A 40,587-nucleotide genomic window follows, 5' to 3' on the forward strand; every position below is an offset into this window, starting at 1 on the left:
AATTTGATGAAAGTAAACTTGCCGCTATGCTCGAAAGGGTGAAAAATACGATTCATGATGCGCCCGAACGAACGAAATATGCGATGAATAATTTCATCTACACAGTAGGAGTATCCTATTTGCCGCTTCATGATAAGGCTGTTGAAACCGCAGAAGCCGTTGGTCCAGTTGAAGTCGAACGCAATAAGAGGCTGATCGCTTCCGATCGTATTCAAAAGGAAGTGGAAAAAGGGAGAATCGGTTTCAAACGCAAATATGTAAGGTGTTAAATTTCATTGTCGGAATTTGTAGATTTGTGTTAGGATGAACATCAGGTTCTTTATATGAGACTTGGATAAGGATAGAAGAATAGGAGATCATTTTTATTATGACCAGCAAGAACAATCAGCATGCGTTTAGATTAGCATTGCTGCTCGGTTTATTTTCGACACTCGGGCCTTTTACCATTGATATGTATTTACCCGCGTTCCCGGAAATTGTAAAGCAATTTGGTACAACGGCTTCCCTTGTACAACTCAGTTTGACCGCTTGTTTACTCGGTCTGGGCATCGGCCAACTCGTGATGGGTTCTCTGAGTGATGTCTATGGCAGACGAAACCCGTTGCTTATCTCAATGGCCTTTTACGTCGTCGCTTCATTAGCTTGTGCGTTTTCGCCTAATATCGGAGTGTTGATTGCATTCCGTTTCGTGCAGGGTTTCTCCGCATCCGCGGGTATTGTTATTTCCCGGGCAATTGCACGTGATTTGTACAGCGGCCACGAACTCACCAAGTTTTTCTCCCTGCTGCTGCTAGTCGGTAATTTGGGACCGCTCGTAGCACCGGTTACCGGTAGCGGAATACTATCTTTCACGACGTGGATCGGCGTATTTATCGCACTCGCGATACTGGGATTGTACCTATTGACGATGACAAAATGGAAGCTGCAAGAGACTTTGCCATCCGATCGCCGCAGGCCTAGCAATTTTATGGAACAGTTAAAGAACTATGGTTCGCTCCTGCGAGATCGCCAGTTTGTCGGCTACATGCTGGCACAGGGCATTATGATCGCGGGCGTGTTCGCTTACGTGTCGGGAACGCCTTTTATCTATCAAAATATTTACGGCGCTTCGCCGACGGTATTTGCTCTTTTGTTCGGATCCAACGGCATTAGCTTAATCATCGGCTCCCAAGTGGTGGGGCGGATGTCGCATCGCGTCTCTGAACAGGCCTTTCTGTTGTTCGGTCTGTGGGTGGCCTTTTTTGCCAGCCTTACAGTTTTAGTAGTAGCCATCGTTCATGGGCCGCTTTTCGCTTTAGTAATTCCGCTATTTTTCTTTGTGGCTGCAATCGGTATAACGTCAACGGCAGCTTTTCCGCTTGCGATGGAGAGCCAAAGTCAAAATGCGGGCAGCGCTGCTGCATTGCTTGGTGTCATTCCCTTTTTACTCGGGGCTGTTGTTTCCCCGCTGGTCGGTATCGCGGGTGAGAATACGGCTGTGCCGCTAGGCGTCATTATTTTGTTGACGAGCGCCGCTGCGATGTTCGCGTACTTCATTCTCGTAAGAAGAGGCTCACGCGGAGTCGCTCAACGATAACTAAATCAAAAAGCCTCTAGAAGCACTTAACTTGTGCATTCTAGAGGCTTTTTCGATTTGCCGACTTATTTCTCCCACAGCTCGATCAGCCGACCTTCCGGATCTTCGATCCAAGCAAACTTGCCATAGTCACCGACCTCTTTGTTCTTCGCTAAAGGTACACCGATTTGTTCAAGATGTTGAATCATCTCGTCCAGATCGTAGACTTGGAAATTTAACATGACTTGCTGTTCTTTTGGAAAATAGCCGCTATCCTCGGTAAAGAAAGAAAAGATCGTTTCATTGCCGGATTGAGGTTGTATGATCGTCCCGTTCCAATCTCCGATTTCAATCTTCAGCACATCACTGTACCATTTTTTTATAACCTCAACATTTTTAGTTCTCCAAAATATGCCTCCGAAACCTTTGATCATCGTAATTTACTCCTGTCTATCTTCTTATTTTTGGCCATCCGATTACAGTAGATATTCGAGATGTACAGGTAAGTTCCTTTTTCCCGTGGGGTTGTCCAATAGTATTGTTTTCTAAAGAGCAGGAGCTAATGCTTGAAATTATCACCGAGGACAGCCTTCGCGTCTTCAGCATATTTTCAGTTAACTTTCATATGCCTATCAGCCCAACTTAAGTCTCATTTCAGGTTCGCGTCCTATACTTCAACTATCAACATTAATTCAATTAACTAGCACTCGAAAGGTGGTAATCACATGAATGAAGATATGAAAGATATGAACGATATGAATGATATCAATGATATGATCGAAGTAAAGGGTATAAAGGTTGATAACAAAATAGGAAATCCTAAATTTAAATCCATGTTTGCAGCTTTTATGGCTGGCGCGGTCGTTATTGGCGGTTTGATGTTCACATCGGATAAGTTGAATTTGTTTGGATTTGATACTGCGTCCACGCCATCAGGCATCGCTGCAACGGCTAATTCAAATGCAGCCAATGTCCAAACGGCGTCATTATCCCCAACAGGGAATAATAGCGTATCTGCCATTGCAAAATCCGCGAGTCCGGCAATTGTCAAAATTGAGACGAAAGTAAAGCAGACGAATACGGGGCAAAACAGAAGAAACCCATTCCAACAAGGCACTCAAAGTGGGGATACCATTGAAAATGGGATTGGATCGGGCTTTATCTTTGACTCGAATGGATATATTTTAACTAATGAGCATGTCATTGACGGCGCGGACGAAATTAGCGTTTACGTACAAGGTTACGATACACCTTTTACAGCAAAACTTCTAGGAAGCAGTTATGATCTAGACTTGGCAGTGCTTCAGATTCAAGGAGATAAAGAATTTCCGGCATTAAAAATAGGCAGTTCCGACAATACGGAAGTAGGCGATTGGCTTGTTGCGATCGGCAACCCGTATGACTTTGATTACTCCGTAACGACAGGTGTCCTAAGCGCCAAAGAGCGTGAGATCAGCATTGATGATACCCAAGGGACTAGAAACTATAAGCATTTATTACAAACCGATACAGCGATCAATCCTGGGAACTCTGGCGGTCCGCTTTTAAATTTGAATGGGGAAGTTATCGGGATTAATACAGCTGTGAACTCTGAAGCGCAAGGCATCGGTTTTGCCATTCCCTCAAGCACGTTCAGTTCAGTTGTGGATAAGCTGAAAAATAATGAAACGATCCCCAAAGAGCCAGCACCCTACATTGGTGTAGCGCTGCAAAATATTACGGATGATATGCTGTCAGATTTAAAAATCAACAGCACAAAAGGTGCCGTAGTAGCTGAAGTAGAGCATGGTACGCCAGCATTTGAAGGGGGCATTCGTCAATATGACGTTATTTTAAGTATAAATGGTAAAGCATCTTCCAGCACGGAGGACATTACCAAAGCTGTGCAAGCCGCGTCTGTTGGCGATGAACTGAAAATAACCATTTCTCGCGACGGGCAAGAGAAGGATGTTACCGTTAAAGTTGGTGATAAAAACGCAGCAACCAGTTATCAAAGCTAATAAAATGGAGACCCCCAGCAACCGCTGAGGGTCTCTTTCTACGTTTACCAGGGAATTGAAAACCTGTGACGCGAACTTTTCCAATTCAACGTACCTGTGAATACGAGTGCCGCGAAATAGAGAAGCAAGGAACAAACGATAGAAGTAGTTACGCACCAAACCTGCGGCATGCCATGGCTCATTACATATTGATAGATCCAGTGTCCGGATATCGCCATCATCATCATACTGATCCCAACTTTGACATAGGGACGAATGTTCCAATAGAACCCGATGGAGTTGGAAATGGAAAAGAAGTTCAGCACCGTCTGCATCACAATGCCGATACCGATGCCATAAGCCACACCGATAATGCCCAGCTGGCTGCCTAAAATGTAGATCGTGACAGCCTTGAATGCGGTGGCTATTACATAATTCCACAGCGTAGCCTGCGCGCGGCCGAGTCCGAGCAGAATCGCATGAAGGGGAGCATCGAAATAATGCAGGAAAAACATTGGCGCCAGTATTTTCAGCAGCAATCCTGCCTCGGGAGCATGATAGACAAGCGTCGTTAGCGGAGTCGCCCACTCGTACAGGATCACGGTTGCCGGAGCGCCGATTAGAAGCCCCAAGTTCAAAGCCTGATTCATCCTCTCATGGATAAGCAGGCTGTTCTTATTCGCCGCTGCCTCGCCAATCGCAGGTATAAGTGCGGTTGACAAGGATTGCGTGATAAAGCTTGGCATGAACAGCAGTGGAAACGCATAGCCAGCCAGCATGCCGAACTGCTTGGTGGCCAGCGCCGTACCGACGCCGGCGAGCGCTAGGCTCGTTGTGATAAGAAGAGGCTGGAAGGTGCTGTACAACGAGTGAATAATGCCGTGACCGGTGGTCGGTAGTCCGATCTGCAGCAGCTCGCCGAGTGTGCTTTTTCCTTGCTTTAGGTGGTTTGCCCAAGTTTCGCCAGGCGTCCTGGATTCGCCGAACAGCTTGTAGCTTGTCACCAGGAAGAGGAGGCTGACGGCTTCGCTGATGACAGAAGCAGCCATTGCTCCTGCGGCGGCATAAGCGACGCCGTAAGGCAGGAGCAAGTGGACAAGCGCTAACACGCAGGCGATTTGAACGGTATGCTCCAGCACATCGGAGGCTGCGATCGTCTTCATCCGCTGCATGCCGCGGAAATATCCTTTTAATACCGCGGAGACGGCTACAATCGGCGCAATCGGCGTAATGGCGAGCATCGCGAAATAAGCACGTTGGTCGCTTAGGAGAATGGATGCGATCCACTCGGATCCAAGCAGCGTTATGGTCGTGAGCGCTACGCTCAAGAAGCCCGTGACGGCAAGTGAGACATGCAGAATGCGTCTTACTTTCATTCGTTCGCCGCGGGCGGAGGCCTCTGCGACCAACTTCGAAATGGCTACCGGCAAGCCCAACTCCGTAATCGTAATGACGAGCGGGACGAGCGGATGGGCCATCATCAAGATGCCGATACCCTCTGCGCCCAGTACACGCGCGATATACATACCGCTGATAAAACCGAGAATACGGTTGATGAAAGCAGCGACAGACAATACCAGCGTACCTCTCATGAACGAATGCCCATGTTGTGACATGACTTGTGTCCTCCTGTTTCTGTTTATCGAATATTTAAATGTATTCAAAAATTGGAAAAGCATGCGAACAAGCCGGTTTTGATGTCATTTTTGCGGATGGATGGGCCGTATGGAGTGAAAGTTGATTGGGAGGAAGGGCATTTGTCATGGGTATAGATGAAGTGGAATACGTTTAGTAAAGACGATAATACAATCGGGAGGCTGAGCGTATGGCTGTATCCTATATGGATTTCACTTCTCCAAACGTCCAATATTTCTACGATCTGAAGAATAATCGTACATTCACTAAGGATGCGAACAATTTCATTAACACGCTTGGTATTCAGCAATTGAATACGCTGGGTAATGTTTCATTGCTCGACATCTATTTATCCAAAGCGAATGTGGTCGAACCGCATGTTCATCAGAACGCAACGGAGCTGGTCTATTGCATTCGAGGCGCAGCGGTTGTGTCCCTCCTGAATCCGTTCACCAAAATGGTGCTTACCTACAACATTACTCCAGGTCAGGTAGCGAATATTCCGCAAGGGTGGTTCCACTGGGAAATGGCAACCGAAGACGATACGCATCTGCTCGCAATCTTCGATGCGCCGGTACCGGAATTCATCGCGGTATCCGACTTCCTCAGACTGGCTCCGAGAAACATGCTTGCTCATACGTATTGCTTGGATCAAGCGCAGATCACGCAGGCGTTAGCTCCGATCCAGGGCACTGTCACGATCGGGCCGCCGGCCGATTGCTCGCATCAACGCGAGGTGCGGCCTGATACTTACCCACCGCAAGCGGAGCCGCATCCGCAAGCTTCTTATACGGGATATGTGTCGCGGCCATCACCTTTCCCGGGCATTGGTAACGGCTATCGGTAGGGGTGGCTGGGTCTTCTATGCAAATGAAGAACCGCAATTCATTAATTGCGGTTCTTTGGGGCATTCACTTCAGGGAACTAGAGGGCGCTATTTCGAAGAAAAAGCAGAATTTCCGTGAGTAGAGGAACTACGTTCCTCTATTTTGCCAATTTTGCTGTGAAACCAGGCCATTGACGAGAAATAAGAGCCTGTAGTTCCGCCTAATTAGGAAATAGCTCGTTTTCTGCAAAATAGAGGCCTCCAGTTCCTTTACGTGGCTTGAGGTGTTGGCAATCGAAGTGATCACACTCACATATTTGATTGACAGAATTTATTTTTTTAAGGAGTATAAAGGTAAGACGGAAAAGATTGAAAGGTGACTCAATGGCCCATACAGAAAACGACTTAGCAGTAAAACTGGATAACACGACAGGAATGATGCCGCCTATAGAGGAAAAGGTTAAGCCTTATGGTTTTGGTGGCTGGCTTTACTTGGTAGCTTTAGGCCTCTTATTAACTTTCGGGAGCTCCTTCTACTATTTGCTGGATACGCTATTCCCTGTTTACCAAAGTGGACGGTTGTCGCAATTGTATGAGGAAAACTGGAAATATGCTTTAATTATCATTTATGAGACTGCCTTGAATTTATTTTATGTGGTTTTTCCAGTCATCATTGGTTATTGCATCTTGAAAAAAAAGAAGCTATTGAAATATATGGTGATATATTTTTATTTGATTAACTTTGCTGCTAATGTTGGCTATTATTTTATTTCAAACTCCATTGAGGAAATGGCGACTCACGAACTAATGGGGGAACAAGGCAGAAATATTGTTAAATCATTCGTTACTTGTTTAATCTGGATCCCTTACTTTATTAATTCAAAACGAGTGAAAAATACATATACGAACTAAAAAGAAAGGCAGCCCATCAATCAGATGGGCTGCCTTTTCTCCATTCCCTTACCATTTTATCCCTCGAATAAGTCGAATGATCTCTTCCTGCTCCTTACCGCTAATCAGCCATGTCCGGATTTCGTTGATGATTCTATCCCTATTCGTATAACCTTTAGCCAGCCCATTTAATCTTGCAGCCAAGGTTGCGTTGGTCAGTGCCTCCTCAGTTGGAAAAAGAGTGCTCAACTTGTCGATGGCATCGGGATAGCGTTTCAAATAATATTTCTGATGCCTGTCCTCAGCAGGGTAAAAGCCCTTAAAAGGAGCAACCTCAGTGTCCGGCGTACCCTTTCCTTGTTCCTCGCTGTTCGCCATGACCTTACGAATGATATCCAACTGTGAGGGGTCGCGATATAAGACCAAAGATCGGTACTGCCGGCCTTTGTAATCATTTATATTTACCGGATTATGGTTGCTCCAGAACACATGCAGGATGGCTTCCAAACTCACGATGCTGGAATCGAAGTCCATTTCGACGGTCTCGGAGTGGTCCCCAAGCTGCCGATAGGTGGGGTTCTCTGTCGTTCCTCCGGCAAAACCCACACGTGTTCTCGTGATGCCGGCCAGCTGCCCGAACAAAGCATCCGGGCTCCAGAAGCACCCCATCCCCAGGGTTACCGTTTGGTCGTTGCCATTATTCATCATGTTCATCTCCTTATTGCGACTGTACTTGCTCTGTACCGCTTCTCGCTCTAAGAAACATGCGGAGGGACAATAGAAGCATCAGCACGCTGATGATCACGCACCCGATAATCAAACTGTGAAAGTGCGCAGTCGTGATTTGCGTGCTGAAAACCGTTCCGAGCAAGCTCGAAGATAATATGGTTCCCATAAAACGAGAAGTCATGAACATACCCGAGGCAATGCCGGTCTCTGCCGTCGTAACGTAAGAATACAGGGCTGTTTGCAGTCCGAGATTCTGAAACCCGTTGCTGATGCCAAGCACAGATAAGCAGATAAAAATCCAAACCGCAGTGGAGCTATCATGAATCGTTAACAGCATGGAGGTTCCAGCCACAACGAATAGCGTACCGACGAGCAGCGGAGTTCGCGAACCGGAACGGTCAATCCACCTGCCCACAAGGGGGGTGACGAGAATGCCGAAGCCTGAAATGGACAGCATGATTAATCCTACTTCTTGCCCATTGTAATGCCGCACCTGCTGCAAATACGAAGGGATCCCAAACATAATTGAATAGAACACAATATTGACTAAAATGAATTGCAAATAAACGAAGCAAACATCGACATTCCGTTTTAGAAACAGGACATCAATAAACGGCTGCTTTCGCTTGGCTTCATACCAGTAAAAGCCTACGCTGAGCACCAGACTAAGCAGGAGCAGCAGCCAGTTGACCCCGGATTTGAACGATAGGAAAAAGAACAGCCAGCTAAAAATCAGCGCAGTAAAAAAGACGATGCCTGTTATGTCCAAAGAACCTGCACCTGATTGCTTCCGTGGTGCATCCTTAGGCATCATTCGAAGAGAGAGTACGAATGATACGACGATAAACGGAAAATTAATGAGAAAAATAGACGGCCAGTCGCTATATTGGATCAAAAATCCTCCGAGCGATGGACCTAGAGCCGCCGAGGTGGAGGAGAACACCGACATGACACTTAGCGCTCTCGCCTGATTCGTCGTGATGACCGAGCGGATGATGCCCATGCCATTGGGGAATAGGGCGGAGCTGCCGATCGCTTGAATGACACGAAACGTCATCAGCCAGCCAAAGCTCGTTGAAAGTGGCGCCAGCATGGAGGAGACGGTGATGAGGGCGAGTCCGAGCATGAAGATTTTTTTGCGGCCGAATAAATCGCCGACCTTCCCCATGACAGGCTGTGCGACCGCACTAGCCACATAGTAGGTTGCAATGAGCCAGGAAATCGAGGCATACGTGACATGAAACTCCTCCTGCAGCCTGGAAAAAGCGACAGAAATCATGGTTGTGTTCAAAGGGTTAAGCAGCGTCCCCAAAGCTACAGCTGTTATGAGCCATAGATGGCCGGTTTTGTTTGATTTGGCGGTATTTGACAAGAAGATGAACTCCTTTCTAATGAGGCTTCAATCAACTTAAGTATTTTTTCAATGTCCATATGTGTTTAAAAGGAGATATACGATTGTGAATAATTGTATAAGTAGGCCCGATCCAAGATATATTTTTGATCCTTGTTTGTTAGCGAGATAGGCTCTGTTTTTTCAATTAGATCTTGTAAAGCGGACTCAATCAACTCTTTTCTCACGGGGCCCCATGCCGCTTGTTTTAGCTGCGTATAGTCCATACTTTCGGTCAAAGTCAGCCCTTTTATCCGCTGGAAAAGAGCAACCCATGTAGTCAAATCGCACTTCAGGCTTCCAGAAGGGATTGCAAATTCCTTGATGCCAACAGCTCCCGTATCCGTGGAGATTGCAAGAAGTCCATAGATCGTATCGACTCCGTCCCCAAGCTGCAGCTTAGCGATAAGTTCGTGGTCATATCGAAAACATTCTATTCGGGTAATCTTGACTGTTGCTTGCAGGAAAGCGATTTGAAGAGGGGGGCGATCCTGGCAAGACTGGGCGGTTTCAATTGTCGTCATTCTCTCATTCATTGTGATTGACATCTTGTCACATCCTTAAACAAGTGTAATAGCTCGAAAAAGCAAAAATGACCTTCTCCGGAAACAGAGAAAGGTCATAGGAATTCAAAGTCATCGCCTCGCTCTTATCTCCCAGATTCGCTAGCCTAACACAGCGTCTCCGCAAGAATTAGCACCGTGCATTCCTTTGTTAACAAAGGTTTGTCGGTTGCCGGGTATCATCGGGCTAGTCCCTCCACCTACTCTTGATAAGAAAAATCAACCTATTCGATTACGTTCAATATTACTACAAAGCACTCTGTTGTCAAGAATAAAATTCAAGTCAAATATTTACAAAATTAATAAATGAAATAGTTAATCAATTTAATACAAGCTAACTATGATGATGATAGATGACATCAAATTTTAGTGAAAGAAGGAGCGATCTTTATGAAGCTAGTCGTAATGGGAGATTTGCATTATCACGAAATTGATGAAGCAATTCCAGGTTGGTTGGAAGCACGTAATGGATTCTATGAAACTTTACTGGGACGTTTTTTGGAATTGGAAGGTGACGCTCATATTTCACTGGGAGATTTGACGAATTACGGGCATTCCTCGGAGCTTCGCGAAGTCTATGCTTTGCTGCGACAAAGTGATAGAACGTTCTACCATGCTTTGGGCAACCATGATCTATATGCTCAAACAAGAAGGGAAGTTCTCGAAATAACGGGACAACCTCGCTATCACGCTGTTGAAAATGAGAAAGCCATCCTTGTATTCCTGGATACCGCTAAAGAAATGGATTTTGAGGACTGGGGAGGCTGGGTTGACGTAGAGCAATTGGCATGGTTTGAAGAGGTCATAACGGCATCGGGGACGAAACCTGTCTTAGTTTTTGCTCATCATCCGGTACATAACACGACAACCAATTCCGATAAAGATAAAGGTTCCATTCACCCAAGCATCGATATGTGGAAGATCCTAAGCAAGAAAGAAGGCGTAGGGATCTATTTTAACGGGCATACGCACATTGATTCTATTGTTAAGCAAAATAATTGGACGTTTGTTCAACTATCTGCTTGTCTTGATCAGCATGGTCTGCGAATTGTGGACGTTGAGCAAGATGAAATTCGTATTTCGGCGATTGATTTTACGGATGCAGCCCTGATAGGGAATGTTGAGATGTTATATAACAATATGAAACATTTTAGACATAATGCCAGCGCACGTGGGACAGATTTAGAACGGGCGTGCATCATCTCTTTGCGAATAGAGGCGGAACAACGATAGTTTCTGATCAGAGGAGGTCTTGATGGATGAAAAAGCTTAAGCAGGATGAAGGCGGAATGTTTTTTGAAAGATTAAGCACGCACCGCATGGTGGCTTCCGTCAAGGAACCAAAACAAATCGAAATCGCCTTATCGCTTAAACACCAATTAAGCGGCGTATTTCTCTTAACAGGTCATATCGGCGTCATCAAAGGTTATGTAGATTTGTTCAATAAACACCAGCTGCCTGTTTTTCTGCACTTGGAGAAAATAGGCGGTTTAAGTACCGACTCTTATGGTATGGACTACTTGGCCAAAGTAATTAAACCAACCGGCATTATTACGACGAAAACGAATGTTGTAAAAACAGCGAAAAAAATGGGCTTGCTGGCCATTCAACGCTTCTTCCTGGTTGATACGGAAGGCGTGGAGAACATTTTCAAAAGTCTTGCTCAAGTGGAGCCGGACATCATTGAAGTCATGCCGGCACGAATTCCGCAAATGATCGGAGAGATTAAGAAGTTCACGACCCTTCCTATTATTACAGGCGGTTTGGTGTACGAACGAAGCCAGGTTATGGATGGCTTTAAACACGGTGCAACGGCGGTATCTGCCTCGAAATCGGATTTATGGCGAGAGATCTATACCACAGAAGAAAACATCATTCGGAATATTGGTTAATGGAATAATTTTCATAATATTAATAACTACTTAACACTCATTTAATACTCGGCGATTATGATGAAGCCAGACAAGTAAATAGTTGTAGGTTGGAGTAGTGGAGAAGCCTGATTAGCGGCCGACTTGAAGTCGGCGGTTGATTTAGGCTTCTTTCTTTTTGGATTCATACTAAAAAATTGGGAGGAACTACAAATGTTTAAGAAAAAATTCGTATCGATTCTTGCGGTAAGTTCAGTCATTATGCTTTCAGCATGCGGAACAGGCGGTGCGGGAGACAAGGCTGCTTTAGGTTCAGCCAATACGGCTTCTTCTCCACAAGGAAAAATCGTCATTAAATATTGGACGGCTAACGGTGGGAAAATTGAAGAAGCCAAACAAAACCTGGTAAAAAAGTTTAATGAGTCACAGAACAAAATTGAAGTTCAGCAAGCAAACCAAGGCAACTACGATGATCTTCATGCGAAAGTGCAAGCGGCATTCGCAGCTGGGAACGCACCTGCCGTTTTTGACCTCGAGATTGCCTCTACTGGGATTTTCGCCCGCTCAGGCATGCTTGTAGATTTGACTCCTCTTGCAGCAAGGGATGAGGCACAAGTTAATATTAAGGATTTTAACCCTGGTCTTATGGGGAATGCGTATATCGATGGCAAGCTGTATGGGATTCCATTTATGAGAAGCACCCCGATCTTTTACAAAAATGTCACGATGCTAAAAGATGCCGGTTTGGACCCTGCCGGTCCGAAAAACTGGAAGGAACTAGAGGAATATTCCCGCGTTCTGAAAGCAAAAGGGAAGACACCGATGACGATGGCCGTTGGCGTTTGGGAATATGAGGCGCTCGTTGCTCAAAGCGGTGGTAAGGTATTAAGCGAGGACGGGAAAAAAGCTGCTTTCAACTCCCCAGAAGGCGTTGCACCTGTAGAGTTTTGGAAGAAGATGTCCGATGACGGTTTGATCAAGTTTACGGTAGGAAAGACAGCAGGTGCTGACGCTGAGAAAGATTGGACCAACCAAATTTCCGCTTTTAAAATCGGATCTACCGCAGGCGTTTCAGCAAGCTTAGAGGTTGCGAAAGGAAATAACTTCGTAATGGCAACCGACTTTATGCCTGCTAATAAATCGTATGGAGTTCCAACAGGCGGATGCCAATTGGCCATCACGTCCAAGCAGAATGATGCTGAAAAAGAAGCGACTTGGGAGTTTGTGAAGTTCATGACATCCAAAGAAAACACGATCTATCAGCATAAATATGTGGGATACCTGCCAAACCGTCTATCTGCTTTGCAAAGCGATGAGCTGCAAAATTACTATAAAGAGTTCCCGCAATACAAAGTAGCTTCCGATCAATTACAGTATGCCGTCATGCGTCCGAACGCGAATGCCTACGCTGAAGTTTCAAAAACGATCATTGATGCTATGACGAAAGCCATCCTTGAAAAAGATGTCAAACCGCAAGATGCCATGAACGAGGCTGCGGAAAAAGCAAATAAATTGTTAAGCAAGTAATCCTGGTAAGGAGATGAACGTATGGCCAAGATCCAACTAGTCAATATTGGAAAAAAATATAAAGACGATACGATTATCAGCGGTCTGAATCTGACGATCAAAGATGGGTCATTTACCGTGCTGGTCGGCCCATCCGGCTGCGGCAAATCAACCACGTTGCGCATGATTGCAGGACTTGAAAAACAGACCGAAGGACAAATCTGGATTGGCGACAAATGTGTAAATGATACGCAGCCTGGGCTAAGGGATGTCGCCATGGTTTTCCAAAACTATGCATTATATCCGACCATGACCGTACGTGAAAACATCGAGTTCGGGCTTAAGAACAGAAAAGTACCCAAAATGGAGCGGGAAACCTTGATCCGCGATATCTGTGAAATCGTGGCGTTAACGCCTCATCTGGACAAAAAGCCGCAAAACTTATCCGGGGGGCAGCGCCAGAGGGTGGCGTTAGCCCGGGCGATGGTCAAGAAACCGAAGGTATTTATTTTGGATGAGCCGCTCTCCAATCTGGACGCCAAGCTGCGCAACCAGATGAGAACGGAGTTGATTCAGCTTCATAAAAGGTTGGGCAGCACATTTGTTTACGTAACCCACGATCAAGTGGAGGCCATGTCGATGGGCGATGAGATCGTCGTTATGAATAAAGGAGTTATTCAGCAGTCGGATTCGCCTTTGAAGCTTTATAACGATCCGGTGAATGTTTTCACAGCGCAGTTTATCGGTACTCCGGCTATGAATATTTTTGATTATGGCCATGTCCAAGGGTTAAAGGTAGAGGCAGCTTCGGAGATCGGGTATATCGGCTTCCGGGCTGAACATGTGGTGATGTCTCCGAAGGATTGCACAGACGGGTTTGTTATGGAAGGTGAAATTATTACCAGAGAAAGCCTGGGAGCGGAAAATATTTATCAGATCGATTCACACATGGGGACGTTTTTCGTCAAAACCTTCCTTACCGCTTTGGAAACGAATGATCATATTAACGTATTGATTCCTTATGATCAGCTTTACTATTTTGACTTAGAGGGCCAAAGAATTCGCGACATATCCAGACATGTCCAACGTGAGAAAATCCTTGTTGCTGGCGGCGGTGTTTAATATGACCATATGGGGAAAACTGCGTCCGTACGCCATGGTGGCTCCAGCCATTACTGTGTTTTCGTTGTTTTTTATCTATCCGATCCTTTATATGATGTACCTGAGTGTGTTTGATTGGAATTTTATTAGCCCTAACAAGAACTTTGTCGGGATGCAGAACTTTACGGATCTCTTAACGGAAAAAGAATTTATACAAGTAATAAACAACACGTCCATCTATACCATTTTAACGGTTACGTTCATTATTGGACTTTCCTTAATTTTGGCGCTTTGGCTGAATAAAACGGGTGTATTTCAAAGCTTTGTGCAAGGAGCGATCTTTAGTCCGCATATCGTTTCTTGGGTATCAATTTCCATGATCTGGGCATGGGTGATGGACCCGCAGTATGGTTTATTAAACTGGTTTATCGGTTTATTCGGCTTTGCCAAGCTCGCCTGGCTCTCCTCGCAAAAGACATCTCTGATTTCGTTAGTTATCGTCGCCGTCTGGAAGGGGCTTGGCTACAATACCTTGGTATTTATCGCCGGATTGCAAAGCATTCCGAAGGACATCTACGAAGCGGCAGCACTGGATCGATCCAAACCTTGGACGACTTTTTACAAGTTGATCCTTCCGATGCTTTCGCCTACCATCTTTTTCCTCGTGATCATCAATATGATTGGATCTTTTCAGGTATTCGAGACGATCGCGATCATGACGCAAGGTGGGCCGGTTAACACAACGAATACCCTTGTTTATTACATATACGAATACGGTTTCCGGTTCTTTAAAATTGGTTACGCCTCTGCGGCGGGAGTCATCCTGTTGTTCATTGTCGGCGTGTTAACCATCATCTACTTTAAACTGATGTCCAAACGCGTACATTATCAATAAAAGGAAGTGACTCCATTGAAAGCTGAACAGATCATGGAAGCGGATCGCACGTTGTTATATGTAAACAGCAAAGAAGAAATTGCATCAAAAATACTTCAATATATAACCCGTGCTATAAGCGTGATTGGCATGATTGCGTTAGTCCTTATTTTTGCAATGCCATTCATATGGATGCTCTCTACTTCTCTTAAAACGCTGCCTGAAACGATGATTTTTCCGCCGAATTGGATCCCAAAACAGTTCATTTGGAGCAATTACGCCAAAGCTTGGGGATCAGGCCCGTTCTTGCACTATATTTCGAACAGTATCATCATCTCGATCAGTATTCTCGTTTTGCAGATGCTTACCATTATTCCGGCGGCTTATGCCTTTGCACGTTATAAGTTTAAAGCGTCGGGCATTTTGTTCGGCATGGTGATGGTTACCTTAATGATCCCGTCGCAATTAATTTTCTTGCCTGTTTATTTGCAGTTGAGTGCATGGAAGCTGTTGAATACGCATCTTGCGCTTATTCTTCCCTTCGCATCCAGCGCCTTCGGCATATTCCTCTTGCGGCAATCGTTTAAACAAGTGCAGGAAGAATTGATTGAAGCAGCGCGGCTCGACAGTGCCAAAGAGTGGCAAATTATTATCAAATTAATGGTGCCTATGGCGAAGCCGGTACTGGCGACCTTTGCTTTGTTCAGCTTTATCGCGCATTGGAACGATTATTTCTGGCCGCTTGTTATGACGACAGATGATGTTGCGCGGACGCTGCCACTAGGGATTGCCAAGATCCGGGAAGAAGAAGGGGTTGCGAATTGGAACGTGCTTATGGCGGGCAATATGATTCTGGTAACGCCGATTCTCATTGCCTTCTTTTTTGCACAAAGACATATTATTCGTGCTTTCGTTTATACCGGGGTCAAATAATCCGTTGAAAATTAAATAGGATGGCGAGGGAGGCGTGATCAATGGGATCATGCCTTTTTCTTTTGAAATCGATGAGCATGTGATTTTTATCACATACATCTCTTTTGCTAAAAGCTACAATAAAAGCATAAAAGAAAAAGGAGATGGTTCGGATGATGAAGTGGCTCAGAGAGAATAAGTACGCAGCAATGTTATTGACACTGGTTCGGTTGTATGTAGGGTGGGCATGGATGGTAGCCGGATGGCACAAAATAACCGGCGAAAAGGCATTTGACGCTACAGGCTATTTGAAAGGTGCCATCGCGAAGCCGGTTCTTGAGACAGGTACAACGGATTTAGTCTATGGCAACTTTGTAGCTTTCTTAAAAAACTTCGCGCTTCCACACGTTGGCATCTTCAATGTAGTCATTCCTTGGGGAGAATTATTGGTTGGTTTGGGGCTTCTGTTGGGGGCTCTGACAACAACAGCGATCTTCTTCGGACTAATCATGAACTTCATGTATATGTTCGCAGGAACAGTTAGCACGAATCCTTGGTTAGTGCTGCTTGGTTTCATTGTCTTTGCAGCTGGTGCCAATGCCGGGAAATTTGGGGTAGATCACTTGATCTTACCGTATCTGCACAAATGGTTCGATAAGATCGTTAACAGATTTCATTTCACATTTAAGCTCAGATAACATGAGGGTAGAATCAAATGAACAAATTCAGCAAAGCGCCTGTTCTTCCGCTCATAGATGGAGAGAAGATCAGGCGCTTTCATATAAATACCTTGGGAGGGATCAAACATGAAGGTTAATGTGGAAAGTCGCCCTATCGGACTCGCGTCTTCAAATCCAGCCAAGCTTGCTTATGCAACGGACCGTTTGGCCGATGAACATGAACAATTACGAAGACAATTACGGAGTCTCGAAGCGAGTGCCAAAGAAGTGAGCTGGATCGATGATACGGCCGAAGGCATGCACATTCTTCAGGATTTAAGACTGAAGGCAGCGCATTTCGAGGAGGAGCTGGAGCGGCATGCCGCGTGGGAAGAACAGGAGTTGTACCCTTTCCTGATCAACTACTTTCATAGTCAGCAAGCGCCTACGATTATGCCATCCTTTTGGGTTCTGGAAAAAGATCATCAATTGGGTGTTTCATTTCTTCATTCGTTCAAGGAGGCCGTTGTCGATATAACGCCTATTTTCAATAAAAAGCAGTTAACCGAAACGGCCTCATACCTCCTGCAGGCGTGCTTGATATTAAATGATCATCTCACCATGGAAGAACAGTTTGTTCTGCCTTTAACGGATAGGGTGCTGATGGATCTGGAATCCTTCTTTTCATAGGAGAAATGTGGCGAGGAGATTGGAGCTATTATAGGCTATTACATTCTGCATATTTCTAACGGACAGTTTTCACAATGACAAATATTTCGCAGATAGTCTACATTTTTAATAACAATTTGACCATTGCGATAGGTAATCGCATCTTCTTTCCTCATTTCGCTTAACATCCGGTTGACACCTTCGCGTGTAGAACCAATCATATCCGCCATTTCGGTGTTGCTAAGCTTATAATTGATCAAGGTATGCTCGCCTGAAGGAACTCCATAGGAGTTACTAAGTCTTATTAACAAAGAACAAAGCGCCCCGGGCTTCCCATACATCATTAAATCGCGAAATTTAGTTTCGGTCATCCGGTGCATGAGCCCCATCCATTTCATGAATTCAATAGCCAGATCACTGTGCTGCTGAACCAGGTCCTCCAGGTCCTTGCGCATAATGACCCCAACTTTGCAGTCGGCGGTAACTTCGGCACTGAAGTTTTGCACGGAATTCTGAAAGGGGTCTATTTGCCCGAATAAGTCACCCGTTTGATGCAAATGCAAGATGAGGTTTTTGCCTGTTTCTGATGTTTTGGTGATGCGGACTCCGCCTTGGAAGACGTAGAATAATCGGTCTGCCGGTTCACCTTCCCAGAACAGGTACTCGTCTTTTTTGGCCATCTTCATCTGCATAGCGTTTTTCAATCTATCTAAATTAGTCTCAGAGAAAAATTTCATCATAGTGGATCAGCTCCTCCACGGTTTTGGCTATCTTCATGATAGTCTTTTTTAACACTTTTGTTTATCAGGAGATTCACTGATTTATGAACGCATTTCCTGATACCGAAATCAGGGTTTTCCCTGACAGACAAGTAAGATGGAACCGTCTACAATGATAGTAGAAGCGATTTCGTACGGATTCATAAGGATTGGAAGTGGTATAATGGCAGCTGGTCAAGTGAACATCATGGATGATTTAACACGACTTCGAGATATGACGTCAAGTGATTTCGTCGCATTGGCTCCTTTCGTCGATCAACCAGCGCGTAGGCGTTGGATGTACATATTGGGAAACAAAAATGATCGCTGTCAGCAAATGGTCATCAAAATGGGGGAAGGGCTCGCGGGCGCAGCCTTGCGGCTGGGCAGATGGGTTAAACTCGATGCGGCCAATCCGAGAGCAGCGCAAGAAAGGCGCGAATGCCCCGTCATGCTTGCCGAGCAATTGCAGTCTGCTGCCGCATTCCCGCTCATCATGGGTCCTTCTACTTCTACGGGGATGAAGGGACTGCTTTTTATCGGAAGACGCACGGATCATGGCTATGAAGAAAACGAGATTAAAGCCATTCTGGAAAACCTCGAAAGGTTAGTGGCCTATATAGAGGGACCTTGGAAAGAAGCCTCGCGATGAATGGCGTTTCTGGATGAGGTTTTTTTTGCTATGATGGGAAAAGGAATGAAATGAAATGGAAGCTTAAACCGCGGAGTTGCCGCTGAAAGGGGGAAGCAAATGCTAAAGATTCTGGTTGTGGATGACCATGCCATCGTAAGATCGGGGCTTGTTATGCTGCTAAACGGCAAGCATGATATGGAAGTGGTCGGCGAAGCCGCCGCTGGTGAGGAAGGCATTCAGGCCGCCCAGATGCTTACGCCGGATGTCGTGTTAATGGATCTAAGCATGCCTCCAGGTATGGACGGGCTTACTGCGACTGAAAAATTAAAGCAATTGATGCCGGACATGGCGATTTTGATTCTTACAATGCATGATGACGATGAGTATTTGTTCAGGGCTATACATGTTGGTGCGTCCGGTTATATTTTGAAAAGCGCTCCTCATGAAGAGTTATTGACAGCCATTCGCTCCGTTGCGGCGGGAAATGCTTACTTATATCCGACGGCTACCAAAAGGCTGATGAACGAATATATGGAACGCATGAGAAGCGGGGAAAATTCCGGCCCGTATGAATCGCTTTCCGAGCGTGAAAAGGAAGTTCTAGCGCGCATTGCGAAAGGTTTTTCCAATAAAGAAATTGCTGAGCAATTGGTGATTAGTGTAAAGACGGTGGAATCTCATAAAAGCAATGTGATGGAAAAGTTAGGGTTAAAAACACGCCCGGAATTAGTGAAATATGCGGCTAAGAAGGGGCTGTTGAACTTTGAATAAAGAGCATATGCCGGAATCCGAGCTATTGCAGGACTTGAAACAATCCCTCAAGCAGCTATCTGATGTGAAGTTTGCTCTTGATGAGTCTTCCATCGTTGCTGGTACTGATGCCAGAGGCAAGATTCTTTATGTCAATGATAAGTTTTGTAAAATCTCGCAATACGCCAGGTCCGAACTCCTTGGCAAAGACCATCGGATTATTAATTCCGGTTATCATGATAAAGCGTTCATGGCGGATTTATGGGCAACGATTTCTGCAGGCAAAGTCTGGCACGGTGAAATCAAAAATAGAGCCAAAGACGGTACATTCTATTGGGTCGATACGACGATTGTCCCTTTTGTGGATGATCAAGGCCGGGCTTATCAATACTTAGCGATCCGTAATGAAGTAACGCAATTGAAGCGGGTAGAGGAAGAATTGCAGCTGATGATGTCACAGGTCATGCAGATTCAAGAGGAGGAACGCAGGAAATTCTCGCGAGAATTGCATGATGGCATTGGGCAAAGCCTGTTCTCTTTGTTGATCCAAATGGACCGGCTCATTGGAGACGAACCTGAATCCGAGATGGGGCATCTCCGGCAAAATGTCTCAGCGATCATCGAAGAGGTGCGCAGTCTGGCGTGGAAAATTCGGCCATCCGTTTTGGATGATCTAGGCGTTGTTCCTGCGATTCGCACGCATATCGAAAACTACACGGATCACTATGGCATTCGAGTGAAACTGGATAGCAATTTGCGAAAGCGATTAGGAGCCCTAGAGGAGACTACGATCTATAGGGTTATTCAGGAGGCTCTTACTAACATTGCGAAATATGCAGATGTGTCAGAGGCGAGTGTCCTTGTACATGAGAAGGAATCGGTTGTAGAAGTGGAGATCTCGGATAAGGGAAAAGGCTTCGAAAGAGGACGGAATTCTAAAGGTGTCGGCCTTTTTAGCATGGAGGAGAGAGCGAAAAGTATCGGAGGCAAACTGGATATTCTCTCTGAAATAGGCAAAGGCACGAGAGTGCGGTTAGTTGTTCCCCGTAAGGTTGATTGATTTAACTGTGGGGGAACTACAGTCCCTTATTTCTCGGAAAGGGCATGTTTTTTACGGGCGAGGGGAACTACAAGCCTCTATTTCGCTGGTTTCAGCTGAAAAACGAGCTATGGCGGAAAAATAAGACCTTGTAGTTCCGCTCAGATGGAAAAATGCTCGTTTTTCTCCGAATAGCGAACTCCAGTTCCCCTGCTTAGCCCGCCGGCCACGCACCAAGTGACTAATCTGCTCAGCATGACGGCCTCGCGTCAAGTGAGTAGACTGCTTAGCATGACGGCCTCGCGCCAAGTGACTAATTTGCTCAGCATGACTGCCTCGCGCCAAGTGACTAATCTGCTCAGCATGACGGCCTCGCGTCAAGTGAGAAATCAGCTCCGCAAGCCCGCCTCGCGTCAAGTAACCAATCCGCTCCGCAAGCCCGCCTGCGCCAAGTAACTAATCCGCTCCGCAAGCCCGCCTGCGCCAAGTAACCAATCAGCTCCGCATGCCCGCCTCGCACCAAGTAACCAATCAGCTCAGCCCGCTCGCCTCGCACCAAGTAACCAATCAGCTCAGCCTGCCCGCCTCGCACCAAGTAACCAATCAGCTCAGCCTGCCGCCTCGCACCAAGTAACCACTCAGCTCCGCAAGCCCGCCTTGCGCCACGGATCCTCGCACTTATGTTTATGTTGTACACTGTACAACATAAAACAGCTTTTAACCCCACCACCCCCATCTTCATTGTACAAAGTACAATGATTTCAACCCAAATAGCGCGAAAACTGCGCTATTCTGCCCGAATCGTTGTACAGAGTACAACGTAGAAGGCGGTAGCCGCCGATTCGAGGCCTCTATGCTGCACAAAGTGCAACATAGAGGAGGCCTTGGCCAATATTGGGGCTGTTAAAAGTGCCCTCAGAAACATCTCTCCAGCTAACTCTCTTTTTGATCGAATCGTCTATGATTATGGATGGAATCCCCCATTATTAATTTCAATAATTGGAGTATCTTTAATGAAAGTAGAAGCCCCTTCTTTGTTATCGCCTCGTACATATACTTCCGAATTTCATGAAAACGTTACCAAAACAACTAAGGTTTCGTGGGGTTTTGACCGCCGCCATGCGTCGGCGACACCGCCCAAGGTTTGAGACTGCTGCTCCACCTATATGCCATTCCTATTTTCTGTGAAGGGGGTGATGTTAGCCCGCTCATTGTCCAACTCGTAAGGAAAGATGTTCTTAGACTGGCCAATCGAAAATATGCCATGGAGGTGTCGATTCTCTTGCGTAAAAAGGGTAATCAGATTTCGCTAGTGTTAATCTTAGCTCTGTTTTTCAATGTGCTTATGATCTGCCCTGATAACGTTCCGACGGTATCAGCGGAAAGCGGAAGTTCTTCAGTCACGGATAATAATTATGAACCCGTTTCGGTTTTTGATAAAGACTTTACTACCACGCCTCTAGGATTAACAGGCTCCGATCTTGGATTCGATTACTCCTCCTATACGTCAGGCTCGGCTTCGGCCGTCATTGAAGCAGATCCCTTTACAGGGACTCGAGCTCTTCATCTGAAAGCAAATGGTATTGTTACGGATGGAGCATTAAGAAATGAATTTCAAATCAGCAAGACCTTCGGAGAGCCCTACACAGGAACAATTTCTACGGAAATTACGTTCATGCAAACCGGTACGAAAAAGGATGATCGCATCATTCAGTTTTTTCCATCATCCGGCACGACGTTCCTGGTTGGAGCAGGTGTGACGGCGAGTAAAGGTTTGGGCTACCTTTTATCGACAGCGCCATCAGGTTCCTTAGGTGCGTATGAGCTAGGAGAATGGCATACCATTCGCTTGGATTTTAATACAGTTTCCCAAAAATACAGCTTGTACTACGATGGGAATATTGTGCAAGCCCGCAATAATATGAACAAAAGTCTCCCCATCTATAATCTCAGGAGATTGGTTATTGCTGCGCCCGGCAGTTCCGGGGATCTTTGGATTCGAGGCGTTAGAGTGACTCATTCACCCTTCATGCCAGAGCCACCGGCACCAAAAATCGTTACTTCCGGATCGCGTAACTCGCGCGTCATGTGGACATCGGAACACTATGCCTATGCATCAAAGTACCGGCTTCGCATTAAGCTGAAAGGCGAGTCGGACTGGAGGCCGATTGGGAATGCAACAACCTTGTATAAAGATTACACGGGAACCAATCTTATTCCGGCTTCGGATATTAACGCCTATTACGACATTGCGAAATCCGCATCTACACCATTAGTAAATGGTCAACCGTATACGTTAGGTTTATCTGTTGTTACGCGCGATGAATCAGGTGTATACAACAATGGCGTGCCAAGAGATTTTGAAAGTAAAATAACGGAATTTGATGGTACACCTTATGCAACAACACCGCTCCCGACACCGGATACAAGCGTGGTTGGGGAACTCACGTCCTATGCGAATTATTATGGATATATGTGGAGGCTGCAAGCGGGTTCGACGATAGGAGACTATCCATTTGCAGATAATACCTTAATTCAGTTCTCAGAAATTCCTAGTAAATACGCAAGTATGGAACGAATCGTTACCTCGCACAAGGACGTGATGAGATACCCGTTGGGTGCTGATGGTGCCGTGCAAAATCAGATCATCGGCTTCAATGCAAAGGATAAAACGACCGTCTATGTGGCAATTGACAAAAATGCAATCCTGCCCGCATGGCTGACCGATTGGACCAACACCGGTGATGTGATGAAAATGACAGGTGCGACATCGGGATACACATTTAATATTTATAAAAAGAGTTTCGCCGCCGGTTCGTCCGTGCTGCTGGGTTATAACGATTACGCCAATTTTGATCTGTCCCAGAACGCCGGCTATTTTGCAATGGTAGAAAGAGCCACAACGGGATTGAAGCTTAATCCAGCGATGGAATGGGTCAACACATCAGCGTATGCATTAACTGGTTCAGTTAGCGAGAGTGTCTATTTATCGGTGTATCAAAATAAAACACCTATTACGCTTCCGAACAATGGATTTATTAACGGAGGGAACTTCGAACTGAATGTAAACCTGGTACCCGGTGCCAATTTATTTGAAGTTTATGCAAAACGTGATAAGTCAACGTTCTTCGATCGTGTCGATGCCACAATCAATCAGGACAGTATTATTCCCGATATTCGCATTGCAACGCCTCCTGCCACAGTTAGAGATGCCGTCTATACGCTTACAGGATCATTGAGTAAAGCAGCGAGATTTACCATTAAATTAAATGGTGAGAGTGTTGTCGATTCTGTTTATCAGCAAGCAGATGCGTTTTTCTCATATCCATTAACTTTACAAGAGGGAAATAACGTAATAGAAGTCTCTACCGTTGATTTAGCTGGTAATACCAATAAAGCCAGTTACACAATTGCTTACATATTCTGGGCAGGGCAAGGTACAATCCATGATTTGAACGGAAATCTTGTACATACGCTAGAGCCTTCAAAGGATATCTATGCCGAAAAGAAAGTCGTCAACACAACGGGGGCAGATAAACAGCTTACGTTATGGTTTGTTCTGTATAATGCCGACAATGCGATGATTGATTTTGCCTCTTCGGTTGCGGAGCTTAAGCCTGGAGAAACAAGGACTTTAGGCGCTGGATTTACGCTTCCGGCTGAAGTCACGAATTTGAAAGTAAAAGTATTCATCTGGGACAGCTCGACTAACATTGTCGGACAAAGCCCGCTCGCTGAGGAGCTCGTCGTGCAGTAATTATTGATTAGGAGGAAAGCATCATGAAGAAAGCCCTAACGTTAGGGATAAGCTTTTTACTCATGTTGAATGTTCTGCTATTTCCTGCAGTGACCGTTGTGAATGCTGCCGCATCGACATCCAGTAACCAAACCCAGGTGACAGCACCGATAGACGCAGCTGCGATTGCCAATGACGGCAGTGTTGAACTGTCGTGGTCCCCTGTATCCGGCGCAACGACATATGCTGTAAAAAGAAGTACGGAAAGCGGCGGCACTTTTACGACGTTAACCAGCTCTTTAACTGCGTCTTCGTATGTGGATACAAGCGTTACAAATGGCACTATTTACTACTATATGGTTACTGCGTTGAGCGCAAGCGGAGAGATTAACGCTAGCGAGGAAATTGTTGCAAATCCTGCTATGGTTTTGACTGTGGCTCAGAATGGAACCGGCGATTTCTCCAGTATTAAGTCTGCTCTGGAATCGATTCCCAGTAACAACACATCTCGTAAGATTATCTACATCAAAGAAGGTTCATATAACGAAAAAATTTCCGTTACTGTGCCTTATGTTGCTTTAATTGGCGCAGGTAAAGATAAAACGAAAATCTTTTATAACGACAATGAATTCACACCGACCTCGAGCGGCCCGACCTCAACTTTGGCGGCTTTAGATACGGCGACGCTTACAGTCGGAGGAACAAAGGATCGTACAGATGGCACAAGAGCTGCAGCGACCAATTTTTATGCAGCCAATTTAACCATTGAGAACTCCTCCGACGTTACGAAAGGCCGGGCATTGGCAGCACGTGTCATTGCAGATCAAGTTGTGTTTGAAAATGTCCGATTTGTCGGTTACCAAGACACACTTTACACAGGCGTCACCTATTACGACAAAACCAGCAGGCAATATTATCGCAATTGCGAGATCAAAGGTTCCGTTGACTTTATTTATGGACCGGCAACTGCGGCTGTTTTTGACCACTCTGACATTATAAGTATAAATGGTCCTTCGCGTTCCGGCGGGTACATCACAGCTGCAGCTACGCAAAATCCAACCGGCGATCTTCCCGGGATTGTATTTATGAACTCTCGTCTATTGAAAGACGCTACTACACAGGGGAAACATTATTTAGGCCGCCCATGGCAGGATCAACCAACGGTACGATTTATCAATACGTGGATGGATGATCATATTCACCCAGACGGTTGGACGGTGATGACGGATAATCTTACCTACCATTATTCCGAGTACAACAGCTCAGGACCTGGGGCCAGCCCATCCACGCGTAAGCTGCAGGATGATACTGATCCTAGCCATTTTGCCATGACAGCGGAACAGGCTAGCCAATTCACGACACCCTGGATATTTGGAGGATGGGACCCGAGCCAGAGGATCATTTATCCCAAACTGTTTGAATCCGTGGTGCCAATTGTAAATCCTGCACGGCCAGATGGAACTTTGGGCTCTTATACTAAACCAGTCCTCGTTTATATGGAAGTAAATAACGAGGCTCCTGCGGCGAATCGCGTGCAGTACCGTATCGATGGCGGGCAATGGGCATTTTATACCAAAGAATTCGCAGTAAGCGATACGGGCACACATAGGATTGAATATCGTTATGTTGACGCTTTAGGGACTCCAAGCACAAGTGCAATAACTTCTCTTAAAATAGATCCTGCTGAACAGGCAAGAGTACCGGCATTCCCTGGTGCTGAAGGCGGCGGGATGTATGTATCAGGCGGACGCGGTGGCTCCGTGTATGTGGTGAATAACCTGTTGGATTTTGCGGATGGCACGCCTGCTATCCTGGGTTCGTTTCGTGATGCGGTGAGTCAGCCGAACCGGATGATCATTTTTAGTGTTTCCGGTGTCATCCATTTGGCCAGACCTCTGACTATCGGTCAACCCAATCTTACGATTGCCGGTCAAACCGCCCCGGGCGACGGTATCGCCCTTAGCGGTTATGCGGTGAAAGTTGGCAGTGGAACAAGTACCGCTGGAGGCAATATTATTGTCAGATATATGCGATTCTGGGGCGGCGAAGTTGAACTGGATGATACGTTCAACATCACGGGAGATAACGTCATTGTCGATCACGTTTCAGGGAGTTGGAGTACGGATGAATTATTCTCTTCCGAGAATAACAAAAATTTTACGCTCCAATGGAGTTTCATCACAAACAGTTTAAACCACTCCATTCACACGAAAGGCCCTCATGGCTACGGTGGGATCTGGGGAGGATCGAATATTACATTTGCCCATAATTTAATTACGAACCATATTAACCGTAACGTTCGGTTTGCACGGGCGACGGATATCGTGAATTATCCCCAGAAGATTGACTACCGGAACAATGTGATCTATAACTGGGGTGGCAATACGGCATACGGCGGGGAAATGGCAACAGGGATTAATATGATCAACAATTACTATAAGCCAGGGCCTAACACGTATAGCGCCTTTAACCGAATTGTCGCGCCTTCGGCTGGCGATGCAGGTGGGGGAGCTTTTTATGTCAATGGAAACTATATAGTAGGCGATCCTGAAGTATCAGCTAATAACTTGGTGAAAAACGCGAATGGCTCTTATAAAGCAATTAACCCGGATTCAACATTTACGCTCAAAACGACGCCTTTCATCTACCCGGACGCGAATGATCTGGTTGGAGGACCGACAACGACGGATACGGCTGAAGCGGCCTATGAGAAAGTGCTGCAACATGGCGGAGCTTCGCTTCCGAAGCGGGATTCGCTTGATGCTCGTATCGTTGGTGAGGTAAAGAACGGAACCGGAAGAACCGTCAACAAGATTGCGTACGATGGTGGCTTACCGGAATTGTTGTCGGCCCCTGCACCAATTGATACAGATGGTGATGGAATGCCAGATGAATGGGAGCTAGCCAATGGATTAGATCCGAATGATAACGGTCTGGATGCTGCCGGAAATAAAATTTCAGGCAACGTCAACGGTAGTTTCGGGGATATCAACGGAAACGGTTATACCAATATTGAGGATTACATCAATTCATTGGCCGATGTACCTGTGCCACTGAATCCAACTGTTTCTATCGAGACACCGGTTATGCACCAAGCCTACCTCCTGAACGACCCGATCAACATTCGTGCAGCAGCAGCGGGTGCCAGCGGAAAATCGATAGCTAAGGTGATTTTTTATGATGCCGATAAGAAGATTAGTGAAGATGTAAGCGAACCTTTCGAGTTTACTTGGGAGAATGCTCCAGAAGGCCAGCATTACATATATGCAAGAGCAGTCGATAATAACGGGGTAACGACCTTGTCAGATCCTGTTATTACCTACGTGAATGGACCTGAAAACTTGGAGTCCTGGGTGTCTCAAGATATTGGCATTGTTAAAATTCCAGGAACCGCCAACCTAACCGGTAATGTGTACAAAGTGAAGGGTTCTGGGGAAATCAACATCAAAGGCACGACAGACTCATTCCATTATGCCTATAAACCGGTTAAAGGCAACTTTGAAATTTATGCGAATGTCGCCTATGAGTCGGAATACGATGATGATGTTAAGACCGGGTTTATGATGCGCGAGAGCCTAGAGCCATCATCGAAGGCAACCGGAGTATTCTTGTCTACGGATCCAACCGATGATTTTAGCGTCGATACGAGCGGTAGAAAGATTTCAGTCATAAACCGCAGTAAAACGGGGGGCGGGTATACCGAGCAGTTGCGAAGAAGTACAACCTTGAAAGCGCCATACTGGATCAAACTTGAACGTAAAGAAAACACAGTATCCGGTTACGTTTCGAAGGATGGCTTGGATTGGTCTTTGGTCGCTTCAAATGTTGTTGATTATGGGGAGACGGTTTATGTCGGCATGGCTGTGGACGGAGCAAAAACAACCACAAACATTGATTATTTAATGTCGGCCAGCTTTACGAACCTTCATTTGTCATCTTCGCCGCAGTTTACTCTTGATAATGCTGCAAGCGAAAGTGTTGAGATCCCGGACTATACCCTCTCGGGGACCGTCACAGATCGTGCGAAAATAGCTGTAAGCAATAACGGAGTCTCGGTTGTGGAGGCCGTATATACAGAAGCGGGTGAGCCTTTTTCTAAAAAAATCACCTTAAACGAAGGTGTTAACTCGATTGTCGTATCGGCATCGAATGAAGAGCTGTTCGGCAACGTTTCAAGCTCCAAATCGATTGTGGTTACTTATCATAAGGCCGCAGTCATATTTACACCTTCTGTCGATATCCCCAAAGTGGTTGATTCTCCAGCCTATTCATTATTAGGCAGCATTAATAGGGATGCGAACGTAACGGTCAAAGTCAACGGTACGGACGTTCTCAACAATGTTAGAACATTAAATAACGTGACGTTTACTGTTCCTATGACTTTGAAGGAAGGCATGAACCTAATTGAAGTAAAAAGTGTTGATGATTATCAAAACATTGGCTTGCAAACTTATCAAGTGAATTATGTGAAAAACTGGGGAGACCAGCTGTTTGGCGTGAAAGACTTATCTCTGACAGATCGTAGTGGGAATGCGGTATCCGGTCTCATTGGTTCCACCGATGTTGTAGTGAGCATGTCTGTTCAAAACAATTCGGCAATAGGTCAGAACGGTGTTCTTGTCCTTGGGTTGTTCGACCAGCAAAACCGGATGGTCCGGTATTCCTTTGTGTCAAGTTCGTTCTCCGCTGGTGAAGATAAACAAATGAAGGCCATTATGAGGGTACCTGATATTGTGATTGGCTACAAACTAAAAGCTTTTGTCTGGAATAACACATCCAGTCGAATCAGAATCTCAAACGAAATTATCATTCCTTAGAGTTGTTATTTTTATCATGCGATGGGAGATGTAGGGAGGGTTGTTAGTGGCATCCCTTTCTATGTCTTCTTATTCCGAGGAGGATTATGCTTGAAAAGTTTGCGAAATTGGACGATTGTAATACTCGCCGTTATGGTGTGTGCGGGCGCGATGATTTTGTCCGCAGTGGCTTCTCCGGTTGATGTTCGAGCAACGTATAATGAACAAGATGGCCGAGTGACGATATCCGGCCAATTAAGCTCGGAGGCAGGTAAGCTTGTTAGCTTGCAAGTAATCAATCCACTGAATCAGTTGGATTTATTAGACCAAACCGCAATTGGCGCAGATGGCTCATACCAATTCAGCTATGTTTTGAAGCAAAAAATAAATGGTACCTATTTTGTTAATGTTAACGTGGAGCAGTCAACTCAAGTGCTTGGTACAACGTTTGAGGTGAGTGTTATCTCGCCACCTACACCAACGCCAACACCATCTATACCGCCAACGCCAACACCAGATCCAACACCGGATTCAACGTCTTCTGATAGCGATGACTCATCAATTACTGCACCTCAGCCAAGCACTGGGCAACCTGTAGTAAAGTCTACCCCGCACGTTGTGGTGGATCAGACTGGTGCAATCGTTTCGGCTAAGTTGGATAAAGAAGCGGTGGACAAAGTTTTTTCAGCCGGCGATAGCCATTTGGTTGTTGAGATTCAACCTGTCAAAGGCGCCAGACAATATCAATTGTATGCACCGGCAAGTATGTTCTTAGCGGCAGCTGAGCAAAAAATGACGATTGTAACGGAGTTAGGATCGATAACGATCCCTAACGGACTGTTAAGCAATGTCGATATTCATTCAGCCACAGAACTCGGTTTTGTCATAGCTAGTGCTGACAGGAGCAGCATTCCGGACGAAATGAAAGGTCAAATCGGTCAACGACCCGTCCTTGAACTCAGCATCTTAGTCGACGGAAAACCAGTAAACTTTAATAATCCTAGTAAGTCAGTTGCCGTTACAATTCCATATCAACCTACGGAAGAAGAATTGAAAAATCCTGAGCACATTGTCGTATGGTATATCGATCATGCGGGTGAAGCTCGTGCCGTTCCAAGCGGGAAATATGAGGCTTCAACAGGGACAGTGACGTTTAAAACCACACATTTCAGTACATTTGCTGTAGGATATCAGCAGAAGAGTTTTGCCGACTTGAGTACGGTTGAGTGGGCGAGAAAGCCGATTGAAGTGATGGCTTCCAAGGGAATTATATCCGGCACCTCGGATACGTTATTTCAACCAGCAGTCAATATGAATCGCGCCGACTTCATGATTTTGTTAACGAAATCTTTCGATTTTAACGCTGATGTGACGACAAACTTCCGTGACGTACACCCCATTGACTACTACTATGAAGCGGTTGGAATCGCAAAACAGCTTGGATTAGCAGAAGGTCAAGAGGACGGGACATTTCATCCAAATGAACAAATTTCCAGGCAGGACATGATGGTGCTTCTTGCGAGAGCAATGGGCGCAGCAGGCATGCAGATTGCCAATGGTGCGCCAAGTGATCTTGAAGCTTTTAGCGACAAGTCGCATGTAGCTTCATACGCGGTAAATCATATTGCTGCATTGATGAAGAGCGGATTTGTGGAAGGCAGCGGAAGCATGCTGAATCCGACCGGCTATGCGACAAGAGCGGAAGCGGCTGTAATGCTCTATAGGATTTATAACAAACAACAAAATCAAAATGTGGTCCCAGATGCTCCGGATATTTATTTCGAGCGATGAGATCGAACATAGGGGAGGGTGCCGAGCAGATGCTGCTTGGCACTTTTTTCTGCGAAGGGGAACTACAATCCGCTATTTTCCACAATTTATATGATTTGCGCAAATGAAGGGAACGACAGTTCGCTATTTGGCTGATTCCACCCTGAAGACGCACAATAGACAAATAAGAGCCTGTAGTTCCGCTCAGAGAAGGAAACGGTCGGTTATTGCACGAATAGAGGACACCAGTTCCCTTGAGCCATCCTTTATCCGGAATTCAAATCATAATACAGCAACATTTTATCGTAATCTGGCAAAACATATAGCGTTTGGGTTTTGTTAAGCTATCCTTAAGGTATGACCAAAAAAACGATTATGACAAGGAGTCATTATGAAAACTCACAAAGCTGGGGAAAATAAGGAGCTCAAATTATGGTACCGGGAGCCTGCAAAACAATGGACGGAAGCATTGCCGATCGGGAACGGCCGCTTGGGTGGAATGGTTTTTGGCCAGGTCAAGGAGGAAAAAATTCAGCTAAATGAAGACTCCATCTGGTACGGCGGACCAAAAGAGGGAGAAAATATCGATGCGCTGCAGCAGCTCCCACATATTCGCAAACTGTTGTTTGACGGGGATGTGGAGAAGGCAACCTATCTGACCAGGATGTCTATGTTTTCTACGCCCAAATATTATAATCCGTATCAGCCTCTTGGAGAGATGAAGTTGTTTTTCACGGATTTGCAAGGGGATGTCCATGCTTATCTGCGTGAATTGGACTTGCAGACAGGGATAACTCGGGTAGCCTTTCATGTTGGCGAAACAACTTATAACAGAGAAATATTTACAAGCTATCCGGATCAGGTGATGGTGATTCATTTGACTTGCAGCAAGCCTGGCGGTCTAACCTTCTGTGTGAATTTAAATCGACGTCCTTATGAGGGAGATAGTTATGCACGGACCTCGGACAGCATTGTCATGAACGGGGAATGCGGCAGAGACGGTGTGGAGTTTAGCGGAGTGCTCAAAGCAAAATCTCCAGACGGCGTGATACAGACGTTTGGTGATTTTATTTCCGTGGAGGGCGCTTCGGAAGTAACGCTTTTGTTTGCAGCGGGCAGTACCTTCCGAGAGGCTGATCCCGAGACGGCCTGCTTGCAGCAGCTGGAGAAAGCAGGAGCTTACACATATTCGCAGCTAAAACAAAGACACATCGATGATTACCAAACGTTGTTTAACCGTGTTCAATTTAGCTTGTCAGCCTCGGATGAGGAGCAGCCATTGGCAACGGACGAACTCATGAAAGCTGTAGTGGAGGGGAATCCGAAGCATAGAAAGCGGCTTGCCGAGTTATACTTTCAGTATGGCCGCTATTTGACCATTGCGAGTTCCCGTCCTGGAAGTCTGCCATCCAACCTGCAAGGGATTTGGAATGATAGCTTCACGCCTCCGTGGGAGTCGAAATATACGATCAATATTAATACTCAAATGAATTATTGGCCGGTTGAGGTTTGCGGGTTATCGGAATGCCATGAACCGCTGTTTGATATGGTTGAAAGAATGCGTGTCAAAGGGAGAATAACGGCGAAGACGCTTTACGGCTGCAGAGGTTTCGTCGCCCATCACAATACGAATATATGGGCTGAAACTCGTCCTGAGGGCATCCTCGCAACAAGTGTCCTTTGGCCGATGGGTGCAGCGTGGCTCAGCCTCCATCTGTGGGAGCACTATGCTTACACAGGGAATACGGAATTCTTGCGTGAGCGGGCTTATCCTGTGTTGAAAGAGGCTGCGGAATTTTTCATGGATTATTTAACGGAAGCCCCAGATGGAACGTGGGTGACAGGTCCTTCTATTTCTCCGGAAAATAGTTTCATTTTGCCAAATGGGCTCCGAGGTACGCTATGCATGGGACCTTCGATGGACTCGCAGATCGTGCATGCCCTCTTCGAAGCTTGCATCAAAAGTAGTCATCTCTTGCAATGCGATGAAGTCTTCCGTAATGAACTGTCAGAACGGATGGGAAAACTTCCGCAGCCGCAAATCGGAGCGAATGGCCAGTTAATGGAATGGATGGAGGAATACGTGGAAGCTGAGCCTGGTCATCGGCACATATCTCATCTATTCGCGCTTCATCCTGGCAAACAGATTGACATTCATACAACGCCAGATCTGGCCGAAGCCGCAAAGTTGACGCTGCAAAGCAGGCTGGCCAACGGCGGCGGCCATACGGGATGGAGCTGCGCTTGGATCATTAACATGTTCGCACGGCTCGGAGATGGTGACTCTGCGCTTGCTTATGTGTTGAATCTGTTTGAGAAGTCTACGTATCCGAATTTATTTGACGCACATCCGCCATTCCAGATTGACGGGAATTTCGGAGCAACCGCAGGTATCGCCGAGATGCTGCTTCAGAGTCATATGGGTGAGCTCAATCTGCTGCCGGCTCTTCCTGGCGATTGGGCATCGGGTTCGATCAAAGGTTTGAGAGCACAAGGCGGGTATGTCGTAGATTTAGCTTGGGAAAAAGGGCAATTAAGCGAAGCGACGATTCAGGCATCGACGGATGGTCATTGTATAATTCGCACCTCATCGCCTGTCGTCGTTGTCTTGAACGATCAGGAAATCGCCCGTTCCAATGGGGAACAGACAACGAGCTTCAAGGTGCAGCAGGGCAGCGTTTATAGTGTGATTGCACAATAAGTGTTAACACAAACACAACACCATTGTTAAAAAACACATTCCTCATCAATCCAAGGAAGGGTAAGATGGAGATATCCAATTCCGTTGGATAATTACGATAAGAGAATGGGGCAGAAACGAATGAAAAAAGGGATGGTTATCGCATTAACCATGATTTTGACAGCTGGCGCGCTTTCGGGCTGCGGCGGCGGAGCAACAAATCCAAAGTCTGGCGAAACAGCCAAAAAAGATGAAGTTCAAAAGTTCTCCATGTCCATGACGACAAGCGGTTACAAATATGCGGAGCAAAGTGCAGATGTGAATAAGGAAAAATGGGTGAAAAAACTGGAGGAACTTACGAATGTAGATCTGGACCTTCGCATGATTCCTCTCAAGGATTTTGACCAAAAAATGTCCCTGATGTTTGCTTCCAACGATATTCCGGATCTTGTCCAAAATGTTGGGGGAGCTACGACCAAAGGGATGTCGGGATCTGTTGAAGCCGGGGTCTTCATGCCTTTGGACGATTTGTTGAAGCAGTATGCTCCAAACATCATGAAAGCGGTGCCAAAGGAAGCATGGCAAGAGACCAGTTTTAACGGTAAAATCTACGGTATTCCTTCGTGGCTTTCCAATCCTTCCCGCCGTGCGACTTTCATTAGAGCGGATCTGCTTGCAAAAACAGGACTGCCTGCACCGAAAACCGTGGATGAGTTCATGACCGTGATGAGAGCGCTGAAGGCCAATGGGATAGAGAACCCGTACCAAATGCGTGAAAACTTCAAATACGCAGATACGATTCTAGGAGCCTTCGACGTGCTGCCTGCTCAATTTGAAGTCAAGGGAGATCAAGTTGTACCGAAGTTTTTCGATGTGGAAAACATGACCAAAGCGCTTCAAACTTTTAAGACTATGTTTGATGAAGGCTTAATTCCAAAAGATTTCGCATCCATCAGCTCAACCGACTATAATAAGAATATCGAAGCTGGTAAGGTAGGCATGTGGTCAGCGAATGCCCAAAGCTTGTCCGGTTACCGTAACAAACTGAAGAACCTTGTGCCTGATGGGAAAATTGAGATTATCTCCTCCCCTCGCGGACCGGAAAACTTCGGCGGGCATTTGCTCTACTCCAGCATTAATACTTCTTATTACATTAATAATAAAGTGTCGAAGGAAAAAGCGATTCGGATTATTCAGTTCCTGGAATGGATGCTGACTCCGGAAGCTGAGAAATATTTCTCCTTCGGTATTGAAGGTGAAAATTATACAACAGAGAATGGCGCCATTAAATTTACGCCTCCAACAGAAACCTCTGCGATTGAGGAAGATCAATTCCGCGGTATGTTCTGGTTTGTACACGATGTAGTGTACAATAAAGCCAAGGAAGAAATGTCTGCGGACGGACGCGACATGATCAAGTACTTGGATACGATTGTTTCCAAAGAAGGTTTGGGTTCTATCCGGTTCGTACCGCAGCTTGAATCGTTCTCGAAATATCCGGATGTAGCGCCAGCAGGCGATGATGTAGGACCTAAATTAATTATTGACCATATGATTAAGATGATTTACGGCAAGGAACCGATCTCCGATTGGCCGAAAGTGATTGAGGAGTACAAAACAAAAGGCGGCAACGATATCCTGAAAGAAGCGACTGAGCGTTATAAGAGTGGCAATGGGGCTATCGTTTCCAACAATAAAAACTAAGTTCAGTTCACAGGAAAAAAGGATTTGTCCCCGCAATGGGTGGACAAGTCTCTTTTTTCTTAGGCGCATTTTTCGATAAACGTTAGAAGTGGAGGCGTTAACAACATGAGATTGTTAATTGTAGATGATGAACCGGTAATTCGCAGCGGCTTAATGATGATGGCCCAGAGCTATACCCACAAGTTTCAACAAATTGAAACCGCGGTGAATGGACTTGATGCTCTGGAGCAAATGACTCGGTTCGAACCGGACCTGCTTCTAACGGATATTCGAATGCCCAAAATGGATGGCTTAGAGCTTTGCCGCAACGTATACGAGAAATATCCGCATATTATGATGGTCGTTGTTTCGGGCTACAGTGATTTTGACTATGCGCAAAAGTGTCTGTCTTACGGGGTCAAGCACTATTTGCTGAAGCCGGTTACACCGCCGGATCTGCATGATGTCTTTGACATCATTATGAAATCGCAATCACAAGGGTATATCCCTGTGTCCCGCTATGTGGAATGGGTTGAACGAATAGAAAACAGCATTTGGCTGCTGCAGGAAGAAGAATTGCAGAAGATTATGGAGGAGTTGAAAGAAGATTGCTCCCACTTATCTGCGGCTCAGTTGAAAGGTCAGCTCCTGGATGCGGTCGTGCTGCTGCACAAGCAATTTCAAGAGAAAAATCGTGTGATCAGCGCGGATTTAACCGAAGATTTCCGCTCAACTTCCAAGGCGGAGCTATTTAAAGAATTTGAGGAACGACTGCAAACTGTTATGATGGATATTTTGGTTGTCCGCCGAGGCAATTTCAAGGACCCTATGGAGGAAGCCAAAACCTATATAGATAATCATTTGTCAGTGGATATTTCATTAAAAGAAGTTGCCGATATGGTCGGGATTACCCCGAACTATTTCAGCACCTTGTTCAAAAAAATGAGCAATGAAACCTTCGTCAGCTACCGGATTAATAAAAGAATGGAGAAAGCTCGTGAGCTGCTGGCAATTCCTCATAAACGAACAGTGGATATAGCGGCAGAAGTAGGCTACGATGATTACCCCCATTTTACAAAAACATTTAAGAAAGTCTTTGGTATTTCTCCCTCGGATTATCGGGAATCGTTGGGGATGAAATGAAAAAATTCAATTTATATCCGAAGCTATTTTTATCCTATTTCGTTGTCATTATGATTTCTTTGACGAGTGTCGGCGTGTTTTCATACTGGAGTTCTTCCAATGAGCTTGATCAAATTGTGGAGAAGCAGTTAACGCAGGTGGTAGGGAACGCAGCGCACCATACGGACCTGTATATTCGAAGTTATGAGCGGTCCATGGTTTCGTTATTGAGCAGCAACGATGTCAAACGGTTCGTTGACCTGCCAGAGGGGGAAACAGGCTATCCCTATTATGAGGCGAGAAAGTTTATTAAGGAACTTATCATTGAGCCGGCATTTGCGCGTAATCCAGAAATTTCCAATATTTATATGATTAGCTTTAATCAAAATGCGATGTATTTCTATAATGATTCCGTTGGGGGATCTTTCAATAAGGAAGAAGCTCAGCAACAGCTGGAATTTTTCAAAAGTAATACGAAACCGGATGGCAGCTTGAGTATATTGAATCACAGTATTCTGTCAGGACAACAAAATATAACGCTGGTCCGACAGATTCGTGGACTATCCTCAACGGAACCCAAAGGGATTCTTGTTGTGGAGCTACGGGCGGCTGAGCTTTCAGAATTGTGGAAAGGCATAGATTTGGGGGAAGACGGCTACTTTTTTATTACCGATGATAATGGCAAGTATGTGTATCAGCCGGATACGGACAAGACAGCCACGGAGCTGCCCGAAGCTATACGGAGTCAGGTGCTAGAGGCCGGTCCTCACGCTTTCATGGCGACAATTGACGATAAGCCGCAGATGTTCATGAGCCGCCGGTCCACCTACGGCGATTGGCGCCTGGTCGTTGCAATGTCGGTGAATGAGCTGCGCAAACCGAGTGATACGATTCGGACAACGACGATCGTTGTCGGCTGTTTTACGCTGGGCATCGCGCTATGGATCGCCTTCCGCTTCGGAAGATCGATCACAGGGCCGATTCGCATCTTGAGAAGTGCCATGCGTCAAACCGAGCAGGGGAACTGGGTCCAAATTCCGCTTCCGGAGCATCGGGATGAGATTGCGGAGCTGATGAGCCGATACAACTTGATGGTGACGCGCCTTTCAGAGCTGGTAGATAAGGTATACCAGGCCGAACTCAGCGATCAGAAGAGCCAGATGGAACGCCAGAAGGCAGAGCTGCAATCTTTGCAGCTGCAGATTAATCCTCATTTTTTATATAACACACTAGAAACGATTGTTTGCTATGCGGTCATAAGAGATTCGAAGGAAATCTATGAAATCGTCAAAGCGCTTGCGTATATGCTGCGTTATTCCGTGCAAACCAATCTGGAAGAGATAACCGTTTCCAATGAGTTAAAACATGTCATGTTCTATCTTGTCGTTCTGAAGCATCGCATCGGACGGGAATTCGAAGTAGATGTAAGCATTCATCCAGATTATTTATTGAATAGCATGGTTCGTTTAACCCTGCAGCCGTTGATTGAAAATGCTTTTCAGCATGCTTTTGCAGACGGTGTCGAGGACTATCATTATATTCGCATCGATGCCGGTGAGGATGAGGATAAGTTCTGGGTGAGCGTTGAAGATAATGGTCTTGGTATCAGCGAGGCCAGGCTGGACGAGTTACGCGAGAAACTGCACACAAACCAGCTTGCGGATAAGGAGAATGGTTCTTCAAAAGGGATCGGCGGTATCGGAATCATTAACGTCCACCGGCGTATTCAGATGGTCTACGGCGAGCAGTATGGCTTGCAGATCGAGAGCGAAGTGGAGAAGGGGACCAAACTTATCATGGTCATGCCTGCTTCAGCTCGGGGCAAAAATGGTTGAAATAACGCTATACGTAGAACTGGAATATCTTGTATGGACCTTGCCTGCGGCAAGGTTTTTTTTGTGTTCAGATTGTTGAAAAACACACCTAGAAACGAAGTTTCTCCATGGTTTGACTCTGGGGACCATAGTATGATGAGACCATCAAACATTCAGATGGACAGAAAGGAAAGACGACCATGGCTTCAAAGACAGATTCGGCAGGACAGACTGTATATACCTTTGCATCGAGAAAAGCGAAAAGAGCTTTTGTCATGAAACATTGGCCTTTATATGTCATTTCAATTCCGGGACTTATTTATTTTGTCATTTTTAAATATATTCCCTTGCTCGGTTCGACCATTGCGTTTCAAAACTACAACATTTTTAAAGGGATAGCCGGCAGTCCATGGGTTGGTTTGGAACACTTTAAACGGATGTTCGCTTATGATGAATTCCTTACCATTTTAAAAAACACACTATTGATCGGCATGTACGATTTGCTTTTTGCGTTTCCCATACCAATTATACTCGCGCTGCTGTTAAATGAAATCCGGTTCAATGGGTATAAAAGATTGCTGCAGACGGTCATCTACATGCCGCATTTTCTATCCTGGGTCATTGTTGGCGGGATTGTGATTGGCATTTTGTCGCCGTCGACAGGCATTATCAATCACGTCTTAGGATTGTTCCATATTGAGCCTATTTATTTTCTTGGTGAAAACAGCTATATTCGTTCGATTCTGATTACCTCAGGGATATGGAAAGATAGCGGATGGGGCACGATCATCTATTTGGCTGCAATCGCGGGCATTAACCCGGACCTCTATGAAGCGGCTGAAATCGATGGGGCAGGCAAGTTCCGCCAGGTGATGTCGATTACGGTTCCTTCCATTTTGCCTACTATTACAATTTTGTTCTTATTGCATATCGGAAGCTTTCTGGATTTCGGGTTTGAAAGAGTCTATGTCTTCTTGAACTCGCTAAACAGTGAGAATGGTCAAATCCTGGATACTTACGTTTACCGCGCCGGTCTTATAGACCGTCAATACAGCTATACAACGGCAATCGGACTCTTCAAATCAGTCATTGGTTTATTGCTTATTATGCTTGGCAACACCCTGAGTAAAAGAACGACTGGAAACGGCTTGTACTAACATGCGTTCAGTCATAAGGAGGAATAGGGAACGTGATTTTAACAAAAGGACAGCGTGCATTTCAGCTATTTAATATGATTTTTCTGCTTGTCATCGGCCTTACGATGTTTCTTCCGATCTTGAATGTTATTTCACAGTCATTCAGCAATGCGGTTGCGATTAACAGTGGAAACGTAGGATTCTGGCCTGTAGGTTTTACACTCGAAAATTATCACATGATTCTGAAGGACCCATCGATCTGGATCTCATTCCGAAATAGTGTCATCATTACGGTTTTCGGCACATTGATTAATCTAATGGCAACGGCAAGCTTGGCCTATCCTTTGTCCCGAGCTGAATATATTTACAGAAAACCAGCGCTGTTACTGGTGCTGTTCACGATGATTTTCCATGCGCCGCTAATTCCTAATTATCTGCTGCTAAAAAATCTGCATATGCTCGACACGCTGTGGGTCTTGATCATTCCAGGCGCAATTAGTGCCTATAACTTGTTCGTCATGCGGTCATTCTTTATGACTCTTCCTGTGGAGATGTTTGATTCTGCTAAAATGGACGGCTGCGGCGAGTTCCGCATGATCTGGAGCGTCGTTCTCCCGTTGTCGAAGCCGGTCATGGCGACGATGGGCATCATGTACGCCGTCGGGAACTGGAATATGTATTCTCAAGCGATTTACTACATTACCAGCAGATCCCTGATTCCATTGCAGGTACGGCTCCGTGAAATTGTTATCACCGATAACATGGGGTCAGCCGACGTCTCATCGGAATTGCTGTTATCCATTTCACCGGAAGGGCTGAAAATGGCGGTGATCGTCATAGCGACGATTCCGATTATGCTGGTGTATCCATTCCTTCAAAAGCACTTTATTAAAGGGATGATGGTTGGCTCGATTAAATCTTAGTTTCTATATCTACTGGAAGTTACACGTATATTTATAGAAAAAGCCCCTGGCAGGGGCTTTTTTTAAAAGTATGGTATCGAATCTACTCAAACAAATATTTTTCGTTGTAAAGACGGCTGTGCAGCAAAGTTGAAGGGCTACGTTGCATGACATACAACGTAATGGTGTGGTCAGACTGCGATTGCGGTCTTTCCTTGCACAACATACAACCATTTGTTGCAAAAGGTGAATTGTAAGCGGTTTAAATGCAACAATTGTTGTATTGAGTGCAATATAGAAGCGAAGTGGGGCCCCTTTACGGCCAAATGGTTGCGCAAAATACAACATAGTTGTCACAGTCGTTGTTAATCGCTCCAGCGATTCCTCCCTGAGGGGAACTACAGGTCGCTATTTCATCGAAATAGGCTCCTCTTCATGTGGAGGGGAACTGACGTCCTCTATTTGTCGTTTTCTTAAAGAAATCGGGATTAGGCGGTCAAATAAGGCCCTGCAGTTCCGCTTGAACGCGAAAACGGGCTTAATTTGTTAGAATAGTTAAAATGAACGAAACCGACTGCCACTTTGCGTATACGTAGGTTAATTTTGA

At 45.6% G+C, this 40,587-nt stretch carries 33 protein-coding genes and 1 riboswitch (1 of these 34 running past the window's edge); of the genes, 26 read left to right on the forward strand and 7 right to left on the reverse strand.

The features are described from left to right. Both GON05_RS12180 and GON05_RS12185 read left to right on the forward strand, forming a co-directional pair. A protein-coding gene (locus GON05_RS12180) for a DNA alkylation repair protein (protein WP_157319407.1) crosses the window boundary here: on the forward strand, positions 1–269 show its final stretch. 427 nt of this gene lie to the left of the window's left edge; the window shows 269 of its 696 coding nt (coding positions 428–696); its start codon lies beyond the left edge, outside the window; its stop codon occupies positions 267–269. Between the two features lie 98 nt (positions 270–367). Next, positions 368–1,576 (forward strand): multidrug effflux MFS transporter, encoded by a 1,209-nt coding sequence (locus tag GON05_RS12185; protein ID WP_127455952.1) that lies wholly within the window; start codon positions 368–370, stop codon positions 1,574–1,576. A 65-nt stretch (positions 1,577–1,641) separates the two neighbouring features. Here the strand turns inward: GON05_RS12185 and GON05_RS12190 are convergent, their stop codons facing one another. Continuing rightward, complete coding sequence (locus GON05_RS12190; RefSeq protein ID WP_157319408.1) at positions 1,642–1,989, reverse strand: VOC family protein; 348 nt, start codon at positions 1,987–1,989, stop codon at positions 1,642–1,644. A gap of 291 nt (positions 1,990–2,280) precedes the next feature. Here GON05_RS12190 and GON05_RS12195 point away from each other — a divergent pair, with 291 nt between their 5' ends. Beyond that, on the forward strand, positions 2,281–3,555 hold the full coding sequence (locus tag GON05_RS12195) for a S1C family serine protease (protein ID WP_157319409.1): 1,275 nt from the start codon (positions 2,281–2,283) through the stop codon (positions 3,553–3,555). Positions 3,556–3,599: 44 nt separating this feature from the next. On the opposite strand, the gene spoVB is transcribed toward GON05_RS12195, so the two are convergent. Continuing rightward, entirely contained in the window at positions 3,600–5,150 is a 1,551-nt protein-coding gene (spoVB, locus tag GON05_RS12200; RefSeq protein WP_157319410.1) for a stage V sporulation protein B, read from the reverse strand. 209 nt (positions 5,151–5,359) lie between these two features. Here spoVB and GON05_RS12205 point away from each other — a divergent pair, with 209 nt between their 5' ends. Both GON05_RS12205 and GON05_RS12210 read left to right on the forward strand, forming a co-directional pair. Further along, positions 5,360–6,016 (forward strand): cupin domain-containing protein, encoded by a 657-nt coding sequence (locus GON05_RS12205; protein WP_157319411.1) that lies wholly within the window; start codon positions 5,360–5,362, stop codon positions 6,014–6,016. A 363-nt stretch (positions 6,017–6,379) separates the two neighbouring features. Beyond that, positions 6,380–6,907 (forward strand): DUF2569 family protein, encoded by a 528-nt coding sequence (locus GON05_RS12210; RefSeq protein ID WP_157319412.1) that lies wholly within the window; start codon positions 6,380–6,382, stop codon positions 6,905–6,907. Between the two features lie 48 nt (positions 6,908–6,955). On the opposite strand, the gene GON05_RS12215 is transcribed toward GON05_RS12210, so the two are convergent. The 3 genes from GON05_RS12215 to GON05_RS12225 all read right to left on the reverse strand — a co-directional run bounded on the left by GON05_RS12215 (position 6,956) and on the right by GON05_RS12225 (position 9,553). Beyond that, on the reverse strand, positions 6,956–7,591 hold the full coding sequence (locus GON05_RS12215; protein WP_246239058.1) for a peptide-methionine (S)-S-oxide reductase MsrA: 636 nt from the start codon (positions 7,589–7,591) through the stop codon (positions 6,956–6,958). Positions 7,592–7,604: 13 nt separating this feature from the next. Next, the gene (locus tag GON05_RS12220; RefSeq protein ID WP_157319414.1) at positions 7,605–8,987 is read right to left on the reverse strand and encodes an MFS transporter; all 1,383 of its coding nucleotides are present in this window, start codon (positions 8,985–8,987) and stop codon (positions 7,605–7,607) included. Positions 8,988–9,052: 65 nt separating this feature from the next. Then, the gene (locus GON05_RS12225) at positions 9,053–9,553 is read right to left on the reverse strand and encodes a hypothetical protein (RefSeq protein ID WP_157319415.1); all 501 of its coding nucleotides are present in this window, start codon (positions 9,551–9,553) and stop codon (positions 9,053–9,055) included. A gap of 98 nt (positions 9,554–9,651) precedes the next feature. Further along, positions 9,652–9,784, reverse strand: a riboswitch (SAM riboswitch). Between the two features lie 174 nt (positions 9,785–9,958). Here GON05_RS12225 and GON05_RS12230 point away from each other — a divergent pair. The 9 genes from GON05_RS12230 to GON05_RS12270 all read left to right on the forward strand — a co-directional run bounded on the left by GON05_RS12230 (position 9,959) and on the right by GON05_RS12270 (position 17,181). Beyond that, positions 9,959–10,801 (forward strand): metallophosphoesterase family protein, encoded by an 843-nt coding sequence (locus tag GON05_RS12230; RefSeq protein ID WP_157319416.1) that lies wholly within the window; start codon positions 9,959–9,961, stop codon positions 10,799–10,801. Between the two features lie 26 nt (positions 10,802–10,827). Then, positions 10,828–11,460 (forward strand): glycerol-3-phosphate responsive antiterminator, encoded by a 633-nt coding sequence (locus tag GON05_RS12235; protein WP_246239060.1) that lies wholly within the window; start codon positions 10,828–10,830, stop codon positions 11,458–11,460. Positions 11,461–11,652: 192 nt separating this feature from the next. After that, positions 11,653–12,966: an ABC transporter substrate-binding protein gene (locus GON05_RS12240; RefSeq protein ID WP_157319417.1), complete on the forward strand. Its 1,314-nt coding sequence runs from the start codon at positions 11,653–11,655 to the stop codon at positions 12,964–12,966. A gap of 21 nt (positions 12,967–12,987) precedes the next feature. After that, a complete protein-coding gene (locus tag GON05_RS12245) occupies positions 12,988–14,067 on the forward strand; it encodes an ABC transporter ATP-binding protein (RefSeq protein ID WP_157319418.1) in 1,080 nt (359 codons plus the stop codon). Then, the gene (locus GON05_RS12250; protein ID WP_338114053.1) at positions 14,033–14,941 is read left to right on the forward strand and encodes a carbohydrate ABC transporter permease; all 909 of its coding nucleotides are present in this window, start codon (positions 14,033–14,035) and stop codon (positions 14,939–14,941) included. Before GON05_RS12245 ends, GON05_RS12250 begins: the two co-directional genes overlap by 35 nt. Before the next feature lie 129 nt (positions 14,942–15,070). Continuing rightward, complete coding sequence (locus GON05_RS12255) at positions 15,071–15,853, forward strand: carbohydrate ABC transporter permease (protein ID WP_246239066.1); 783 nt, start codon at positions 15,071–15,073, stop codon at positions 15,851–15,853. 34 nt (positions 15,854–15,887) lie between these two features. Further along, a complete protein-coding gene (locus GON05_RS12260; RefSeq protein WP_157319419.1) occupies positions 15,888–16,031 on the forward strand; it encodes a hypothetical protein in 144 nt (47 codons plus the stop codon). Beyond that, positions 16,006–16,530 carry a DoxX family membrane protein gene (locus GON05_RS12265; protein ID WP_174806805.1) on the forward strand — a complete coding sequence of 175 codons (525 nt, stop codon included), beginning with the start codon at positions 16,006–16,008 and terminating at the stop codon, positions 16,528–16,530. Before GON05_RS12260 ends, GON05_RS12265 begins: the two co-directional genes overlap by 26 nt. A 108-nt stretch (positions 16,531–16,638) precedes the next feature. Further along, positions 16,639–17,181 (forward strand): hemerythrin domain-containing protein, encoded by a 543-nt coding sequence (locus tag GON05_RS12270; RefSeq protein ID WP_157319420.1) that lies wholly within the window; start codon positions 16,639–16,641, stop codon positions 17,179–17,181. A gap of 38 nt (positions 17,182–17,219) precedes the next feature. Here GON05_RS12270 and GON05_RS12275 read toward each other — a convergent pair whose 3' ends face one another. Further along, positions 17,220–17,900: a Crp/Fnr family transcriptional regulator gene (locus GON05_RS12275; protein ID WP_157319421.1), complete on the reverse strand. Its 681-nt coding sequence runs from the start codon at positions 17,898–17,900 to the stop codon at positions 17,220–17,222. A gap of 202 nt (positions 17,901–18,102) precedes the next feature. On the opposite strand from GON05_RS12275, the gene GON05_RS12280 reads away from it, so the two are divergent. The 3 genes from GON05_RS12280 to GON05_RS12290 all read left to right on the forward strand — a co-directional run bounded on the left by GON05_RS12280 (position 18,103) and on the right by GON05_RS12290 (position 20,362). After that, a complete protein-coding gene (locus GON05_RS12280) occupies positions 18,103–18,570 on the forward strand; it encodes a GAF domain-containing protein (RefSeq protein WP_157319422.1) in 468 nt (155 codons plus the stop codon). A 99-nt stretch (positions 18,571–18,669) separates the two neighbouring features. After that, a complete protein-coding gene (locus GON05_RS12285; protein ID WP_157319423.1) occupies positions 18,670–19,323 on the forward strand; it encodes a response regulator transcription factor in 654 nt (217 codons plus the stop codon). 7 nt (positions 19,324–19,330) lie between these two features. Next, on the forward strand, positions 19,331–20,362 hold the full coding sequence (locus GON05_RS12290) for a PAS domain-containing sensor histidine kinase (RefSeq protein ID WP_157319444.1): 1,032 nt from the start codon (positions 19,331–19,333) through the stop codon (positions 20,360–20,362). Between the two features lie 337 nt (positions 20,363–20,699). On the opposite strand, the gene GON05_RS12295 is transcribed toward GON05_RS12290, so the two are convergent. After that, positions 20,700–21,038, reverse strand: coding sequence for a hypothetical protein (locus GON05_RS12295; RefSeq protein ID WP_157319424.1), 339 nt, complete (start codon positions 21,036–21,038; stop codon positions 20,700–20,702). 567 nt (positions 21,039–21,605) lie between these two features. On the opposite strand from GON05_RS12295, the gene GON05_RS12300 reads away from it, so the two are divergent. From GON05_RS12300 to GON05_RS12340, 9 genes are all read left to right on the forward strand, one after another. Beyond that, complete coding sequence (locus GON05_RS12300; RefSeq protein WP_185157207.1) at positions 21,606–24,098, forward strand: hypothetical protein; 2,493 nt, start codon at positions 21,606–21,608, stop codon at positions 24,096–24,098. Between the two features lie 23 nt (positions 24,099–24,121). Further along, positions 24,122–28,894 (forward strand): pectinesterase family protein, encoded by a 4,773-nt coding sequence (locus GON05_RS12305; RefSeq protein WP_157319426.1) that lies wholly within the window; start codon positions 24,122–24,124, stop codon positions 28,892–28,894. 90 nt (positions 28,895–28,984) lie between these two features. Further along, the gene (locus tag GON05_RS12310; RefSeq protein WP_181646589.1) at positions 28,985–30,664 is read left to right on the forward strand and encodes an S-layer homology domain-containing protein; all 1,680 of its coding nucleotides are present in this window, start codon (positions 28,985–28,987) and stop codon (positions 30,662–30,664) included. A 370-nt stretch (positions 30,665–31,034) separates the two neighbouring features. Further along, on the forward strand, positions 31,035–33,344 hold the full coding sequence (locus tag GON05_RS12315; protein WP_157319428.1) for a glycoside hydrolase family 95 protein: 2,310 nt from the start codon (positions 31,035–31,037) through the stop codon (positions 33,342–33,344). Between the two features lie 120 nt (positions 33,345–33,464). After that, the gene (locus tag GON05_RS12320) at positions 33,465–35,027 is read left to right on the forward strand and encodes an extracellular solute-binding protein (protein WP_157319429.1); all 1,563 of its coding nucleotides are present in this window, start codon (positions 33,465–33,467) and stop codon (positions 35,025–35,027) included. A gap of 105 nt (positions 35,028–35,132) precedes the next feature. Then, positions 35,133–36,149 carry a response regulator gene (locus GON05_RS12325; RefSeq protein WP_157319430.1) on the forward strand — a complete coding sequence of 339 codons (1,017 nt, stop codon included), beginning with the start codon at positions 35,133–35,135 and terminating at the stop codon, positions 36,147–36,149. Further along, entirely contained in the window at positions 36,146–37,963 is a 1,818-nt protein-coding gene (locus tag GON05_RS12330; RefSeq protein ID WP_157319431.1) for a cache domain-containing sensor histidine kinase, read from the forward strand. Before GON05_RS12325 ends, GON05_RS12330 begins: the two co-directional genes overlap by 4 nt. Positions 37,964–38,142: 179 nt before the next feature. Beyond that, positions 38,143–39,099, forward strand: coding sequence for an ABC transporter permease (locus GON05_RS12335; protein ID WP_157319432.1), 957 nt, complete (start codon positions 38,143–38,145; stop codon positions 39,097–39,099). A gap of 74 nt (positions 39,100–39,173) precedes the next feature. After that, positions 39,174–40,001: a carbohydrate ABC transporter permease gene (locus GON05_RS12340; protein WP_127455989.1), complete on the forward strand. Its 828-nt coding sequence runs from the start codon at positions 39,174–39,176 to the stop codon at positions 39,999–40,001. Positions 40,002–40,587: the final 586 nt, after the last annotated feature.

The organism is Paenibacillus anseongensis, from assembly GCF_009757995.1.
In the GTDB taxonomy this organism is placed as follows: domain Bacteria; phylum Bacillota; class Bacilli; order Paenibacillales; family NBRC-103111; genus Paenibacillus_E; species Paenibacillus_E chondroitinus.

Coding starts and splice junctions, on each gene's coding strand:
- GON05_RS12185 (WP_127455952.1), top strand. CDS start 368: ATGACCAGCAAGAACAATCAGCATGCGTTTAGATTAGCATTGCTGCTC.
- GON05_RS12190 (WP_157319408.1), bottom strand. CDS start 1,989: ATGATCAAAGGTTTCGGAGGCATATTTTGGAGAACTAAAAATGTTGAG.
- GON05_RS12195 (WP_157319409.1), top strand. CDS start 2,281: ATGAATGAAGATATGAAAGATATGAACGATATGAATGATATCAATGAT.
- spoVB (WP_157319410.1), bottom strand. CDS start 5,150: ATGTCACAACATGGGCATTCGTTCATGAGAGGTACGCTGGTATTGTCT.
- GON05_RS12205 (WP_157319411.1), top strand. CDS start 5,360: ATGGCTGTATCCTATATGGATTTCACTTCTCCAAACGTCCAATATTTC.
- GON05_RS12210 (WP_157319412.1), top strand. CDS start 6,380: ATGGCCCATACAGAAAACGACTTAGCAGTAAAACTGGATAACACGACA.
- GON05_RS12215 (WP_246239058.1), bottom strand. CDS start 7,591: ATGAATAATGGCAACGACCAAACGGTAACCCTGGGGATGGGGTGCTTC.
- GON05_RS12225 (WP_157319415.1), bottom strand. CDS start 9,553: ATGTCAATCACAATGAATGAGAGAATGACGACAATTGAAACCGCCCAG.
- GON05_RS12230 (WP_157319416.1), top strand. CDS start 9,959: ATGAAGCTAGTCGTAATGGGAGATTTGCATTATCACGAAATTGATGAA.
- GON05_RS12235 (WP_246239060.1), top strand. CDS start 10,828: ATGAAAAAGCTTAAGCAGGATGAAGGCGGAATGTTTTTTGAAAGATTA.
- GON05_RS12240 (WP_157319417.1), top strand. CDS start 11,653: ATGTTTAAGAAAAAATTCGTATCGATTCTTGCGGTAAGTTCAGTCATT.
- GON05_RS12245 (WP_157319418.1), top strand. CDS start 12,988: ATGGCCAAGATCCAACTAGTCAATATTGGAAAAAAATATAAAGACGAT.
- GON05_RS12255 (WP_246239066.1), top strand. CDS start 15,071: ATGATTGCGTTAGTCCTTATTTTTGCAATGCCATTCATATGGATGCTC.
- GON05_RS12265 (WP_174806805.1), top strand. CDS start 16,006: ATGATGAAGTGGCTCAGAGAGAATAAGTACGCAGCAATGTTATTGACA.
- GON05_RS12270 (WP_157319420.1), top strand. CDS start 16,639: ATGAAGGTTAATGTGGAAAGTCGCCCTATCGGACTCGCGTCTTCAAAT.
- GON05_RS12275 (WP_157319421.1), bottom strand. CDS start 17,900: ATGATGAAATTTTTCTCTGAGACTAATTTAGATAGATTGAAAAACGCT.
- GON05_RS12280 (WP_157319422.1), top strand. CDS start 18,103: ATGGCAGCTGGTCAAGTGAACATCATGGATGATTTAACACGACTTCGA.
- GON05_RS12285 (WP_157319423.1), top strand. CDS start 18,670: ATGCTAAAGATTCTGGTTGTGGATGACCATGCCATCGTAAGATCGGGG.
- GON05_RS12290 (WP_157319444.1), top strand. CDS start 19,331: ATGCCGGAATCCGAGCTATTGCAGGACTTGAAACAATCCCTCAAGCAG.
- GON05_RS12300 (WP_185157207.1), top strand. CDS start 21,606: ATGGAGGTGTCGATTCTCTTGCGTAAAAAGGGTAATCAGATTTCGCTA.
- GON05_RS12305 (WP_157319426.1), top strand. CDS start 24,122: ATGAAGAAAGCCCTAACGTTAGGGATAAGCTTTTTACTCATGTTGAAT.
- GON05_RS12315 (WP_157319428.1), top strand. CDS start 31,035: ATGAAAACTCACAAAGCTGGGGAAAATAAGGAGCTCAAATTATGGTAC.
- GON05_RS12320 (WP_157319429.1), top strand. CDS start 33,465: ATGAAAAAAGGGATGGTTATCGCATTAACCATGATTTTGACAGCTGGC.
- GON05_RS12325 (WP_157319430.1), top strand. CDS start 35,133: ATGAGATTGTTAATTGTAGATGATGAACCGGTAATTCGCAGCGGCTTA.
- GON05_RS12330 (WP_157319431.1), top strand. CDS start 36,146: ATGAAAAAATTCAATTTATATCCGAAGCTATTTTTATCCTATTTCGTT.
- GON05_RS12335 (WP_157319432.1), top strand. CDS start 38,143: ATGGCTTCAAAGACAGATTCGGCAGGACAGACTGTATATACCTTTGCA.
- GON05_RS12340 (WP_127455989.1), top strand. CDS start 39,174: ATGATTTTTCTGCTTGTCATCGGCCTTACGATGTTTCTTCCGATCTTG.